The 56,364-nt window shown below is 40.2% G+C and carries 52 protein-coding genes and 3 pseudogenes (1 of these 55 only partly in view); 23 read left to right on the top strand and 32 right to left on the bottom strand.

The annotated features are described in order from the left end of the window. The 6 genes and pseudogenes from selA to BDD30_RS12260 form a co-directional block, all read left to right on the top strand. A pseudogene (gene selA, locus BDD30_RS24690) lies at positions 1 to 1,245 on the top strand (L-seryl-tRNA(Sec) selenium transferase); the annotation flags it as partial. Positions 1,246 to 1,280: 35 nt separating this feature from the next. Next, positions 1,281 to 3,140, top strand: a pseudogene (selB, locus tag BDD30_RS12275) (selenocysteine-specific translation elongation factor). Between the two features lie 132 nt (positions 3,141 to 3,272). Beyond that, a complete protein-coding gene (locus tag BDD30_RS12270; protein ID WP_015836447.1) occupies positions 3,273 to 4,922 on the top strand; it encodes an LTA synthase family protein in 1,650 nt (549 codons plus the stop codon). A gap of 285 nt (positions 4,923 to 5,207) precedes the next feature. After that, on the top strand, positions 5,208 to 5,339 hold the full coding sequence (locus tag BDD30_RS24685) for a hypothetical protein (RefSeq protein WP_282958032.1): 132 nt from the start codon (positions 5,208 to 5,210) through the stop codon (positions 5,337 to 5,339). Between the two features lie 254 nt (positions 5,340 to 5,593). After that, positions 5,594 to 6,514: a carbohydrate kinase family protein gene (locus BDD30_RS12265; RefSeq protein WP_015836446.1), complete on the top strand. Its 921-nt coding sequence runs from the start codon at positions 5,594 to 5,596 to the stop codon at positions 6,512 to 6,514. A 47-nt stretch (positions 6,515 to 6,561) separates the two neighbouring features. Further along, positions 6,562 to 7,791 carry an MFS transporter gene (locus BDD30_RS12260; RefSeq protein WP_015836445.1) on the top strand — a complete coding sequence of 410 codons (1,230 nt, stop codon included), beginning with the start codon at positions 6,562 to 6,564 and terminating at the stop codon, positions 7,789 to 7,791. A 28-nt stretch (positions 7,792 to 7,819) separates the two neighbouring features. Here BDD30_RS12260 and BDD30_RS24220 read toward each other — a convergent pair. From BDD30_RS24220 to BDD30_RS12245, 3 genes and pseudogenes are all read right to left on the bottom strand, one after another. After that, a pseudogene (locus BDD30_RS24220) lies at positions 7,820 to 8,008 on the bottom strand (transcriptional regulator); the annotation flags it as partial. A 598-nt stretch (positions 8,009 to 8,606) separates the two neighbouring features. Then, entirely contained in the window at positions 8,607 to 8,741 is a 135-nt protein-coding gene (locus tag BDD30_RS24680) for a hypothetical protein (protein ID WP_269450439.1), read from the bottom strand. A gap of 304 nt (positions 8,742 to 9,045) precedes the next feature. Next, a complete protein-coding gene (locus BDD30_RS12245) occupies positions 9,046 to 9,909 on the bottom strand; it encodes a YicC/YloC family endoribonuclease (RefSeq protein WP_015836443.1) in 864 nt (287 codons plus the stop codon). Positions 9,910 to 10,034: 125 nt separating this feature from the next. On the opposite strand from BDD30_RS12245, the gene rph reads away from it, so the two are divergent. Beyond that, positions 10,035 to 10,748, top strand: a complete 714-nt coding sequence (gene rph, locus BDD30_RS12240; RefSeq protein WP_015836442.1) for a ribonuclease PH — start codon at positions 10,035 to 10,037, stop codon at positions 10,746 to 10,748. An 83-nt stretch (positions 10,749 to 10,831) separates the two neighbouring features. Continuing rightward, on the top strand, positions 10,832 to 11,473 hold the full coding sequence (gene pyrE, locus BDD30_RS12235; RefSeq protein ID WP_015836441.1) for an orotate phosphoribosyltransferase: 642 nt from the start codon (positions 10,832 to 10,834) through the stop codon (positions 11,471 to 11,473). Between the two features lie 59 nt (positions 11,474 to 11,532). Here the strand turns inward: pyrE and slmA are convergent, their stop codons facing one another. From slmA to coaBC, 3 genes are all read right to left on the bottom strand, one after another. Further along, positions 11,533 to 12,132 carry a nucleoid occlusion factor SlmA gene (gene slmA, locus BDD30_RS12230; protein ID WP_015836440.1) on the bottom strand — a complete coding sequence of 200 codons (600 nt, stop codon included), beginning with the start codon at positions 12,130 to 12,132 and terminating at the stop codon, positions 11,533 to 11,535. A 112-nt stretch (positions 12,133 to 12,244) separates the two neighbouring features. Further along, positions 12,245 to 12,703, bottom strand: coding sequence for a dUTP diphosphatase (gene dut / locus BDD30_RS12225; protein WP_041382617.1), 459 nt, complete (start codon positions 12,701 to 12,703; stop codon positions 12,245 to 12,247). Next, the gene (gene coaBC, locus BDD30_RS12220) at positions 12,681 to 13,898 is read right to left on the bottom strand and encodes a bifunctional phosphopantothenoylcysteine decarboxylase/phosphopantothenate--cysteine ligase CoaBC (RefSeq protein WP_015836438.1); all 1,218 of its coding nucleotides are present in this window, start codon (positions 13,896 to 13,898) and stop codon (positions 12,681 to 12,683) included. Before coaBC ends, dut begins: the two co-directional genes overlap by 23 nt. 319 nt (positions 13,899 to 14,217) lie before the next feature. Between coaBC and radC the strand changes: the two genes are divergently transcribed. The 7 genes from radC (at position 14,218) to BDD30_RS12180 (ending at position 19,959) form a co-directional block, all read left to right on the top strand. Continuing rightward, on the top strand, positions 14,218 to 14,910 hold the full coding sequence (gene radC / locus BDD30_RS12215; RefSeq protein WP_015836436.1) for a RadC family protein: 693 nt from the start codon (positions 14,218 to 14,220) through the stop codon (positions 14,908 to 14,910). A 240-nt stretch (positions 14,911 to 15,150) separates the two neighbouring features. Next, complete coding sequence (rpmB, locus tag BDD30_RS12205) at positions 15,151 to 15,387, top strand: 50S ribosomal protein L28 (RefSeq protein WP_004265123.1); 237 nt, start codon at positions 15,151 to 15,153, stop codon at positions 15,385 to 15,387. A gap of 11 nt (positions 15,388 to 15,398) precedes the next feature. Beyond that, positions 15,399 to 15,566, top strand: coding sequence for a 50S ribosomal protein L33 (gene rpmG, locus BDD30_RS12200; RefSeq protein WP_010847629.1), 168 nt, complete (start codon positions 15,399 to 15,401; stop codon positions 15,564 to 15,566). Positions 15,567 to 15,740: 174 nt separating this feature from the next. Beyond that, complete coding sequence (locus BDD30_RS12195; RefSeq protein ID WP_015836434.1) at positions 15,741 to 16,862, top strand: glycosyltransferase family 4 protein; 1,122 nt, start codon at positions 15,741 to 15,743, stop codon at positions 16,860 to 16,862. Positions 16,863 to 17,048: 186 nt separating this feature from the next. Next, positions 17,049 to 17,681: a glycosyltransferase family 9 protein gene (locus tag BDD30_RS12190; RefSeq protein WP_015836433.1), complete on the top strand. Its 633-nt coding sequence runs from the start codon at positions 17,049 to 17,051 to the stop codon at positions 17,679 to 17,681. Continuing rightward, positions 17,678 to 18,781, top strand: a complete 1,104-nt coding sequence (locus BDD30_RS12185; RefSeq protein WP_015836432.1) for a glycosyltransferase family 4 protein — start codon at positions 17,678 to 17,680, stop codon at positions 18,779 to 18,781. Before BDD30_RS12190 ends, BDD30_RS12185 begins: the two co-directional genes overlap by 4 nt. Then, positions 18,781 to 19,959, top strand: a complete 1,179-nt coding sequence (locus tag BDD30_RS12180) for a glycosyltransferase family 4 protein (protein ID WP_015836431.1) — start codon at positions 18,781 to 18,783, stop codon at positions 19,957 to 19,959. Before BDD30_RS12185 ends, BDD30_RS12180 begins: the two co-directional genes overlap by 1 nt. Positions 19,960 to 20,012: 53 nt before the next feature. Here the strand turns inward: BDD30_RS12180 and rfaL are convergent, their stop codons facing one another. Continuing rightward, the gene (rfaL, locus tag BDD30_RS12175) at positions 20,013 to 21,236 is read right to left on the bottom strand and encodes an O-antigen ligase RfaL (RefSeq protein ID WP_231849159.1); all 1,224 of its coding nucleotides are present in this window, start codon (positions 21,234 to 21,236) and stop codon (positions 20,013 to 20,015) included. A 114-nt stretch (positions 21,237 to 21,350) separates the two neighbouring features. On the opposite strand from rfaL, the gene mutM reads away from it, so the two are divergent. After that, on the top strand, positions 21,351 to 22,160 hold the full coding sequence (gene mutM, locus BDD30_RS12170; protein WP_015836429.1) for a bifunctional DNA-formamidopyrimidine glycosylase/DNA-(apurinic or apyrimidinic site) lyase: 810 nt from the start codon (positions 21,351 to 21,353) through the stop codon (positions 22,158 to 22,160). Positions 22,161 to 22,230: 70 nt separating this feature from the next. On the opposite strand, the gene coaD is transcribed toward mutM, so the two are convergent. The 6 genes from coaD to rfaQ all read right to left on the bottom strand — a co-directional run bounded on the left by coaD (position 22,231) and on the right by rfaQ (position 28,165). Beyond that, positions 22,231 to 22,713 carry a pantetheine-phosphate adenylyltransferase gene (gene coaD, locus BDD30_RS12165; protein WP_015836428.1) on the bottom strand — a complete coding sequence of 161 codons (483 nt, stop codon included), beginning with the start codon at positions 22,711 to 22,713 and terminating at the stop codon, positions 22,231 to 22,233. A gap of 11 nt (positions 22,714 to 22,724) precedes the next feature. Continuing rightward, the gene (locus tag BDD30_RS12160; protein WP_015836427.1) at positions 22,725 to 23,486 is read right to left on the bottom strand and encodes a glycosyltransferase family 2 protein; all 762 of its coding nucleotides are present in this window, start codon (positions 23,484 to 23,486) and stop codon (positions 22,725 to 22,727) included. Further along, entirely contained in the window at positions 23,487 to 24,764 is a 1,278-nt protein-coding gene (gene waaA / locus BDD30_RS12155; protein ID WP_015836426.1) for a lipid IV(A) 3-deoxy-D-manno-octulosonic acid transferase, read from the bottom strand. It lies immediately after the preceding gene. A 100-nt stretch (positions 24,765 to 24,864) separates the two neighbouring features. Continuing rightward, positions 24,865 to 25,977: a glycosyltransferase gene (locus BDD30_RS12150; protein WP_015836425.1), complete on the bottom strand. Its 1,113-nt coding sequence runs from the start codon at positions 25,975 to 25,977 to the stop codon at positions 24,865 to 24,867. After that, complete coding sequence (locus BDD30_RS12145; RefSeq protein WP_015836424.1) at positions 25,974 to 27,104, bottom strand: glycosyltransferase family 4 protein; 1,131 nt, start codon at positions 27,102 to 27,104, stop codon at positions 25,974 to 25,976. Before BDD30_RS12145 ends, BDD30_RS12150 begins: the two co-directional genes overlap by 4 nt. Continuing rightward, positions 27,101 to 28,165: a putative lipopolysaccharide heptosyltransferase III gene (gene rfaQ, locus BDD30_RS12140; RefSeq protein ID WP_015836423.1), complete on the bottom strand. Its 1,065-nt coding sequence runs from the start codon at positions 28,163 to 28,165 to the stop codon at positions 27,101 to 27,103. The genes BDD30_RS12145 and rfaQ overlap by 4 nt, the downstream gene beginning before the upstream one ends. Positions 28,166 to 28,382: 217 nt before the next feature. Between rfaQ and BDD30_RS12135 the strand changes: the two genes are divergently transcribed. After that, a complete protein-coding gene (locus tag BDD30_RS12135; RefSeq protein WP_015836422.1) occupies positions 28,383 to 29,351 on the top strand; it encodes a polysaccharide deacetylase family protein in 969 nt (322 codons plus the stop codon). Positions 29,352 to 29,845: 494 nt separating this feature from the next. Here the strand turns inward: BDD30_RS12135 and rfaC are convergent, their stop codons facing one another. The 3 genes from rfaC to rfaD are packed head-to-tail and all read right to left on the bottom strand — an operon-like array spanning position 29,846 to position 32,812. After that, entirely contained in the window at positions 29,846 to 30,811 is a 966-nt protein-coding gene (gene rfaC / locus BDD30_RS12130; protein ID WP_015836421.1) for a lipopolysaccharide heptosyltransferase RfaC, read from the bottom strand. After that, positions 30,811 to 31,863, bottom strand: a complete 1,053-nt coding sequence (rfaF, locus tag BDD30_RS12125) for an ADP-heptose--LPS heptosyltransferase RfaF (protein ID WP_015836420.1) — start codon at positions 31,861 to 31,863, stop codon at positions 30,811 to 30,813. Before rfaF ends, rfaC begins: the two co-directional genes overlap by 1 nt. Positions 31,864 to 31,873: 10 nt before the next feature. After that, a complete protein-coding gene (rfaD, locus tag BDD30_RS12120) occupies positions 31,874 to 32,812 on the bottom strand; it encodes an ADP-glyceromanno-heptose 6-epimerase (RefSeq protein WP_041382616.1) in 939 nt (312 codons plus the stop codon). 233 nt (positions 32,813 to 33,045) lie between these two features. On the opposite strand from rfaD, the gene kbl reads away from it, so the two are divergent. Continuing rightward, the gene (gene kbl / locus BDD30_RS12115; RefSeq protein ID WP_015836418.1) at positions 33,046 to 34,242 is read left to right on the top strand and encodes a glycine C-acetyltransferase; all 1,197 of its coding nucleotides are present in this window, start codon (positions 33,046 to 33,048) and stop codon (positions 34,240 to 34,242) included. A gap of 9 nt (positions 34,243 to 34,251) precedes the next feature. Then, positions 34,252 to 35,277: an L-threonine 3-dehydrogenase gene (gene tdh / locus BDD30_RS12110; protein WP_015836417.1), complete on the top strand. Its 1,026-nt coding sequence runs from the start codon at positions 34,252 to 34,254 to the stop codon at positions 35,275 to 35,277. Between the two features lie 188 nt (positions 35,278 to 35,465). Here tdh and BDD30_RS12105 read toward each other — a convergent pair whose 3' ends face one another. Together BDD30_RS12105 and envC are read right to left on the bottom strand one after the other, a co-directional pair. Beyond that, complete coding sequence (locus BDD30_RS12105; protein WP_015836416.1) at positions 35,466 to 36,371, bottom strand: divergent polysaccharide deacetylase family protein; 906 nt, start codon at positions 36,369 to 36,371, stop codon at positions 35,466 to 35,468. Between the two features lie 4 nt (positions 36,372 to 36,375). Further along, positions 36,376 to 37,683 carry a murein hydrolase activator EnvC gene (envC, locus tag BDD30_RS12100; RefSeq protein ID WP_041382615.1) on the bottom strand — a complete coding sequence of 436 codons (1,308 nt, stop codon included), beginning with the start codon at positions 37,681 to 37,683 and terminating at the stop codon, positions 36,376 to 36,378. A 362-nt stretch (positions 37,684 to 38,045) separates the two neighbouring features. Between envC and BDD30_RS12095 the strand changes: the two genes are divergently transcribed. The 4 genes from BDD30_RS12095 to cysE all read left to right on the top strand — a co-directional run bounded on the left by BDD30_RS12095 (position 38,046) and on the right by cysE (position 40,928). Continuing rightward, positions 38,046 to 38,483, top strand: coding sequence for a rhodanese-like domain-containing protein (locus BDD30_RS12095; protein WP_041382614.1), 438 nt, complete (start codon positions 38,046 to 38,048; stop codon positions 38,481 to 38,483). 72 nt (positions 38,484 to 38,555) lie between these two features. Further along, the gene (gene secB / locus BDD30_RS12090; protein ID WP_015836413.1) at positions 38,556 to 39,032 is read left to right on the top strand and encodes a protein-export chaperone SecB; all 477 of its coding nucleotides are present in this window, start codon (positions 38,556 to 38,558) and stop codon (positions 39,030 to 39,032) included. Further along, a complete protein-coding gene (gpsA, locus tag BDD30_RS12085; protein WP_015836412.1) occupies positions 39,032 to 40,054 on the top strand; it encodes an NAD(P)H-dependent glycerol-3-phosphate dehydrogenase in 1,023 nt (340 codons plus the stop codon). Before secB ends, gpsA begins: the two co-directional genes overlap by 1 nt. A 52-nt stretch (positions 40,055 to 40,106) precedes the next feature. Beyond that, positions 40,107 to 40,928, top strand: a complete 822-nt coding sequence (gene cysE, locus BDD30_RS12080) for a serine O-acetyltransferase (RefSeq protein WP_041382613.1) — start codon at positions 40,107 to 40,109, stop codon at positions 40,926 to 40,928. Positions 40,929 to 41,028: 100 nt separating this feature from the next. Here the strand turns inward: cysE and trmL are convergent, their stop codons facing one another. The 14 genes from trmL to BDD30_RS12010 all read right to left on the bottom strand — a co-directional run. Continuing rightward, positions 41,029 to 41,517 carry a tRNA (uridine(34)/cytosine(34)/5-carboxymethylaminomethyluridine(34)-2'-O)-methyltransferase TrmL gene (trmL, locus tag BDD30_RS12075; protein ID WP_041382612.1) on the bottom strand — a complete coding sequence of 163 codons (489 nt, stop codon included), beginning with the start codon at positions 41,515 to 41,517 and terminating at the stop codon, positions 41,029 to 41,031. An 85-nt stretch (positions 41,518 to 41,602) separates the two neighbouring features. After that, positions 41,603 to 42,619, bottom strand: coding sequence for a UDP-glucose 4-epimerase GalE (galE, locus tag BDD30_RS12070; RefSeq protein ID WP_015836409.1), 1,017 nt, complete (start codon positions 42,617 to 42,619; stop codon positions 41,603 to 41,605). A gap of 71 nt (positions 42,620 to 42,690) precedes the next feature. Continuing rightward, positions 42,691 to 44,652: a polysaccharide biosynthesis protein gene (locus BDD30_RS12065; RefSeq protein WP_015836408.1), complete on the bottom strand. Its 1,962-nt coding sequence runs from the start codon at positions 44,650 to 44,652 to the stop codon at positions 42,691 to 42,693. 88 nt (positions 44,653 to 44,740) lie between these two features. After that, positions 44,741 to 45,304: a sugar transferase gene (locus tag BDD30_RS12060; protein WP_015836407.1), complete on the bottom strand. Its 564-nt coding sequence runs from the start codon at positions 45,302 to 45,304 to the stop codon at positions 44,741 to 44,743. A 19-nt stretch (positions 45,305 to 45,323) separates the two neighbouring features. Continuing rightward, on the bottom strand, positions 45,324 to 46,256 hold the full coding sequence (locus tag BDD30_RS12055) for a UDP-glucose 4-epimerase family protein (RefSeq protein ID WP_015836406.1): 933 nt from the start codon (positions 46,254 to 46,256) through the stop codon (positions 45,324 to 45,326). After that, the gene (locus BDD30_RS12050) at positions 46,256 to 47,377 is read right to left on the bottom strand and encodes a glycosyltransferase family 4 protein (RefSeq protein ID WP_015836405.1); all 1,122 of its coding nucleotides are present in this window, start codon (positions 47,375 to 47,377) and stop codon (positions 46,256 to 46,258) included. Before BDD30_RS12050 ends, BDD30_RS12055 begins: the two co-directional genes overlap by 1 nt. Positions 47,378 to 47,447: 70 nt before the next feature. Continuing rightward, positions 47,448 to 48,485, bottom strand: a complete 1,038-nt coding sequence (locus tag BDD30_RS12045; protein ID WP_015836404.1) for an SDR family oxidoreductase — start codon at positions 48,483 to 48,485, stop codon at positions 47,448 to 47,450. Between the two features lie 3 nt (positions 48,486 to 48,488). Further along, positions 48,489 to 49,766 carry a nucleotide sugar dehydrogenase gene (locus tag BDD30_RS12040; RefSeq protein ID WP_015836403.1) on the bottom strand — a complete coding sequence of 426 codons (1,278 nt, stop codon included), beginning with the start codon at positions 49,764 to 49,766 and terminating at the stop codon, positions 48,489 to 48,491. A gap of 91 nt (positions 49,767 to 49,857) precedes the next feature. Next, on the bottom strand, positions 49,858 to 51,789 hold the full coding sequence (gene asnB, locus BDD30_RS12035; RefSeq protein WP_015836402.1) for an asparagine synthase (glutamine-hydrolyzing): 1,932 nt from the start codon (positions 51,787 to 51,789) through the stop codon (positions 49,858 to 49,860). A gap of 2 nt (positions 51,790 to 51,791) precedes the next feature. Beyond that, on the bottom strand, positions 51,792 to 52,940 hold the full coding sequence (locus BDD30_RS12030; RefSeq protein ID WP_015836401.1) for a glycosyltransferase: 1,149 nt from the start codon (positions 52,938 to 52,940) through the stop codon (positions 51,792 to 51,794). A 5-nt stretch (positions 52,941 to 52,945) separates the two neighbouring features. Beyond that, positions 52,946 to 54,190 (bottom strand): oligosaccharide repeat unit polymerase, encoded by a 1,245-nt coding sequence (gene wzy / locus BDD30_RS25045; protein WP_015836400.1) that lies wholly within the window; start codon positions 54,188 to 54,190, stop codon positions 52,946 to 52,948. A gap of 98 nt (positions 54,191 to 54,288) precedes the next feature. Then, positions 54,289 to 54,807 carry a serine O-acetyltransferase gene (locus tag BDD30_RS12020; RefSeq protein WP_015836399.1) on the bottom strand — a complete coding sequence of 173 codons (519 nt, stop codon included), beginning with the start codon at positions 54,805 to 54,807 and terminating at the stop codon, positions 54,289 to 54,291. Positions 54,808 to 54,819: 12 nt separating this feature from the next. Continuing rightward, a complete protein-coding gene (locus tag BDD30_RS12015; RefSeq protein ID WP_015836398.1) occupies positions 54,820 to 55,698 on the bottom strand; it encodes a glycosyltransferase family 2 protein in 879 nt (292 codons plus the stop codon). A 490-nt stretch (positions 55,699 to 56,188) separates the two neighbouring features. Continuing rightward, positions 56,189 to 56,364, bottom strand: partial view of an acyltransferase gene (locus tag BDD30_RS12010; protein ID WP_015836397.1) — the end only. It continues 376 nt past the right edge of the window; 176 of the gene's 552 nt are visible here — the last part of the coding sequence; the start codon falls outside the window, past its right edge — the gene reads right to left on this strand; it ends in the stop codon at positions 56,189 to 56,191.

The raw sequence follows: 56,364 nt of genomic DNA, 5'->3' as shown, positions 1-56,364 counted from the left end.
CAGGAACTGCCTGATTGGTGCGATAACTGGGCAGTAAGCACTGGGTCAGCAATTGGAACAAAGACAGGTTTTGTCCTTAAAGCCGGTGTTTAACCTTAGTGGTACGGTAACTTCATACCAACTTTGGCCGGGCATTAATGGCCAGAATCGGTTATTGAAGCGGTAACACAAGTGATGCGTTCACGGTAACGTTGGAATATTCCTCGATGGTGCTGGGCGTGGGCACCGTGATTGTGCTTCTTGGTCGAATTTTGTTATGCGAATTAACCGGGGCAGAAGATGCTTGTGTCGTTAATAACAATGGCAGCAGCTGTGTTGTTATGTTAGCAACTGTTAGCAATCCGGTAAGCAAGTTGTTGGTTTCCGGGTGATTGGTGGAAATTGGTGGAGCAATTCCCGTATTCCTGATGTGATGGCTCAGGCAGGATGCCGATTGGTTGAAGTTGGCACCACTAATCGTACTCACCTGAAAGATTATCAACAAGCTATCAATGAAGAGACCGCTCTTCTGATGAAAGTTCATACGAGTAATTACCGTATTGAAGGTTTACTGCGGAAGTCTCCGGTTGTGAATTAGCGAAACTGGGGGTTAAATCCCAACTTCCTACTGCTATTGATTTGGGTAGTGGTTCTATTGATCAATATGGCTCAATCATGGCTTGGCCAGCCCGAACCTATGCCTCAGGACTATACTGAATCAGGGCATCGATCTGGTCACTTTTTCTGGTGATAAATATTGGGGGGGGCCCGCAGGCTGGAATTATCCTTGGTAAGAAACAGTGGATAGAAAGCTATCCAGCGTCATCCACTAAAGCGCGCTTTGCGGGCGGATAAAATGACTCTGGCTGCTTTGGAAGCGACATTGCGATTGTATCAATGCCCTGAACAACTTTTGCTATCAGTTTGCCAACGTTACGTTTGTTAACGCGTTCACAGCAAGAAATGTATGATTTGGCACAACAGTTATTACCTCAGATTCAGGCATATTACGGTGGCCAGTTTATTGTTCGTAATGAGCCGTGCTACTCACAGATTGGCAGTGGTTCATTGCCAGTCGAGCTTTTGTCTAGCTGGGCTTTGACTTTCACTGCCATTGATGGTCAGGGCCGGACATTGGAACAGTTGGCTCAGCACTGGCGTAGATTAGCGAAACCGGTTATTGGACGTATTTCTGAAGGACGTTTGTGGTTGGATTTACGTTGCCTTGAAGACGGAAAAGCATTGTTGCAGGCACTCTTACTTTAATTTTCTGGAACTACCCTAATTTTCTGAAACTATATATGATTTTTGCCACCGCAGGTCATGTTGACCATGGTAAGACTACGCTGATTCAAGCTATTACCGGTGTGAATACGGCACGTTTGCCGGAAGAGAAAAAACGAGTTATGACCATTGATCTGGGTTATGCCTATTGGCCGCAATCAGATGGGTCTTCGGTTGGTTTTGTTGATGTGCCCGGACATGAAAAATTTCTTGCCAATATGCTAGCAGGGATAGGGGGTATCGATCATGTTTTGCTAGTGGTTGCCTGTGACGATGGGGTAATGGCTCAAACCAAAGAGCATTTGGCTATTCTACGTTTGATAGGCTGCCCGGCAATTACAGTTGTGCTCACTAAGGCAGATCGGGTGGCATCGTTGCGGGTAGTTGATGTGCGCCAACAGATTGAGTATGAACTGGCAACTCAGGGTTGGATTGGTGCTCCTTTGTTTATTACAGCAGCCACTGATGAAGAAAGTATTGCCCTTCTGCGGCAGCATCTGTTGCAGCTACACCAACAAAACAGACAGCATGAAAAGCTGAATCAGCGTTTTCGTCTGGCGATAGATCGTGTTTTCAGTGTAAAAGGCGCGGGTCTGGTGGTGACGGGAACGGCATTAGCTGGCAGGGTCAGTATGGGGATATCCTCTGGCTGACTGGCTGTGATAATCAAGTCAGGGTGCGTGGCCTGCATGCTCAGAATCGACAGACAGATACGGCCCAGGCCGGGCAGCGCATTGCACTGAATATTGCCGGTGATATTAGTAAGGAACAGATTTCCCGTGGTGATTGGCTGCTTTCCCAACAGCCCTCTGAGAATGTGGAAAAGGTGCTGGTAGAACTAGAAACTGATGAACCTTTGCGAAACTGGCAATCTCTTCATATTCATCATGCTGCCAGCCATATCACCGGTCGGATTTCATTACTCAATCAGCCTTCTGATAAGCCTCTGTTAGCTGAATTGGTCCTGGATAGCCCGTTGTGGCTGGTTGAGAATGACCGATTGATATTGCGTGATATTAGCGCCAGAAGAACGCTGGCCGGCGCACGAGTGATAAATTTAAATTCTCCTCGCCGTGGTAAGCGTCAGCCTGAGTTTTTGCATTGGCTCACTCAGCTTGCCAGAGCATCGGATCATGCCGCTAATTTAATGCTCTATTTATCACGAGGGGCTCTTTCTCTTAACCATTTTTTCTTGGGCGCGTCAGTTAACGGAAGAGACTCTCCATCAGCTAATAGCTAATATGGATGTGATGATCTCTGATGGTATGGTGCTGTCACAGAGTCATGCTGAGCTGGCAAAACAGAAACTATTACAGGTTTTAGCTGAATATCATCAGCAACATGTTGATCAACTGGGTTTGGGGAAGGCACGTTTAAAACGGATGGCTTTACCAACATTAAATGAAGCGTTGGTTTATAGTCTAATTGATGTATTGCTCGATAATGGGCAATTGGAACAAGCGCGTGGTTGGTTATTTCTTCCTGAACATGGTTTGGCTTTTAGTGACGAACAGGGAAAATTGTGGCAGCGAATAGCACCTTATTTTGCAGATGATCCCTGGTGGGTACGTGATTTGGCGGCTGATTTAGAGGAAGAAGAGGTGACAATTCGCAGTGTATTGAAAAAAGCGGCACAATTGGGACATATTACCGCCGTTGTTCATGATCGCTATTATGGTAGCCAACGAATTCAGCAATTCGCAGAGCTTATCCGTAAGTTTAATCAAAATCATGGTGGGATCACTGCCGCCGATTTTCGTGATGAATTGGGTATTGGTCGTAAACTGGCTATTCAGATATTGGAATTCTTTGATCGCAGCGGTTTTACTCGTCGTCAGGCTGAGCGACATATTCTCAGGGATAATGGGCTGTTTTGATAATTTTTTCTTGTTCAATAAGGAGACGGGAACAACAAAATTAATGTTTTATTTCGATTGATTTAACTTGCCTGTGTTATTTTTGCCAACTGTTACTAGTGTGAGCTTCCTATTGACTGGGTTTAGTACGATATGAAAAAGAAGATAATATCGAGTGTTTATCTAGGGTTATTGTTTATTGCAACTTTAATACTGGTTTTTGAAAAAAGTGATGCTATTTATCCAGCATTGATAGCTCTCGGTGTATTTGGTGTGATATTTGGACTGGTGTTTTTTATGTCGGCCCGGTTACTGTTTTCTGTTGCCTTTACCGGAACACTGTTTATTATCTTTAAGTTTCTCAATCAAATAAAAGTTCATTACTACAAAGAACAGCTCATGTTCTCTGACCTAAACCTGATGTTTGATCCTGCTAATCAGGAAACACTGCGGCATTATTGGCTAGCTGGCCTGGCAGTCATTGCTATGCTTATCTGGTTGATTTTTAATATGGTGCTCAGTTGGAAAAAGTCATCACCTTCCCGTGGTTTCAAATGGCGTACTGTCGGATTGGTGTTGGTTGTGGTTTGTGTATGGGAAGTGAGTGTTACCGCCAATGCGTTTAGAGAGCAATGGGAATCTTCGCTACCAAAAGGACGTGGTACTGTCACTAATATGGTGATGTCAGCTAAAGATGCCAAATATCATGCTCCTCAGTTTGGACAATCATCCGATTATTTTCTGCAACAGGCTAAGCGTGTCACGCTGCCTGTGCCACAGTCTGAAATTAAGCCAGATGTGGTGATGTTATTGCAGGAATCAACGGTTACTCCACATATCTATCAATTACCGGATGATTCACGGCTACCTAATCTTTATATGTTCCAGCGAAATACTGGGGTTAGTGCTCAAAGCCCAATGAGGGTACAAACTTTTGGCGGTGGTACCTGGTTATCCGAATTCTCTGCTCTGACAGGTTTGAATACTGATGATTTTGGTTCACGTAAAAATGCGGTTTTTTATTTTATCGTTGATCACTTGAAATACAGTCTATTCCGTGAGATGAAACAGAATGGTTATTACACCGTTGTTCTGACACCATTTAATAAATCCTCTTATCACTCCGGTCATGCTTACCAGACGCTGGGTGTTGACCGTATTATTCAACCGCAGGAATTAGGCTATCCCGCCAGTCTTGACGAAAATCTGTGGACTATCCCTACACAGAGTATGTTGAATTACGTGAAAGAAATCTTGGGACAGGAAACCGATAAGCCGTTGTTTATTTTCTCCCTGACTATGTATGAACATGGCCCATATGATGAAGATCATTCCGATGATTACGGACTTTCCGGACATGTGAAAAATTTACAGGCAGTTGGTAAGTTCAGTCATTATATGGAAAAAATCAAGGCTTCTGATCCCGCAATCAAAGATTTCAGCGAGTTTGTTGCTAAACGGGAAAAACCAACAATCTTCCTCTATTTCGGTGATCATCAACCCAATATTAACTTAGATCAGTACGATAGTGTATTTTCAAATCCCGGTTATATCACTCAGTTCACCATGCGAGATAATTTGAAACAGGGAGAACCGGTTCAGACTGATGAGTTGACGGATATTTCATTCCTTGGTGGAATGATTATGGAGAGAGCTAAACTGAATGTTTCACCTTTTTATCGGGCGAATATGACGATGCGCCATCTCTGCCGAGGAGCGTTAGATGATTGTCAGGATAAAGAGTTGGTGAATAGCTATAAACACTATATTTATCAGCAACTAGAAGTTGCTGATAAAAAGTAAATCATAAAATATAAGTGAGCGGGTGCCATATTTACATGGCACTTGCTGTACTGCAAATGCGGGTAAATGTTCTTCAACTTTTTGTAACCGCTCTTCAATTACGCGCTTAATCGTTTATTGTAATAAGATAGTAGCAAGGATAATCACTTCCCTTATTTAAGTTGTTCGCATATTCAGACAATAAAATCACCTTATGTTATTGATAATATCGTAAGTTATACCCAATAGATTTCGAGTTGCTTCGTGACGGCAAGGGAGTGAATCCCCGGTCACATAGTTAACTATGTGACCGGGGTGAGCGAGTGCAGCCAACAAAGAGGCAACTTGAAAGATAACGGGTATAAATATATTCGGTGTACATCAGCATATAAATGCAATATCAATCTGGTCAATGGATTTAGGTTAGTAATCACATAATTATACCGGCCAATTCTTATTGGATTCGATTGATGTTAAAGTATAAGCGTTTCTTATGCATTGTGTTTGGGAATTAAAGATGACCAAACCCGTAATCAGATGTCATTCCAGGTTATTTCTATGGCGATGGTCAAACACTCGGTCTGTCTTCTGAATTGATAGTTTGTTGGTGAGAATTTCAGCCTTGGGACTGTTCGTCTCTTTCTTTATTAAGCAGGGTCATAGCTTATATTTGGCCAGAAAAGGAGAGTCTGATGGAGGGGGTACTGCCGATTACTGTGATCGGGGCTGCTGCGGGAGATATTGTTCTCTGTTTACCAAGGCTTCCCCGCAGCGGTGAAGACCGGGAAGCAAAAGAAATTGATCGGCAGATCGGCGGTTCAGGTTTTAATGTTGCCCGGGCTTTGGTCCGTCTGCAAATCCCGGTGATTAATGGTATTCCGGTTGGTAATGGATACTGGGGCGAGCAGATAGCTAAGGAAATGCAAGCTCTGGGACTTAAGGTCACGTTAACCAACTCATATCTTGATAATGGCTGGTGTTTGGCAATGGTCGAACCGGATGGTGAAAGAAGTTTTGTTTCTGTGAGTGGTTGCGAAGTTGACTGGAGTGAGGCAATGCTCTCTTCTATTGCTCTACCAGAAAAGGGATATATCTATTCCAGTGGTTATGTCATGGCGAGTAAAACTACGGCGATTTTGTGTGACTGGTTGCTGACGTTACCTCTTGGACAGACGTTATTACTGGATTTTGGTCCTCGTTTACCAGAAATAGATCCTGCTTTCATTGATGCATTACCTGCTGACCGGACCATTTTGACTCTGAACCGTGATGAGGTTGCTATGTTGTGTGGAGAAGGTGATTCTGTCACTCAGGCTAGCTGTTACTCCAGTAAAAGAAAAATCACGATTATCTGTCGGTTAGGTTCACAAGGTGCATGGATATGCCTGCCGGACCGCTCTCCTGAACATGTTCCTGCCTATAAGGTGAAAGTGGTAGATACCATCGGAGCTGGTGATGCTCATAGTAGTGGCATGCTGGCAGGTTTATCACAAGGGATGTCTTTGAGAGATGCTGTTAAGCTTGGCAATCGTGTTGCTGCCATTGTTGTCAACCGTTCTGGTGCTGCTGGGGCACCAACTATAAAAGAGCTAGAGGAGTTTGTGTTTGAATAATAACCTTCAAACACTGCACCTCTTAAATATTAAGGGGCTTTGCTAAAATGAGTGCAATACTTCCAGATTGGAAACGAAAAACAGCTTTATTTTTATCAGCTCAAACAATTTCTCTGCTGGGTTCTTCCATTGTCCAGTTCTCGATTGTCTGGTATATCACCCTAAGTACCTCATCAGGAGAGATGTTGGCTATTTCGGTACTCTGTGCATTTCTTCCCCAGGTATTAATCTCTTTATTTGCTGGTGTTTGGGCTGATACTTACAACCGTAAGTTACTCAGTATCGCCTCTGATGCGTTAATTGCATTAGTGACTCTTGGCTTGGCGATCTCTTTTATGCTCGGATTCAAGAGCATTGAGTTACTATTTGTAGCCCTATTTCTCCGTTCATTTTGTACTGGAATTCAGACTCCGGCTGTGAGTGCCATCATTCCACAATTGGTCCCGAAAGAGAAACTATTGCGGGTCAATGGTATTAATACTTCTCTGACTTCACTAATGATGTTGGCATCTCCTGCTATCAGTGGTTTTTTGTATTCTCAAACTTCGCTTGAAAATATTTTTCTAGTGGATGTGGCGACTGCCATTATTGGCATTAGTATTGTTGCATTTATTCCTATTCCTACAGTAGCTTCTGATTCCATGCCGGATAATAAATTTCAGGCGATTTTAGATGGTTTTCGCTATCTGCGAGAGAATAAGCTCATTAGGAATCTTTTGATTTTCCTGATTTGTGATTGTTTCTTGGTTAGTCCTGCTGCGTTTTTGACGCCGCTATTGGTTAACCGAACATTTGGTGAAGAATCATGGCGTTTAGCTATTAATGAAGTGACATTTAGTGCAGGAGCAGTTTTAGGTGGATTGCTGATTTCTTTCTTGAATGAATATAAAAATAAATTGCGTATAACGGCAGTAGCTTGCGCATTTTCTGGGATATTTATGATTGCTCTTGGCTATGCGTATTGGTTCCCGCTTTATCTGGCATTAAACGTCTTTTTGGGCATGATAATGCCTTGTTTTAACGCACCGATAGTAGCAACTTTCCAGGAAAAGGTTAAACCTGAGATGATGGGAAGGATATTTAGTTTAGTCCAAATAGCTATGTCCTGTTCTTTGCCATTAGGTATGGTGTTGTTTGGTCCAGTTGCTGATTATATTAGTGTTCAATCTCTTTTAATAATATGTGGTGGGTTGATATTACTGACTGGTACGCTGTTTTTTATGTTTAACGGAGAAGGAAACAAAGAAGGCAACAGAGAAAGTAGCGGAGTAGTTTAATTAGGCTAGTGTTGCCAAAGATATCACGTTATTCCGGTTGAATATGGTTAGTTATGCGATAAGTACAGCGCCGTGAACCGGTGAGAATATACTCTACTCGTTTAACTTGAGCTTGAAGTATCTCCTGAAAAACGTTCAACTCAGCGCGACACAAACCCTGGCAGACAGTAGCGGCAGCACAAATGGGGCAGTGGTTTTCTACCAATAAAATGGTGCCATATGTCGATATCATCGACATATCGTGAACACGTGTCGAAATTTAATGATTTCATCGACATAAGACCTTTGCGTGTTGATGCCGTCAACATATACTCACAATGTGTCGAAAAAATAGGAAATATAAACATGACATGGCAGCCTGATGTTCCCTTTAATGCTATTCCCTTTTCAAGCTTAGTGAGTTTTATCAGCTAGCAGTGCCAGTGCTTGGTGTCTTGAATATTGAGTAATGACTCATCCACTTTGATTTTATTGAGTCTGGTGTGTGTGTTTTACCCTCCATTTTCTTCAGTGGCATAAGAAAGTACCTCATAACGGGCAATTTCAACATTCACGGATTTGGACTGGCTGCGCAGTTCGTCAAATTGTTTCGCTTCGTCGTCGCTCAGTGAGCGCTTTTCGCCTTCTGCTTTAGTGAGAAGGGTGCGTATCTGGGTAGTTAAATCGTCGTAATTTGAGTAATTTTCTCATGATGTTTTGTGATAGGTTTTATGTGCTTAAAATATTATTTAACATCATGATAAATAATAAAAAAGTTTCTAAGTTTTAGAGGCTAAACATAGGAAAGCATGAGGATGGCATATTTACAAAAGTTTTCATTCACAAAGTGATAAATTTTTCACATAGGTTGTTGGTGACATCTGTGAAAAATTCAAATCAATAGTAACGATGATTCCAACAGCAAGAACAATGTCTGCAGCAACAATAATACTCTTTCCAGCTATAGCCATAGCCCCTAAAGTTGTTCCAGTAGCTCATGTTATAGCAGCAGTTAGATAAAAACCGTTTCCATTCGATTTTCTTTCGAATCATTCACTGGATTTTATTCACGTTCTTATTTGCTTATCTGTGAACTTTGGTATTGTGCAATTTCCAATAATTAAGGTGGGTACACCTAAATTAGTTTTAGATATCTAAGATATACCCCTTAATCATGCGTTATTGTAAGACTCTATGAAATCTTCAGAAATAAGAAAAACCAGTAATATCTGTGTATTACTGGCTTTTTGCAATTTTGTGAGAGGCTATGAAATACTATTCAATGTTTTGGATTTGCTCTCTCATCTGTTCAATCAGTACCTTCAATTCAATAGCGGAATTAGTGATATCGGCATTAATGGATTTGGATGCAAGCGTGTTAGATTCGCGGTTGAATTCCTGCATCATAAAATCCAGGCGGCGGCCAACGGCTTCTTTTTTCTTCAGGATATTGCGGGTTTCTTTGACGTGAGCGTCCAGGCGATCCAATTCTTCTGCTACATCAAGGCGTTGAGCTAGCAGAACTAACTCCTGTTCAATACGATTATTTTCAAGCTGTACTTGGGCTTCTTCCAGTTTGGTATGCAGGCGTTCCCGTTGCCATTGCATAATTTCAGGCATCTGTTGGCGAACTTTGCTGACTTCTTCAGTGACAGCATCCAGACGTTGTTCAATCATCGTTTTGAGTGCGGTGCCTTCGGTTTCACGGCTTTGAATAAAGGCATCCAGTGTTGTGTCCAATTCTTTCAACAGCTGGGTACTGATAGCATCCAGATCTTGCTCTTCCGCTGCCATAACGCCCGGCCAGCGCAAAATATCAACAGGATTGATTTCACCTTCATTACTTTGTTGCTTGACCCAATTTGCTGCATTCACCAATTGTTTTGCCAAGGTTTCATTTAAGATGAGTTCACCCTGAGCGCGTGAGTCCAGTTCAAAACGTAGGTTACACTCAACTTTTCCGCGAGTCAGGCGGGAACGAATGCGCTCACGGATCACGGGTTCTAAACTTCTGAATTGTTCTGGCAGGCGGATATAAGTCTCTAAATAACGTTGATTAACGGAACGCAGTTCCCAAGCTGCATTTCCCCATTCACTTTTGATATCTCGCCGCGCGAAAGCAGTCATACTACGAATCATGATTCGTTCCCATTTAAACAAAAGATTAAGGGATTATAACGCTCGTCGTAGATGTAGGATAGGCATTAGACCCGTTAGGCCGTATAATGCGCCTCCAATAATGATTTAACAACGGAGATAACACTATGCGCCCAGCAGGAAGAGCGGCAGAGCAAGTGCGTCCTATCACTATAACTCGTCATTACACTAAACACGCGGAAGGCTCGGTTCTGGTGGAGTTTGGGGATACCAAGGTGTTATGTAATGCATCCGTTGAAGAGGGCGTTCCCCGTTTCTTGAAAGGTCAAGGACAAGGTTGGATTACGGCTGAGTATGGCATGTTACCGCGTTCTACTCATAGCCGGAATGCTCGTGAAGCAGCGAGAGGCAAACAAGGCGGGCGTACTATGGAAATCCAGCGTCTGATTGCCCGTTCACTGCGTGCCGCTGTTGATCTGAAAAAATTGGGTGAATATACCGTTACTCTGGATTGTGATGTTATTCAGGCTGATGGTGGTACCCGTACTGCTTCTATTACTGGTGCTTGTGTAGCGCTGGTTGATGCACTGAATAAAATGGTTGAAGCGGGCAAATTGAAAGAGAATCCGCTGAAATCAATGGTTGCTGCGGTTTCTGTTGGTATTGTGGATAACGAAGGTCGTTGTGATTTGGAATATGTGGAAGATTCAGCGGCTGAAACTGATATGAACGTTGTGATGATGGAAGATGGTCGGATGATTGAAGTGCAAGGCACTGCGGAAGGAGAGCCATTCAGTCATGATGAATTGTTGTCCTTATTGTCCCTTGCTAAAGGGGGACTAGAGACCATTTTTGCAGCGCAGAGAACTGCGTTAAAATAATTCAGTTGATCGGGGCGACGTAATAGTCGCCTTTTTTGTGCCTGTTGTATGGCGGATAATCAGAACTAAGAGGAGAGACACCAATGAAAGCCTATCAGCGCGAATTTATCGAGCTTGCGCTAAAAAAACAGGTATTAAAGTTTGGGGAATTTACTCTGAAATCAGGACGAAAAAGCCCGTATTTCTTTAATGCCGGGCTGTTTAATACCGGGCGTGATTTGGCGTTAATCGGGCGTTTTTATGCCGCAGCATTGTTGGATAGTGGTATTCAGTGTGATTTGTTGTTCGGACCTGCTTACAAAGGTATCCCAATCGCAACAACAACGGCGGTTGCACTGGCAGAGCACCATGATATTGATATGCCGTATTGTTTTAACCGCAAGGAAGTTAAAGATCATGGTGAAGGTGGGGCTTTAGTCGGTAGTCCACTTAAAGGCAATGTCGTACTGGTTGATGATGTTATTACTGCCGGCACTGCTATCCGTGAATCTATGGAGATTATTAAGCAGCATAGTGCGACTCTTGCTGGTGTGATGATTTGTCTTGATCGTCAGGAGCGTGGGAATGGTGAAATCTCAGCAATTCAAGAAGTTGAACGAGATTACCACTGTAAAGTGTTTTCCATTATTACCTTGAATGATTTGATTAATTATTTAGGTGGTCAGCCAGAAATGAAAGAGCATTTGGATGCAGTGGAAGTATATCGTGAGCAGTATGGTGTTTGACCATCAGCGTTAAAAAAAAGCCCTCGCCCAATAACGGGCGGGGTGAGTAGTAGAATAAATCATTGTAACTGAGCCCGTAATAATGGCCAGCGCGCTTCAAACTCCTGTGTTGGGCGATAGTGGAATTCTGAGCGGACAAAGCGTGATAGCATCCCTTCACAAAATGCCAGTAATTGGGCGGCTAACAGCGACTCATCATAACTGAAACCTTGCCCATCACGTAATTTTTTCTCTTTCAAAACTTGACGGAGCTGTACTTCAATTCGTTCAAACAACTGATTTATGCGCTCTTGCAGCCGGTTTTGTTCAAACATCAGAGCATGGCCTGTCATGATGCGAGTCAGCCCTGGGTTTTTTTCTGAGAAGCCTAGAATCAAGGCTAATATCAGGCGAATACGAGCAATGGTATCTTTTTCGTCTTGCAGAATCAGGTTAATCCGTGAAATTAATGAGTCTTCAATAAACTCAATCAGACTGTCAAACATCCGGGTTTTACTGGGAAAATGCCGATATAGTGCGGCTTCAGAAACACCCACATTAGCGGCCAGTTTAGCGGTGGTTATTCGATGGCTACCATCACTGGACTGTAACATATGCGCTAAAGCTTGCAAGATTTCCTCGCGCCTGTTTCTCTTCTTCGTATTTTCGTTTTCTACCATGTTGGATAGGACCCCCTGCTAAGAGCAGCAAAACAAATCAACTATCCTTTGCTCAATGATAGTTGAGCAAAGGATATGATAATGGATGAATGGTATTAGGTTTTACAGAGAGTTATTGGCGACCGGAATGGCCAAAACCACCGCAGCCTCTTTCACTGGCTTCAAAATCTTCTACCAAATTGAATTCAGCTTGAACGACAGGGACAAAAACCATCTGAGCGATACGTTCGCCCGGTTCGACAGTAAAAACTTTATCACCACGGTTCCAGACCGAAACCATCAGTTGGCCCTGATAATCGGAATCAATCAAGCCAACCAAATTACCCAAAACGACGCCGTGCTTATGTCCAAGGCCCGAACGAGGCAGAATAACGGCTGCCAGTTGCTCATCGCCAATATGAATGGCAAGCCCGGTCGGAAGAAGTTCAGTCTGTCCTGGGGCCAGTTCTATTGCTTTATCAAGGCAAGCCCGCAAATCTAAACCGGCAGAGCCTGGAGTGGCGTAAGTTGGCAGAGGAAATTCCTTCCCGATACGTGGGTCAAGGATTTTAACGTCGATTTTTTTCATCATAGTGCCTGACTATCTCGTCTAATAAATGGTGGCTGAGTAATAACTTATTACTATGGGGTAAACGGACTTCCCCCTCATGCCAGAACAAATGTAATGCATTAGTATCGCTGTTAAAGCCGTGGCCAGTAAGGGATACATCATTCGCACAAATTAGATCCAAATGTTTTTGGTTCAGTTTCCTTCGTGCGTATTCTTCCACATTCTGGGTTTCAGCTGCAAATCCAACAACAAAAGGACGGTTTTCTTGCATTGCCGCTACATTAGCAACAATATCCGGGTTTTTGATCAGGGTGAAAGTGATCTCATCACCCTGTTTTTTAATTTTTTCTGCGGCAATTTGTTTAGCGCGGTAATCTGCAACTGCGGCACAACCAATAAAAATGTTCTGTGAACTAGCGACTATCTGTACTTGTTCATTCATTTCTAAGGCACTGGTTACGTCGATTCGCTTAACCCCCGGTGGTGTTGGTAAATTAACCGGGCCTGTGATAAGGGTAACTTCTGCACCACGTGTTGCAGCTGCTTGGGCGATAGCAAATCCCATTTTGCCGGAGCTGTGATTGCTGATAAAGCGGACGGGGTCCAGCGCTTCACGAGTTGGTCCAGCGGTAATAGCAAGTTTTAGATGAGCTAAATCTTGGCTCGTTTGAAAATGTTGTTCGGCCAGTTCGACAATCGCCATTGGGTCCAGCATTCTACCAGGGCCAACGTCACCACAAGCCTGGCTGCCACTGTCTGGACCCCACAGAAGAACTCCCCGTTCTTCAAGAATCTTGAGATTATGTTGTGTCGCTTGAGCACGAAACATTTGCTGATTCATCGCAGGAGCCGCAGCAATGGGGGCCGCGGAAGCTAGACAAACAGTTGTCAACAGATCATTAGCCATACCCGCCACCAAGCGAGCGAATAAATCCGCAGTAGCAGGGGCAAGGATAATAAGATCAGCCCATTTGCCAAGTTCAATGTGCCCCATAGCGGCTTCTGCTGCTGGGTCTAATAGATCATCGGAAACGGGGTAACCGGAAACTGCCTGCAATGTCAGTGGGGTAATAAATGCTTCTGCTGCCGGTGTCATTACCACACGTACCTGCGCACCGCGATCACGCAAACGGCGTATTAACTCGGGAGTTTTGTAAGCGGCGATCCCTCCGCTGATACCGAGCACAATCTGTTTGCCGGAAAGTCCTGCCATCATGATTGTCCGAATATAAGTTGAAAGGGTTTTGGATTTTATCACAAGAGATTACAGAGTTGAGGATAGTCTGCGTTTTGATAGTAAAAAAGGGTAAGTTTGCGAGCGGCTACGCAGCTCTTGAATATGACATTCGCTCCTATTTTTGCGGCATGGAATACTGTTTATACCCTATGGATTTCAAGATGCATCGCGACGGCAAGGGAGCGAATCCCTGGGAGCATAGATAACTATGTGACCGGGTGAGTGAGTGCAGCCAACAAAGAGGCAACTTGAAAGATGACGGGTATATATCAGATGAACAAAGCTGGGAGATGAATATATGGTAGTTGATGTTGCTGAAAATACAGAAGAAATATATTCGAATTTAGCTCCCAGAGAAAAATTGCTGGCCTATGGCTCGGTTTCTCTGACAGATGCTGAGTTACTGGCTATTTTTCTGCGTACTGGAACTAGAGGTGTTCCTGTTTTACGAATGGCTGAATTTCTGCTGAAAGAATTTGGGTCTTTATACCATTTACTTTCTGCTGATTATGACACTTTTTGTTCTCATAAAGGGATGGGATTAGCTAAATACGCGCAATTGCAAGCCATTGCAGAACTGGCAAAGCGTTTTTTCTCCAGCCAGTTCATACATGAAGATATTATGAGTAGCCCAAGTGTAACCAGAGAATATTTGCAAAACTTATTATCAGGGCGTGACAGGGAAATATTTGTTGTGTTGTTTCTCAATAATCAAAACAAAGTTATCTGCCATGAGGAGATGTTTAAAGGCACAATCAATAAAGTTGAAGTTCATCCTCGTGAAATTGTCAGATCGGCGATAAAGGTGAATGCTTCATCTATTATCTTGGCACATAATCATCCGTCAGGCCATGCGGAGCCTAGCTTGGCGGATAAGATTGTCACTGATAAAGTCATTGATGCCTGTAATCTGGTTGGTATACAGGTGCTGGATCATCTTGTTATTGGCCGACAATGTTGTGTCTCATTTGCGGAACGAGGATGGATTTAGTCTAACTTTTTCAAGATCCTTGCGGATCTTTAGTTGTGCGGGACTTGAGCGTCAGCGATTGAGGGCGTATACTACGCCACCTTTGAGGATCTTTGGTTTGGCGAGAAGAGCCTATCTCAGCACATTTTCTGAGTAAATGTGAGTCTTTTCAGTAGAATTTGCTGAGATGGGCTCCTAAGCCTGACGAGGCGGCCATACCCAATACAAAGCTCGAGCTGATTTGATTTTTGGAGAATAGACATGTCCCGAGTCTGCCAAGTTACTGGCAAACGCCCGATGAGTGGTAATAACCGCTCTCACGCATTAAATGCGACTAAGCGTCGTTTTCTGCCTAACCTGCATTCCCACCGTTTCTGGGTTGAGTCCGAGAAGCGCTTTGTAACTCTGCGTGTATCTGCTAAAGGTATGCGTGTGATTGATAAGAAGGGTATCGATGCAGTTCTGGCTGAACTTCGTACCCGTGGTGAGAAGTACTAAGGAGCTGAAAAATGGCTAAAGGTATTCGCGATAAAATCAAGCTGGTTTCTTCAGCTGGTACTGGTCACTTCTATACCACTACGAAGAACAAGCGCACCATGCCTGAGAAGCTGGAAATGAAAAAGTTTGATCCAGTTGTTCGTCAGCATGTGATGTACAAAGAAGCTAAGATTAAATAATTTTGGCTGATTTGATAAAAACCCGGCTTAGGTCGGGTTTTTTGTTGTTTGAAGAATTTTAAAACAGATACTCACTCTTTCTTCTCAGAGTTTCATATATATCCTGTTATTCGTAGACGTAAAATGCTGTTTCGCTATACTAACGCCTTCCGGTAGGCTGGATATAGAGCTGAAATGACTAAAGAAAAACTAAATATTTTACATACGGAATCTTCTTGCGGTTGGGGAGGTCAGGAAATACGTATTCTGACGGAATCTCAAGGGATGATAAAACGTGGACATAAGGTGGTTATTGTCTGTTGTCCTAATTCTAATATCTACCGCGAAGCAAAATCTTATGGCGTTCCAGTTGTTGCTTTGCCTATTGAGAAAAAACGTTTATCCTGCTTGCTTACTATGCGTAATTGGTTAAAGAAAGAAGGCCGTCAGTTTGACGTTATTAATACGCATAGTTCAACAGATTCATGGTTGGTTGCTGTGGCTTGTGCAACGTTAAGGCATATGCCGCCAATGGTTAGAACCAGGCACGTTTCTACCAATGTATCCAATTCAATAACAACCCGTTGGTTGTATCTAAAAGCATGCCGGCATATTGCGACTACAGGTGAAAAACTACGTCAAAATTTGCATATCAATAATCGTTATCCATTACAGCATATGACATCAGTGCCCACTGGAATCAATCTAGATCGTTTCCGACCGGAAGATAAGAAAGTTTGCCGTCAGCGGATTGGTATACAGGATAAACCGACATTGGGTGTGGTTGCGACCATGAGAACCTGGAAAGGGCATCGCTATCTGTTAGAAAGCTGGAAAGTTCTGCACCAGAAATACCCTGACTGGCAGCTTTTGTTTGTTGGTGATGGTCCACAACGTAAGTCACTGGAACCTTTAGTGAAGCGAGAAGGTTTGTCGGATAGTGTTATTTTTTTAGGTAATCGTCAGGATGTTCCTGATTGTTTGAATGCAATGGATTTATTTGCATTACCTTCTTTTGGTAATGAAGGCGTGCCACAAGGAATTATGCAAGCAATGGCGTGTGGGATACCTGTTGTTTCAACCTCTGTTGGTGCAATTACTGAAGCGGTAGTTGATGGTGAAACCGGTTATATTGTGGAACCTAGAAATGCAGAGTTATTGACAGAAAGTTTAGAGTTGTTGATTCATAATAATGAATTGCGTTTGCAATTCAGCCATTCTTCATTGGAGCGGGCAGTCGCTTTATTTGGAATGGATAATATGTTAGATAAAATGGAAAAGGTCTTTTTTCACAGTATTAAAGACAAGAAATATTAACATAATTTAAGTTTTTTCTAGGCGTTATTCTTTGATTTATGGTTTTGAATGACATTTAACTAATTGATATTAATTTGTTTTTAAATCTATTGTTAATTTAATTACCCTATCTTTATCAAGAGCATATAAAATAGATTCTTGGATGTTTTGTTGAATTTTATAGCAGATTAATCAGATAATTATCTTATGCAAATCGAAAATATTCTGGTCATTGTTATAGCACGTTTCGGTGACACCTTACTGGTGATGACGGTTATTCGTGCTTTAAAACAGAAATGGCTTGGTGCGAATATTGATGTTATGGCGTATAAAAGAACCAAACATACCTTGGAAAATATAAGTGATATCAATAGATTGACTGCTTTTTCAAAAAGTAAGGCAAAATGGTGTCGCTGGTTTACCCGTAGACATTATGATATAGCTTTAGTATATGGCGACGACGAACCTTTATTGCAGTATGCGAAACGTAGATCACGCTTAACAGTTTCATTTTCAGATAAGTCTTCGTGGCAACCTAATTGGTTGACGGTAAAAAAGCCAGAGCAGTTGCTGCCGGCTCAGCAGGAACGTGCCATGCTTGCTAGTGAGATTGGGGTTGAAGTAAGTGACTGGCAGTTGAATTACTGTGTTAGTGAAGAGGAATTGCGTTTTGCCAACATTATGCGGCGGCAGCATCCACATCTGGCGGTTATTGAACATCTGGTTCACTATATGCAAGCTACATGTGAAGACTCGATGTCTGTTATATCTGTTGAACAAATCTGGCAGGAAACTCAAAAGTTACTAGAAACTCAGTCATTAGGGATAACAACAAGATGAAAATAGGTTTAGTTGATGTCACTGTGACGATGTCTTACGGTGGTATTCAGACGGCAGTTTGGGAGCTTGCGAAAGCGCTGACTGATGCCGGCCATGAAATTCATATTTTTGGTGGGAAGGGGGATGTTCAGCCAGCTCTCGGTGACAGGGCTATACAGATCCATACTTTTCCATTCACCCCCAGAGAGCAAGTGATTAATATTGGCCGACGTTTTCAGCGTATTGTTGAACGTTACTCATTTGCTCGCCATGCCCGCCATGCTGTCATTGCTGAAGATTTTGACTGGATTATTCTAACTAAGCCGTTTGATTTTTTTTGGCCACGAATGATGCCAAAAGAGAGTCGTACTAAGTTTTGCTATATGAGTGGTGGAACCAGTTTCTTCAAGGGGGACAGGGGGCTGAGTAAGAAAATTTCAGCTTGGGTGGCATGTAGTCATTTTAATGCCTGGCAGATTCAGCACCATTTTAAACAATTTCCTCAGGTTATTTACAACGGTGTTGATATTAATAAGTTCAGGCCAGCAGATTCTTCTGTCAGAACGCGTCTTGGGATCAGTGATAAAACATTTTTGCTAACTTTTGCTGGGCGTCTGGTTGGCTGGAAAGGTATGCATGTGGCGATTGATGCAATGTCTCGGTTACAGGATAAAGATGTTAAGTTGTTGATTATCGGCGCGGGTGAAGATCTGCAACGTTTGAAGAAACGAGTTGCAGCCCTGCGACTGGAAGAACAAGTTATCTTCCATCCACCGGTAGGACATGATCAATTACCTGAATATTATGCTGCTGGTGACGCGGGGATTTTCCCAAGTGTTGGTGATGAAGCGTTTGGGATCACTATTGCGGAAGCGATGGCGTGTGGTAGACCTGTTATTGCCAGTTATATCGGAGGCATACCTGAAGTGGTCGGTAATGAAAATAATTCAGGTATTTTGGTCACACCAGGGGATGCTTCAGCCATTGTCGATGCGGTTAATATTTTATTGTCCCAGCCAGACAGAGGGCAAAACATGGGAAGGAAAGCGCGTCAGCGGATTGAAACAATGTATACCTGGGAACATTCAGCAAATCGTTTACTGAAAGCAATAGATAAATAATGAAGATTGCCTATATCGACCCCTATCCGGTTCCTGATTATCGGGTGGCATCATTACAAATCTTACAAAATGTTGACGCATTTGCCCGTCAGGGGGCTGATGTGTACTTGGTTACGCCAGAGGGTACAAATACTGCTGAGGAGATACTTGGGCGCATATTGCCATCATCGGCTAAACTGATGCCTTTACGCAATATCCGGCGTAAGTGGTACTTTCCGCTCAATACTCAAAAGATGTTCTATTTCCAGGTTTCCTGTTGGTTGAAAAAGAACAGCATAGATGCGGTTTTTACCCGTAATTTGAAAATGGCAAAATATCTATTATGTGAACATCCAGAAATTCCTCTGTTTTTTGAAAGTCATGAAATTTTTGCTCAGTCGTTTAAAGAATCACATGATTTGAGTAAAAATAAAAATCAGTATAAATATCAGAAACTGAAAGAAACCGAGAGCTTTGTTTATAATCAGTCCAGGGTTATTTTTGTTCTGACGTCATTACTGAATGATGACATTATCAGTGAATATAATGTCAGCACACCAATTGTTGTTGCACCAGATGGTGTTGATATGTTGGCCGTGGAGTCGATATCATCAGATAAATTTATGTCGACTGACCGTGAATTACCCACCCAGATCCTTTATCTGGGAAGTTTGCATCGTTGGAAGGGAGTTCCAACGGCAATTGAAGCGATGATTTATCTTGAAAATGCAGTGCTGAATATTGTGGGTGGTGAGCCAGAACAAATTCAACAATTACAGCAGATTGCTCAGCAGATTGGTGTTTGTGACAGAGTTAATTTTTTGGGGTTTATTCAACCCAGATTGCGTTTTCAGGTGATTGCAGATAATGATATTTGTTTGTTGCCATTAACTAAGACCAGCATTGGCAGCCGTTATACCTCTCCACTGAAATTATTCGAGTATATGGCGATGGGTAAACCTGTGGTGATTTCTGACTTTCCTTCTATTCGTGATGTGGTTGATGAAAACGCGGTTAGTTTTGCTGATAGTGAGAATGCGGCAAGTTTTGCTCAGCAAATTCGGTTATTAAGAGCTAATCCGGAAAAGGTTAAAGCACAAATCAGTTATGCCAAAATGTTGGTAACAGAACGTTTTAATTGGGATCAGCGAGCCAGGCTTATTATGCAGACAATATCAAAGGATATTTCTGCACAGTAATCGGTGTGGTGGCGGTCATATGCAGTCACTGATGATATGACCGGGATATCTGATTACTCACTTTTCTTTTTATATAGTGCAATCATCAAACCGAGTAAAATGCCTATCTCATTAATATAAGTATTTTCAAAAGCTCCGCGGACAATAAATAATCCGATAAATCCAGTTAATAGAATAATGCCTGCCTGCTTTATTATGCCACTATTACGGCCAATAATATGGCTACCAGTGTACAGTGCGGAGATGGTCATTAGTAAGGTTGTAATTAGGCCGATTATTCCACCTGCAAACCAGAATGCCAGAAAGATATTGTGGGGGCCGATGGATGCACGAAATACCCAGTTTGGATAATCGGCAACTCGTTCATTGTAAACCTTATGGTAGACCTTATTGCCATAACCATAGCCTTTAATTGGATTTTCTAGAATCAAATTAAGAGCAGCCCCTTGTGTGCCATTTTCATAACGCTGGCTGCTATCAGTTTGAGTAAGCTTCCAAAATAGTAATTTAGTATTTTCATTAGCTATTATCGTAGTGTGAGAAAGGACAACTGAAAAGCTAAGGATTAAACTCGCTATTATGGTCAGTTTCCATTCACGATTAATCATGATGATAAAGGCAGTTATAACAGCAACAGCTACCCAAGCGCCACGGGCTAAGGTACCTAATAACAAAAACAAACTGATAGCTGAAGCAACAGCTAGTATCAGCCAACTAACTAAGGTGTGTTTCTTCCACAGTGCCCAAGTGCAAAGTAGAATGGGGAAATAGAAAATAAAACCATAAGAAAATTCCCGGTGATCGAAGTTGGTAAAAGGCATTTTACCCTGACTATAGTCAATAAAATATTTACCAATATCAGTCAGGCATATTGCCAGCATCCCAATGGTAAATGAATATAGAATCATTTTGGCAATGCTTTCTTTACTCTCTTTGTACAATACAACCGGAAAAGTAAAACTGAACAGTAACAACCCATTCAGGATGGGTTTCTTCATCTCTTGAAAGCTCAAGGCAGGTTCGACGGAAATCGCCACTGAATAGAACATTGCTAGGGTAAATAACAGAATGGATAGCAACAATGAATTGCGCATAGAACGCATCACTTGACGAAAGTCTGTTGCCAAATAGGTCAGCGCTGTAATGCCAATCAGAATAAGAACCAGGTTTTTATACCGTGTTATATCAGGCAGATAAACGAGGGATATATAAATCCCAATGATGGATAAGTTCCATAATGACTTTTTGTTGAGATTTTTAACATCAAACATATTCATCAATCTATTTTCATTCCTGTTGAGTCTGGTTGGAAATGATACACGAAAATATTATCTTAATCTGCTGAGATGCAATAGAGTTGAAACAATATACATAATACAGGAGTTATCATCATGCCAGAACTACCAGAGGTAGAAACCAGCCGGAGAGGAATAGAACCACATCTGGTAGGAAATGTAATTCAGTATGCGGTAGTCAGAAATGGGCGGCTACGCTGGCCTGTTGCGGAAGAAATTATGACGCTGAGTGACCGGCTTGTACTCAGTGTTCAACGACGAGCTAAATATTTGCTGATTGAGTTAGCAGAGGGTTGGATTATTATCCATTTGGGTATGTCGGGTAGCTTACGGATACTGCCGGAGGAACGTCCTGCGGAAAAACATGATCATGTGGATTTAGTCATGGCCGATGGTAAGGTCTTGCGTTATACCGATCCCAGACGATTTGGGGCGTGGCTATGGAGTAATGATCTCAATCAGTGCTCAGTATTGACTCATTTGGGGCCGGAGCCACTTTCTGATGACTTTAATGGCGCTTATCTCTACGCCCGATCAAGGAATAAAAAAACATTGATTAAGCCTTGGCTAATGGATAATAAGCTAGTTGTAGGCGTTGGTAATATCTATGCGAACGAAGCGTTGTTTACTGCTCATATTCAGCCTGAGCGCCCGGCACATACGTTGGCAGAGCGTGAAGTGTATTTATTGGTAGAAACGATTAAAAAGGTTCTGCAACGATCTATTGAGCAAGGGGGAACGACACTCAGGGATTTCTTGCAATCTGATGGTAAGCCCGGCTATTTTGCTCAGGAATTGTTTGTTTATGGCAGAACCGGAGAGCCATGCCGGATTTGTGGTGGAAACATAGCAAGTATTAAGCTTGGGCAACGTAGCACTTTCTTTTGCTGTCATTGCCAGCATTAATTTATGTTGGATATCGGGGAGAAGCTTAGGGATAGGGAGTATCCCGGCTAATCCCGATAATTTCAGAAGCTTATTTACCTAATTTTTTTAGCATTGCCTGTGCAGCAGGTTCTGGCAGGAATGATGAGATATCGCCATCGTGACGGGCGACATCTTTAATCAAGGACGAAGATACAAACGAGAGATTTTGTGATGGTAGTAAAAAGACACTCTCCAATTCAGGCATAAAGTGGCGGTTCATATTTGCAAGCTGCCATTCATACTCAAAATCAGACACTGAACGAAGGCCGCGGATAAGAATATTGGCCTGTTGCTTCTTTGCGAAATTAGCCATCAATTCACAAAAACCCACTACTTCCACATTATCTAGATGTGAGGTTACTTCTTTTGCCATGGCAACGCGTTCATCCAGAGTAAACACCGGATTTTTCCTGGCACTATTAGCAATAGCAAACAGAACGTGGTCAAACATACCCGCAGCACGGGTAACAATATCGATATGTCCGTAGGTAACAGGATCAAATGTTCCGGGATAAATAGCTTTGGTTTTCATTAATTTTACCCTTATTGCTGTCTCTTTTCCCACAACGCGGCATACTTATTAAACGTATATTGAGCGTTAACGATAGCCAGTATTAATCCCTGTTTACCATCAAGAAAGCCGGCCCGCAACAGCCAGGTTTTAACGAAAGCACCAAAAGTATGGCTAAAAATCGAAAAATAACTGCACTGTTTACCTTGTTCGTGACGTTGTTTGGCCCATGCTTTAGCATAATTTAGCTGTTTTCTCTGAAATTCCATCAGGTCACGACAAGTAAGATGAAGTAAATCCCCTTTCAAAATAACAACCGGTGCTCCATGGGTTTCAAGCGATTCATGAACCTGATTATCGTTGTATTGATAACGATCACGGGCATAGAGGCGAAGGACTCTATCGGGATACCAGCCACTGTGTTTCATAAAGCGGCCAAGAAATAAATTCCGGCGGGCGCAGCTGTAGACTTTGTTGTTATCAGCATGGTTCAGAACTTGCTGTATAGATGCTTTCAGTTCTGGCGTTACACGCTCATCAGTATCGATCATAAAAATATAATCACCAGAAGCGTATTGCTGAGCTAGCTGGCGCTGGCGACCAAATCCCGGCCATTCTGTATTGGAAAATATTTTTGCACCCATGGCTTGTGCTATCTGGCAGGTATCATCTGAACTGCCAGAATCAAGCACGATGATTTCATCAGCCCAACTGACTGAGGCCAGACAATCTCTGATCAGATCCGCTGAATTCTGGGTAATCATGACAACGGAAAGACGTTTTCTCTTACTCATTCAGTGGCTCCGTGGGGGGAGATAGGGTTCCAGCAATTTAAGCAGACGTTGAAGGGTACCCTGATTCTCATGCAATACTTCTGCGGCGTGGCGGCCATAGTACAAGCGATAATCTTCATCAGTCAGCAAGCTGTTGATTTCGGTGAACAGAGATTGGCTGTCAGTAACGGTAATCAGGCCATTAGCTTGATCCAATTTGGCGCAGATATCTTTAAAGTTAAAGGTATGGGGGCCCATTAACACTGGAATGGCATGGGCTGCGGCTTCTAGTGGGTTATGTCCACCGCGCTCAACCAGGCTGCCACCAACAAAAGCCAGATCTGCAATACCATAGAGTAGCATCAGCTCACCCATTGTATCGCCAATAACAACCTGGATATTGGCTTCGGGGATTTTCCCGGAACTGCGAAGAATATAACTTAACCCGACTTTCTTTGTTAGTTCTTCAGCTTTAGCAAAACGTTCAGGATGGCGTGGCACGAGAATCAGTAGCAAATTTGGGAATTGTTTCAATAAATTGCAATGAGCATCCAGAATATAACTCTCTTCTCCATCGTGGGTACTCGTGGCTATCCAGACAGGACGACGAGCAGCCCATTGTCGTCGTAATGTCACCGCCTTAGCTGCCAATTCAGGTGTGACTGAAATATCAAATTTCAAACTGCCAGTGATAGCCAATTGAGAGCGTCTCAAACCTAATTCAATGAAACGTTCGCCATCTTCCTGATTCTGCGCTGTAATCAAGGTAATTTTGTGCAAAATTGTTTTTACGAAATGGCCTATTTTTTGGTATCCCGCAGCCGAACGAGCAGATAAACGGGCATTAGCAATGACTAGAGGAATATTACGTCGATGAAGCTGGAAAATGAGGTTAGGCCAAAGCTCTGTTTCCATAATGATAACTAACTTTGGATTAACTTGATTGAGAAAGCGCTCCATAGAGCCAGGCAGATCGTAAGGTAAATAGACGTGATTAACATCATTTCCCAAAGCAGAAAGCACTCTCTCTGAGCCGGTCGGCGTCATCGTAGTCACTGTAATCGGTAAGAAAGGGTAGTGGTGACGTAAAGCTCTGACCAACGGGATTGCGGCTAACGTCTCTCCGACGGAAACTGAATGAAGCAGGATGCCCCCAGCGGCAACTTTACCAGCACAGAAACCGTAACGTTCACCCCAGCGCTTACGGTAAGCAGGGGCCTTGCGGCTGCGAAGAAATAAACGCAACCAAATCAGAGGTTGGATGAGGTAGAGAAGTACCTGATATAAACGCAATAACATTCTATCAAATTCATTTATATAAATTAGCGCCAATAGTATCACACTGCTTCAAGGAAAGTGTGAAAATGCATATCTGTATAAGATAGAGACGGTTGATGTCTTAAAAGCTGCGTTTATCTATCAGTGACACATATTGTCGCAGTATATGGTCACTATCAAACTTCTTATACATATCTTCAGTAATTACAGGGGGGTGATTATAGATCAATTGCATTTTTTCAGCTAACGAGTCAGGCGTAAGCTGAGATAAATATTGCGTTAATTCACCCGTCATAATCTCATTGACACCACCGGGACATTGAGTGCTGACAATCGGTGTGTGACAGATTAATGCTTCAATCAGAACCGTTGGTAAACCTTCGCTATCTGAACTGATAACGACGGCTTTTGCTTCACGAATAATAGGTAGGGGGTTAGCATGAAAGCCAGCTAAAATAACTTTATCGGTAAGATTAAGTTCACTGATTTTCTGTTTAATCTCTGATTCAGCTTGTTCTTCCCCTTTACCAACGATAAGTAACTTACAAGGAAGTTCCGCTTTAGCAAAGGCTTCCAGAAGGCGGTCATGGCGTTTAACTACATGAAAACGACCAACGTGTAGCAGATATTCTATTCCGTGGTAAGGATTGTCTTGATTTGCTTTTTCTTTGATTTCTTTAAAATCAAATGGATTGTAAATAGTCAGTACTTCTGCTGGTTGCAGAGAAATATTTGTTTTTAAATCATCACTTACTGCATCAGAGACACAAACAAGCTTCCTGTTTTTATAGGTTTTTTTAATTTTTTCTTTTTTTATCCAGTAAGCAAGTCCGCTTTTATTACCAAGGTAAGATTGAGAAAAGATACCGTGGATGCAATGCCAGACATTACAATCAGCTAAAACTTTTGATTTAACAACGATTCTGTCAGTTTTGTGCAGATTAGAGATTACAAGAGCCGGTTTATTTTTTTCTTGGAAAAGTTTCTGTAAAACTTTATCCATAGATTTAGCTCTGCGATTAAGCTCATTGAGTCTTCTTAAGGGGCCTTGATAATGATCCGCATCGACAAGGTAATTAATCCCGTCAGGGATGGTATAAGCCAGCCTGGTATCAAGTGAAAGAATGGAGATTTGATAACCAGATTGATGTAATCCATTGGCGAGCCTAAGTGTGACGTTTTCTGCGCCACCACCAGGTAATCCATCGATAATAAAAAGGATATGTTCTGTCACTGTGCCAATACTCGTTGATAAAGATGAATAAGTTGCTGTGATAAATGTTCGGGTGTCGAATGCAGAATTCGGTTTCTTGCTTCGGATGACATTTTTGTGCCCAAGATGTTATCAGGTATACATTGAATCGCTTCTGTTAGTTGACTAATGCCAAGAGCGTCACAAACAAAACCATTTTTTTCTTGAATGACAAATTCGGAACCACCACATGTCGTACTGGTAATAACGGGTAAACCGCAGGCCATCGCTTCAAGAATGACATTTGGAAATGGATCGTACAATGTGGGCAGTAATAAAGCATCTGCCATCTGGTAAAAAGGAAGAGTGTGTTTCTGTAATCCCATAAAGCGGATACGTTCGTTGCAACCTAAGGAATTTGCCAGAGCGAAATATTTTTTTTGCTCTTTATCTTTACCGATAACTAACAAGTAATCACCCGTTCTTGCAATAGCTTTAATTGCGGAGGCTAATCCTTTCCGTTCAAACCCAGAACCAACGTAAATTAAACACTTGGTATTTACTGGAATGTAATTCTTTTTCCGCAGTTGTAACCGAGTTTGCTCGTTTGCGGGGTAAAATTTTTTGTGGTCGATGGCGTTATAGATGACAGAAATCTTATCTTCGGCAAGGTTAAAATCCTCCACCAATTCTTTTTTGATCATTTCAGCATTACAAATGACTTTTTTGAGTTCAGGTGCTGAATACATCTCTTTTTCTGCATCCATAACATAACGATGATAGCGATCGTTCAACAACCACGTTGCGCGCCATTTAGGCAAAATTTTTGCCCGTTGCAATAACCAGCGGCGATGAACCCCATCACCTGCGCGATAAATATCACAGCCGGCAATCCTTTCATGGCTTTGGACTAAATCAAATTTTTCTTGTTGCCAAATAGAACGAGCTGCTTTGGCGAAGCCTTTTTCTCGGCTAATGCGGCCTAATTTAATCGGATTGCATAAGTGAAGATGCCAATTTGGGTTATTTTCTCCTTGCCAGGATCGGGTGATAACATTCAGCTCTAATTGCTGATGACTCAAAGCTTCCAGCGCCCTTGAAACGAAACGTTCGGCTCCTCCATCGGGACGATATTTCTGACGAATGATAGCCAAACGCAAATGTTTCATAAGAGGTGCCTCCTTGCCGAGGAAATAACAGCTTCTGTTGGGATCAAGTCTAAGTACCGTTCGTTGGTATCGGTATCAATATCATCTGGGTCGGGCAGTCTACCATAATTTCCAGCCCAAATAACCTCACCAATCGCTTGCCATGGTCGCCAAAGTGTTAGTTTGGATGGGCCAAAGAGGGCAATGCAGGGAGTGCTTAAAGCGGCAGCCATATGTATAGGAACAGAATCAACGCTGATTAGTAACTGAGCATGGTCAATGAGTGCAGCTAATTTTGGCAAAGTTAATTGTCCGGCCAAAGATATTATGTTTTTATCGGGACAATACGATAAGATATTATTTATCATTGTTATCTCTCGTTCATCGGGGCCTGATGTTAAGATAACTTGCTTTCCATCATTTTTTAATGAAGTTATTATTTCTGCCATTTTCTTTTCATCCCAGCATTTAAAAAACCAGCGGGATGTTGGCTGAATAACAATGTATTTTTGTCCAATAGCATGTTGAGCCAAAATTTCTTTTACCCAGATTAAATCTTTCTCACTGTAATTCATCTTCACATTAATCATAAATGAGGATAAATTCAGAGGATTTAGAATGGAAAGATTTTGCTCTACAGTATGCATTGAATGGTGCTGAGCTGTATTAATAACTTTAGTATAGCAGAGATGCCATTTCCAGTTCTGCCGTTTGGGGTAATTGAAACCTAAACGGATTGGCGCGCCAGTGAATAAAGTGATAAATGCGCTTCGCCATTGGTCTGCCAGATTCAAAACCAAATCATAATGGCGTTTTCGTAATTTTTTAAGTAACTGATATTCATGACGGAGACGTGATTTAGTTCCCAACTTTTTCCATTTTCGGTCAATGGAAAAAATACGGGAGATATCGGGAGAATTTTCTAACATTGGCTGAGTTTCTTGATAAAGCAAAATATCAATTTCGGCTTCTGGATAATGATATTTTAATGTGCTAATTACTGGAGTGATTAACAGCATATCTCCATGATGTTGGAGTTTTATCACTAAGATTCGTTGAAAATTGCCAATTTTATTTGCCATTATTATTTATTCTGCAAATTAACAATATAATGATTTTAATAGAGGGACATGGCTGCTGCTACTTTATTTATTCTGTTTAAGTAAATAATGCGATCCAGTTCCAGAATTAAATGAAGCATACATAAAACTACCATTTAATAGTTAAGTTAATTGCGCTATGTCACTGACCTGAGTACCATAAAGACCCAAATTTGGTTGTGTTTTAGGCATGCATCTGATGATTTTACCAGCATTTATTATCACTATTGATACTGAAGGTGATGACTTGTGGAGAAACCACAGTCAGATTTCGACAGAGAATACGCGTTATTTACCAAGATTTCAGGGCTTATGTGAACGTTTTGGTTTTAAACCTGTTTGGCTAACGAACTATGAGATGGCAATGGATGATTTATACATCGACTTTGCTAAAGATGTGATTGCCAGGGGGCAGGGTGAAATTGGTATGCATTTACATGCCTGGAATAGTCCACCGCTTGTTCCTCTTACAGACGATGATATGCGTTATAAACCTTATCTGATTGAATTTCCGAAAGAGCAAATCAGGGCGAAGGTTGATCTGATGACTAACCTGTTGGAAGATAAACTACAAACTAAAATGCTAAGTCATCGAGCGGGGCGTTGGGCATTTAATGAATATTATGCTGAGTTGTTAGTGGAATATGGTTATCAAGTTGACTGTTCTGTAACACCAAGAGTTAATTGGAGTTTCACAAAAGGCGATCCTAGTGGTGATGGTGGAACTGATTACAGTCACTTTCCATCTTATGCCTATTTTATGGATTTACAGGATATTTCTAAGCGGGGAGATTCTTCTTTGTTAGAGGTACCCATGAGTATTCAATATAAGCATCCACCATTGATGAACTTCCTTAAACAGAAATATGATAGTTTGCGTGGGAAACAGCGTTCTCCATCTGTTAACTGGTTGAGGCCAAAAGGTGGTAATCTGGAACAAATGAAAAAAGTTGTTCAGCAAACATTGGCTGAAGGTAGTGATTATATTGAATTTATGCTGCATTCCTCTGAGTTTATGCCGGGTGGTAGTCCAATATTTAAAGATGAGGAACAAATTGAGCGTCTTTATCAGGACTTAGAAGGATTGTTTAACTATCTTAAACCCAAAGTTCAGGGTATGACATTGGCTGAATATTATCAGTCAAAGAGACAGGAAAGAAATAGGTGAAAATTTATTTACTATTTCTTATATTCTTATAATTCATGCTTTGACATATTTAAACAGAGATGTGCATTTTATCAGGCTATATGTTTAAATGTGTTATTATTTTTTACGACTATAATATTAGTAAATTTTACATTTAATACTCCTACAATCATCTGATTGTAGGAGTATTATTCGATTTGATATTAAATTAATATCAAATGCCAAAAAACATGAGCCGCAGTTTATCCATCTGTTATTAAGATCTTTTATTGGGAAATTTAAGATAAAAAATATATTGCTTATTTCCTGAAGTGTTTTCAGTTTCTTATCTATTTTTACTCAGTGGATGGGTATTAGAGAAAACAGAATTGATAATGGTTGTAATTACATATTGTAGTTTATTAATAGAGTTGCACTAATAGTCAGGTGGATTATTAGTGCAATATAAATATGCTTAAATAATTCTAACCGCTTGTTGAGAAAGCAATTATGCAAAATTGTTTTCTGGGTTACCTTTAGACTCGTTCTTTCTGAAGATGTGCTAACACCTGCGATGGCGTAATACTTTTGATATCCCCATCCTCTGCTTTTAAAGGCATTTGTTCTTTGCCATAGCCCCCGATCAGGCCCGGGTCTGTCGGGCCAAATAGCGTAATATTAGGGCGATCCAGTGCCGCGGTGAGGTGGCTCAGGCCAGTATCAACAGAAACAACCGCTTTTGCTCCCGCCAGTTGTTGGGCTACTTGGGCTAAAGTCAGTTTTGGCAGTACCTCCACATGAGGGAAACCTTCTGCCAGCCTCAGTGCACGTTGATGCTCATGTTCAGCTCCCCAAGGGAGTTTAATTCGTATACCTGTTGGTTGAATTTCAGCAATCAGTTTACACCAGTGGCTTTCCGGCCAATGTTTTTCGTCGCGGGTAGTGGCATGGAGAAAAACCAGATAATCGTCTTGATTTTTTGGTTGTTGCTTTAAAAAATGGCAGGCAATGCCATAATCACCTTGTGTTGTCGGTTTGCTATAACCAAGACTGACAGCAAATAATTCCCGGATACGTTCTACAGCGTGTTGTTGCTTACTGACTGGATGACGGAAATCATAAAAGAAACTTGCCAACGGCTCTCGGATGCTTTTACGGTCGTAACCGTGTTTGGGGCCATGAGCTAAGCGAGTGACCAGTAATGCGCTTTTCAATAACCCTTGAGCATCAATAATGGCATCATATTGATGTAATTTTAGTGTTTCTTTGAATAAACGGCGTTCTGAGCAGGTCTCTTTACTAAACCAGCTTTTACGCCAGCGGCGAATAGCAACAGGAATAATGTTATCAACAGCACTGTGCCAACCTGGGATTTGTGCAAAGCCTTCTTCCACCACCCAATCAAAACGGACATTAGGCAGATTTTTTTCTGCATCAGTAAGTGCCGGGAGAGAGTGGAGTACGTCTCCCATGGAAGAAGTTTTAACCAGTAAAACCCGCATTAATTCTGATTCTCCACTTTTAATAATTTTTCCAGAGAAGCCATAACCTGCTCTGGTTGGATATCGATAAGACTCTGATGATAGCCATGTGCACTGTCACCTTTTCTGATCTTGTGATAACCAGTAATAAGGCGGATAACTTCTGTTTTGTCAGATAATGGTGGGGTAAAATCTGGGCTGCTTGGGCCATAGAGTGCAACGAGAGGGCGATTAAGTGCTGCGGCAACATGCATCAAACCAGAATCGTTAGTCACAACTGCATCACAAGCAGCGATAATATTGACCGCTTGTTCAAGAGATGTTTGTCCGGCAAGATTGATACAATATTCACGCGCTTCTTCCGTCAGTGATTTGCGAATATCTTCTCCACCTTCGTGATCCTTAGTAGAGCCAAACAGCAGAATTTGATATCCCTTTAGCGTAATAAGTTGTTGAGCTAACGCAGCATAATGATAGTGCGGCCAACGTTTCGCCGGACCAAATTCTGCACCGGGGCAGAAACCGATAATCGGTCGGTGATCAGAAATGTTGAATGTCGCGGTAGATTCGGCAATATCTTCATCAGTGACATTCAACTGAGGCCATAGTAATGGCTGAGTGAGATTTGTTGCACTGCTTATCTGCTTTGCATCGTAGGCTAATGCGACATAGCGATGAACCATTAATGGAAAAGCTTCTTTATTCAGTATACGAATATCATTAAGCAATCCATATCTCATTTCACCGCGCCAGCCGGTGCGTAGAGGAATATTGGCGAAAAAAGGAACTAACGCAGATTTAAAAGAGTTTGGTAGCACATAAGCGCGATCATATTTATGTTCACGTAGTGCGACACCAAGTCGACGACGTTCACCTAATGCCAATGCACCATGGCCTAATGGCATTGCTAATGCTTGATTGACCTCTGGCATTTTTGCCAGCAGTGGGCGGCACCAGGCTGGTGCCATAACATCAATTCCTGCATTAGGGTACAAAGCCTTTAATGTTCGGTAAAGGCTTTGTGACATCATCATGTCACCCACCCACGAAGGGCCGATCACCAATATTTTCATAGCGAATAGATTACTTATCCTGATTGAGCCAATGCATATATTCCGTTACGCCTTCGGCAACTGTTTTGAATGGTTTATCATAACCAGCTGCGCGGAGGTTAGTCAGATCTGCTTGAGTGAAGCTCTGATAACGACCTTTCAAATGTTCAGGAAAATCAATATATTCAACGGTTGGCGATTTATCTTTATGGAATTCAACCACTGCATCTGCAACCGCTTGGAAAGATTCAGCGCGACCCGTCCCACAGTTATAAATACCAGAAACGCCATTTTTCCAGAACCACAGGTTAACCGCAGCGGCATCGCCAACGTAAATAAAATCACGTTGAAAGTTTTCACTGCCCGCGAATAATTTCGGGTTTTGTCCCTGATTGATTTGATTGTTTAGATGGAATGCAACACTGGCCATACTGCCTTTGTGTCCTTCTCGTGGTCCATACACATTGAAATAACGGAAACCACAAATCTGTGAATCAGCGTGAGGTAAAAGTTCCCGGACATACTGATCGAACAGAAACTTAGAGTAACCATAAACATTAAGTGGTTTCTCATATTGACGCTCTTCAATAAAGTTATCACTGCGGCCGCCATAAGTTGCTGCTGAAGAGGCATAAAGGAAAGGAATTTTACGATCGAGGCAATAGTGCAATAATTCCTTTGAATATTGATAGTTATTATCCATCATATACTTGCCATCCCACTCGGTTGTGGATGAACAAGCACCTTCATGAAAAATAGCATCAATATCACCTAAATCATCACCGGCCAGGATACCAATAAGAAACTCTTCCTTATCCATGTAATCAGCAATATCCAGGTCAGCCAAATTGGCGAACTTAGTACCATCTTTTAGATTATCTACGACCAGAATATCTTTATATCCTTCGTCATTCAGTGCCTTAACAATATTGCTGCCAATAAATCCAGCACCGCCAGTAACAACTATCATCGGACTCACCTCAATCAACAGGGTTATACGAAGCAAACGGCTCCTATAATAACATCTAACACTTTTGAGGGCAGCAGCTTAAACAGGGGCATATACTGAAATAATATGCTAATTCAGTTTGCATGACGTGACGGGCACAGCAAAGTTAATATTATCTGCCTGGTAATGTCGTCAGTAGCCTGATCAATCAGTAAAATATGTCACTACCCCTTTATTTAATCAGGAGAAAATCAATGTCAGCATCATTTTACCAGCAAATTAATGAACAATTGGAACAAGCCCATTCTGAAGGGCTATTCAAAAATGAACGTATCATCACATCTGCACAGAATGCTGACATTGCTGTCGCTGATGGTAGCCATGTTATTAACTTCTGTGCAAATAACTACTTAGGTTTGGCTAATCATCCCGATCTGATTGCAGCGGCTAAAACGGGAATGGATAGCCACGGTTTTGGCATGGCATCTGTTCGCTTTATTTGCGGAACTCAGGATACTCATAAAGAGCTGGAGCAAAAGCTGGCAGAATTCTTGGGCATGGAAGATGCTATTCTTTACTCTTCTTGTTTTGATGCTAACGGAGGTTTATTTGAAACCTTATTTGGGCCGGAAGATGCCATTATCTCTGATGCTCTGAACCACGCTTCTATTATTGATGGTGTCCGTTTATGTAAAGCGAAGCGTTATCGCTATGCTAATAATGACATGCAGGAACTGAGAGCACAGTTGGAGAAAGCAAAAGCGGATAATGCTAGCCATATTGTGATTGCAACAGATGGCGTATTTTCGATGGATGGTGTCATTGCTGACTTGAAATCTATCTGTGATCTGGCTGATGAATTTGATGCAATGGTCATGGTGGATGATTCTCATGCTGTTGGTTTTGTTGGTGCTCATGGTCGCGGTACTCATGAATATTGTGACGTAATGGATCGTATTGACATCATTACCGGCACATTAGGCAAAGCGTTGGGTGGTGCTTCAGGTGGCTATACTGCGGCGCGTAAAGAAGTTGTTGAGTGGTTGCGTCAGCGTTCCCGTCCATATCTGTTCTCTAACTCACTGGCACCGGCAATTGTCGCGGCATCTATTAAAGTACTGGATATGCTAAAAGAGGGGGATGCGCTACGTGATCGTCTGTGGAAGAACGCGAATCTGTTCCGTGAAAAAATGACTGCGGCAGGTTTCACTTTGGCAGGTGCTGACCACGCGATTATCCCTGTCATGTTAGGCGATGCAAAATTGGCACAGGAATTTGCCGCAGAATTACTGAAAGAAGGCATTTATGTTACAGGTTTCTTCTATCCGGTAGTCCCTAAAAATCAGGCCCGTATCCGCACTCAAATGTCAGCGGCACATACGGAAGAGCAAATTGAGCGTGCAGTTGCAGCGTTCACGCGAATTGGTAAGCAATTAAGAGTAATTGCATAAGGTATCTCTATGAAAGCATTGTCAAAGTTAAAGGCAGAAGAAGGCATCTGGATGACCGATGTGCCCGAGCCAGAGCTGGGGCATAATGATGTGATGATAAAAATCCGTAAAACTGCGATTTGTGGTACGGATGTACACATCTATAACTGGGATGATTGGTCACAAAAAACGATTCCTGTACCGATGGTTGTCGGTCATGAATATGTTGGTGAAGTTGTTGCCATTGGTCAGGAAGTAAAAGGTTTTAAAATTGGTGACCGAGTGTCTGGTGAGGGGCATATTACTTGTGGCCATTGCCGTAACTGTCGTGGTGGTCGAACTCACCTATGCCGTAATACAGTTGGTGTGGGGGTAAACCGTCCAGGCTGTTTTGCCCAATATCTGGTTATTCCTGCATTTAATGCATTCAAAATCCCGGATAACATCTCCGATGAATTAGCTTCTATTTTTGACCCATTTGGCAATGCTGTTCATACCGCGCTTTCGTTTGATCTGGTTGGTGAGGATGTGCTGGTTTCCGGGGCAGGGCCAATTGGTATTATGGCTGCGGCAGTGTGTAAGCATGTTGGTGCGCGTCATGTTGTTATTACAGACGTTAACGAATATCGCCTCGCATTGGCACGTAAAATGGGCGTTAGCCGTGCGGTAAATGTCAGTCAAGAAAGCCTGACAGATGTCATGGCAGAGTTAGGCATGACCGAAGGTTTTGATGTAGGTTTGGAAATGTCCGGCGCTCCTGCCGCATTCCGTACCTTATTGGATACCATGAATCACGGTGGTCGTGTCGCACTGTTGGGTATTCCACCGTCAGATATGGCAATTGACTGGAACCAGGTTATTTTCAAGGGATTGTTTATTAAAGGTATTTATGGCCGTGAAATGTTTGAAACTTGGTACAAAATGGCGGCATTGATTCAATCTGGCTTGGATTTGACACCCATTATCACTCACCGATTCTCTATTGATGACTTCCAAAAAGGCTTTGACATTATGCGTTCAGGTCAATCTGGCAAAGTTATTCTGAACTGGGATTAATCAGTAAATTACCACTAAGATTGACAGGCGCTTTCAGTTCTTGAGCGTCTGTTTTTTATTCGTAAATTCGACATTATATGTGGGCAGAACTGATAGTGAGATGTGATCAGGTTGTAGTTGAGAGGCATTGGCGATATTGCATACCGCCATTGAATGAACTCTATCATTCTGCCTTGTAGGATAATTTTTTATTCTTCTTGCTGAGATTTATCTTCAGCCAATTTTTGGATATGTTGGTTCACCATATTCACAATAGGGTTACCAACCAGGGTATCGCCAATGATTGCCAGATAGTCTTTGCTGGTAACGGTATCTGGTGCCTCTTTTATTTCACACTGCTTACCCCATTTATGCTGATTGCCACCAGCAGGTGTGCCACTTAGCAGCATGCTTGGGCTGACTAATTCAATATCAGCGGGAAGTGTTGGCAGCATCTTTTGTAATGCGCGAATAGTTGTTGGGTGAGGATGGCCGATAGCAATAGCTGAGCCATTCTTACGGGCAATAGAGATTGCCCGGTTTAACTGATAGCGAGTTTCCGCCTCTGATTGTACATCGTCTAGAAAAACATTACGGCGGATAACGCGGACAGGTGTACCTTTAGCTGCCTTTGTCGCCTGAGAATTACCGATTGTTACGCTATCGAGAAAATAGAGACGATAACGGGACAGTGAGTGCATCACTTTTTGCATTCCTGGCAAGCTTGAAGTCATAGCGCTGCCCATATGGTTATTCATTCCTACCGCATAAGGGACTTTTTGTATTGCTTGCTGGATGATACGGTCAATTTCTTCACTGCTCATTGTTGGCTGGAGTGTATCTGGTTCTAACCGTTGTTTACTCAAAGGAGCCATTGGCAGGTGGATTAAAATTTCTCGTCTTTGTTTATATGCTTTTTCTGCCATTTCCCTGCCATATGGGGAATCTGGCAGAATGGCGATAGAAATCGCAACTGGCATCTGCAATATTTTGCTTTCATTATGAGGACGGTAGCCAAAGTCATCAATAACAATGGCCAGACGAGAGGCACTGGTTTGCAGACTGAAAAATAGCAGAGCGATAGCAATGAATTTTGTGAACCAGAGTTGTCTCATCTGATTATCTCCCAAGCCATGGTTGTGGGTTTACGGCTCTCCCCTGACGGCGGATTTCGAAATAAAGCGCGGGTTGGTTTTGGCCGCCACTGTTACCGACCAGTGCGATGGGTTGCCCAGCACGAACTTGTTGGCCAACGCTGACCAAGGCACTCTGATTATAGCCATAGAGACTCATATCGCCTTTGCCGTGCTCTACAACGACGACTAATCCGTAGCCTTGTAGCCAGTCAGCGAGTAGTACCCGGCCATCGGATATCGCTTTGACTTCAGTACCTTCTTTGGCAGAAATCACCATACCTTTCCAGCGTAACTCACCTTGCAGAGCTTCACCAAACCCATGGATCACTCGTCCGTGAACAGGCCAGATTGCCTGACCAGCCGGACGTCCAAGGCCACCGGTACGAGCCATTAATGCACGTTCATCTTCAGTGGGTTTATAGCTAGAACCTTTCTGCTGTGCTTGTTTTTGTTTTGCTGCAATTTGAGCGCGGACGCGAGCTGCTTCTCTGGCTTCCCGTTCAGCACGTGCTTTCGCTTCTCGCTCTGCTTTGGCAATTTTATCTCTCAGACGGGTTTCATTTTGTTTTAATTCAGCAAGGTATTGCTGGTCTTTCTTCAGGGAAGACTCCAGTTCTGTCAGGGTTTTCTGCCGGGCGTTGCGGGCAACTTCCATCTGCTGCTTTTGTTGCTGTTGTTCGGACAGAATTTGTTTCTGTTCTTCTTGTTTTTGCTGCTCAAGTTTTTTCTGTTCAGTCAAATCAACGGTGGTTTGCTCAAGCGTAACAATCGTGTCCTGGCGAGCTTGATTAAGATAACTATAGTAAGCGAGGATACGCTCCCCACGTTTGCCTTCCTCGCCTTTGAACATAAGTTCAAGCCCTTGATGTTGTCCCTGACGAAATGCAGCATCTAACTGGCGTGCCAGCATATCTTGTTGCACTTTTTGCTGTTTTCTTAGTTTCTTGATATTGGCATTGAGAGCAGTAATTTCTTTATCCAGCTTATTGAGTTGAGTTTGGGTACTGTATAGGGAGCGGCCAACATTAGAAATTGTATTTTCCTGATCTTTCAGTTGACCTAACAACGTGCTGCGTTGTTGTTGTTGTTGTTGCACACTCTTCTCTTTTTCTGCGATGTTTTGCTGAAGATCTTTAAGCTGGTTTTTATTGTCGGTAATCTGGTTGGCAAAGGCATTAAAGCTGAAAACAGCAGACAAGAAAGCACAGAACAATAAGACATGGATTTTATTCCGCCATAGGTTCTGATTGCGCCGATAATTACGGCTATATATTTCTTTGTTGTCAGCCATTTCTATAGACATACCTTGCTACAATATACCCCATATTATTCCATGATGAACAATTACTTACCAGATATTGTGTTGATTTTTTACACTTTCAGATAATGCTGTCTTAACATTGAAATCGGATAACAATAAACATATTAGCCACTTTAGCCTATTTATTGCCGAAATTCCTGTATGTATTCAGTGTGGCAGAGAATATTCTGGGTATGTACTTAAAACCCGACATCTTCAGGATATTTTTATTTTTCTCGAAACTCTCCGCAAAATTTCATTGAGCTTGCGCTATTTGGCTGTAATTGACGCAACACAAAGGTATACTCTGGAACCTTAGATATTTGTTATTAACCAACGGAGTTTTTGCCCTCATGCTGCAAGAAATCATGCAATTTATTAATCAGCACATGATCATCAGCCTCATCTGGATTGCGCTGCTGGTTGCCGTTATTGTGACTACAGCGAGAGGTTTCTTCTCTAAAGCCAAAGAGATAACTCGTGCACAAGCTATTAACCTGATCAATAAAGAAGAAGCTATCGTTGTGGATTTGCGTTCCCGTGAAGATTTCCGCAAAGGGCATATCATTGGTTCAATAAATCTGACGCCATCTGAAATTAAAGACAACAATCTGGCAGAGTTGGAAAAACATAAAGGACAGCCTGTGATTGTTGTTTCAGCTAATGGTACTGAATCTCGTACTCCGGCTGAAAGTCTTATCCGTGCTGGTTTTGAGCATGTATGTTCTCTGAAAGAAGGATTGGCTGGCTGGACAGGAGAAAATTTGCCATTGGCGCGTGGTAAAAAGTAATCATTTGGGGGTGAGTGGTTACACTCACATAGAAAATTTAATAAGGACATCTAAAGAAAGGTAGCAATTATTATGTCAGACCAAAACAACACAGAAATGACTTTCCAGATCCAACGTATTTATACCAAAGATATCTCTTTTGAAGCACCAAACGCGCCACAGGTGTTTCAACAGGAATGGCAGCCGGAAGTAAAACTGGACTTGGATACGGCTTCCAGTGAGTTGGCTCAGGGGGTTTATGAAGTTGTTCTGCGTGTCACTGTGACGGCAACTCTGGGTGAAGAGACTGCATTCTTATGTGAAATACAACAAGGCGGTATTTTCTCTATCGAAGGTATCGAAGGGACCCAGCTGGCTCATTGTCTGGGTGCATATTGTCCAAATATCCTGTTCCCATATGCCCGTGAATGCATCACTAGTCTGGTGAGTCGTGGTACTTTTCCACAACTTAATCTGGCTCCGGTAAACTTTGATGCTTTGTTCATGAATTACCTGCAACAGCAGGCAGAACAATCTCAGGATGGTGAGCAGGCTCAACAGGAAGCCTAATGAATAACACTGCTTCTATGACAGTTATCGGTGCCGGTTCATACGGCACCGCATTAGCCATTACGTTAGCACGTAATGGTCATGATGTTGTGCTCTGGGGGCATAATCCAGCGCATATTCAAGCTTTGCAGCAAGCACGTTGCAATCAGGGATTTCTGCCGGATGTGACTTTTCCTGAAAGTTTATTGCTTGAAGCAAACCTGACAAAAGCATTGGCGGCAAGCCGCAACATTCTTGTTGTTGTCCCCAGCCATGTGTTTGGTGAAGTGTTAAAGCAGGTACAACCCCATTTGCGGCCTGATTCTCGTATTGTCTGGGCAAGTAAAGGCTTAGAAGCTGATACTGGCCGATTATTGCAGGATGTGGCTCGTGAGATATTAGGTAACAAAATACCGTTGGCGGTGCTTTCGGGTCCTACATTTGCTAAAGAACTTGCGGCGGGTTTACCCACTGCGATCGCTATCTCAGCGACTGAACCGGCTTTTGGTGATGAACTTCAGCAATTACTCCATTGTGGCAAAAGCTTCCGTGTTTATAAAAACCCCGATTTTATTGGTGTTCAGCTTGGTGGTGCCGTAAAAAACGTCATTGCTATTGGTGCCGGAATATCTGACGGTATGGGATTTGGTGCTAATGCACGCACTGCATTGATTACCCGTGGATTAACAGAAATGAGTCGCCTTGGTATAGCGCTCGGCGCTGATCCTTCCACCTTTATGGGCATGGCAGGATTGGGTGATTTAGTTTTAACTTGTACTGATAACCAATCACGTAACCGCCGTTTTGGCATGATGTTGGGGCAAGGAGTGAGTGTTGAAGAAGCCCAGAGCCAGATTGGTCAGGTTGTTGAAGGTTATCGCAATACTAAAGAAGTGCGTGAGTTAGCTAATCGCGCGGGGGTAGAAATGCCGATTGCAGAGCAAATCTATCAGATACTGTATTGCAATAAAAATGTGATAGAAGCTGCTCAGGCATTGTTAGGTAGAGCCAGAAAGGATGAGAGCGATGATGTACGCTCTTAAATAAAAACATAAAAAATATAATGAAATAGGTTCTATTGTGAGAGTAAATATTATGTCACTAGAAGAATTGGACGAAGTTTGGAAGAACATAAAAACAGAGGCGAGAGCACTGGCTGAATGTGAACCGATGTTGGCCAGTTTTTTTCATGCGACGTTACTCAAGCATGAAAATCTTGGTAGTGCTTTAAGCTATATGTTGGCTAATAAACTGGCCACACCGATTATGCCGGCTATTGCTGTCAGAGAAATTGTAGAAGAAGCCTATGGCTCAGACCAGCAGATGATTGTCTCTGCTGCTCGAGACATCATAGCGGTACGTTTACGTGATCCTGCGGTAGATAAATACTCGACTCCTCTGCTTTACCTTAAAGGATTTCATGCATTGCAAGCCTATCGTATTGCGCATTGGATATGGGGAGAGGGGCGTAAAGCATTAGCGATTTACCTGCAAAACCAGATTTCAATGTCTTTTGGCGTTGATATTCACCCAGCGGCAAAGATTGGCTGTGGCATTATGCTTGACCATGCTACTGGTATTGTGATTGGTGAAACAGCTGTGGTGGAGAATGATGTTTCCATCCTGCAATCTGTAACCCTTGGTGGTACAGGTAAATCAGGTGGTGATCGTCATCCTAAAGTCAGGGAAGGGGTAATGATTGGTGCAGGTTCAAAAATACTTGGCAATATCGAAATTGGTCGTGGGGCAAAAATTGGCGCTGGTTCGGTTGTACTTCGCTCTGTTCCGCCACACACAACAGCTGCCGGGGTGCCTGCCCGTATCGTTGGTAAACCTGAAAGCGAAAAGCCATCACTGGATATGAACCAGCACTTTAATGGAATCAACCATGGTTTTGAGTATGGTGATGGGATTTGATTCTTGAATCGCTGCAATATACTGCTTATAAAGCAGAGCACTTCAAAATGCCGTGTTTTTTAATAGGTCAGATGCACGGCATTAGCTTTGGTAATAGCTGCTATTCTTTTAATAAAGCGCCTGAATAACCCAATTGCCTCCAAGCTTCAAAAACCACAACTGCGACCGAATTAGAAAGATTCATACTGCGGCTGTCTGCCAGCATTGGAATACGGATCTTTTGTTGTGGTGGCATATTATCCAGAACATAAGACGGTAGCCCTCTGGTTTCTGGTCCAAACATCAAATAATCTCCAGCTTGATAACTAACTGCACTGTGTGCTGGTGTTCCTTTTGTCGTCAGAGCAAACAAACGGGCAAAAGATTCTCCTGTAACCCCTTCGTTTTCCAAAAAGGAGTGATAATCATGATGTTGCTTGATATTGGCAAACTCATGATAATCCAGCCCGGCGCGACGTAGCCTTTTATCATCCCAGGTAAAACCCAGAGGCTGAATCAGATGCAACTGAAAGCCGGTGTTAGCACAAAGACGAATAATATTACCGGTATTAGGTGGGATTTCAGGTTCAAATAAAACAATGTTTAGCATATGCCCCCCAGAAATGAGGGGCACAGATTAGCAGAAATCAGATAGATATTCAGGAAGATTTTATTGAGGAGTAGGTGACAGTTTCTCAGCCACTAAAACCATTGGGGTTATTCTTCTGCCAGTTCCAGCTATCACGCATCATATCGTCAATATTGCGTGTTGCTTGCCAGCCAAGAATATTGAGAGCTCTGGATGGATCAGACCAACATTCAGCAATATCTCCAGGGCGCCTGTCTGTGATCTTATATGGAATTGTTTTACCTGCTGCTTTTTCAAAAGCATGAAGTAGTTCAAGTACGGAATAACCAGCACCTGTTCCTAAATTGAAAACTTCATAGGATGGCTGCTTATTCAGGTAGTCAATAGCGGCAATATGGCCTTCAGCCAAATCCATCACATGAATATAATCACGAATACCGGTTCCATCTTTGGTTGGATAATCATTGCCATAGACGGATAAACATTCCAGACGACCAATAGCAACCTGAGTGATATAAGGCAGCAGATTATTGGGAATACCGTTAGGGTCTTCGCCGATCATACCTGATGAATGAGCACCAACAGGATTGAAATATCTTAGACTGGTGATCTTGAAATTTGGTTCGGCAGCGGCAAAATCTTTTAGAACTTGCTCAACCATCAGCTTAGAAGTGCCATAAGGATTAGTTGTACCACCTACTTTGGCATTTTCAGTTAGCGGGACAGATTCAGGATCGCCATAAACTGTTGCCGATGAGCTGAAAATCAGTTGATGTACACCGTTGGTACGCATAGCCTGCAACAGAACTAGAGTGCCAGTAACATTGTTCTGATAATATTCAAGAGGCTTTCTGGTGGATTCGCCAACTGCTTTTAATCCAGCAAAGTGGATGACGGTGTCTATTTTATTTTCTTGGAAAATTTTATTTAATAAATTTAGGTCAAGAATATCACCTTGATAGAATTTCACTGATTTGCCAGTGAGATTCTCAACTCTACGAAGAGATTCTGGTGATGAATTGCAGAGATTATCGATAACGACAACATCTGCTCCTTTTTCTAGAAGCGCTAATACGGTATGAGAACCGATGTAGCCGGCTCCGCCGGTGATTAAAGTAATCATTTGAATCCTTTAATAAATTTTCTCACATAAATAATTGATGCAATTATTATGGGAGTTAATTATTTTAATGATCAGGGAAAGGGGGTATGTAATTCGGATATAAAAAATTCAATATCATGTTTTTCGGCTTGGATTACATCAAAATCAAGCTTTTTTTGGGCTTTCCAAACTAGATCACATATCCCATCTGTTGGTGCGAATGCTGCTGGCGCTTTTAATAGCAATCGGCGAATTTTTTCATGATCAGAACTGCGGCATGCATCTGCTAACTCGATTAAAAGTTCACGTAATATCGGCCATGGTAACATGCTTTCTTGAGCAGTCATGATACGCGGGTGGGCCGTGTTATTTACTGCATCGCCAATTAATAATTCTTCAAATAATTTTTCACCTGGACGAAGTCCTACTACTTTTACTTCTATATCTCCTTCTGGGTTCTGTTTGTTTTTCAATGTTAGGCCACTTAATCTAATCATACGGTGAGCTAAATCAAGGATCTTAACAGGATTGCCCATATCAAGTACAAAGACATCTCCTCCAGTACCCATGGCCCCAGCTTGAATTACTAATTGGGAAGCCTCTGGAATTGTCATAAAGTAACGAATAATATCGGGATGAGTTACAGTGATGGGACCACCATTCAGAATTTGCTTGCGAAACAGTGGAACGACAGAACCTGATGATCCTAATACATTGCCAAAACGAACCATACAAAAACGGGTTTGGTTTTGTGCTTCAGCTAAAGCTTGCAAAATCAATTCTGCCAAACGCTTAGTAGCTCCCATGGTGTTGGTAGAACGAACTGCTTTATCTGTTGAAATGAGAACAAAGGTTTCAACACCCGCTTTTATAGCTGCTTGAGCGCTATAAAGAGTACCAAATATATTGTTACGTATTCCTTCGACTACGTTATATTCAACTAAAGGAACATGCTTATAAGCAGCTGCATGGTAGACAGTTTGAATTTGAAAGCTAGCCATTGCAGTACTTAAACGACACTGATGCTGAACTGAACCTAGAAGAGGTATAATCTCAGTTTTAATATCTTCACGATGACATTGCTCATTAAGTTCTTTATCAATTGCGTAAAGGTTATATTCAGATAATTCAAATAATACTAACTTAGCTGGTTTACAGCGTAATATTTGACGGCATAGTTCAGAACCAATAGAACCACCAGCCCCTGTCACCATGACATGTTTATTTGTTATATTCGCATTCATTAGTTCAGGTATTGGTTCTACAGGATCACGTCCTAATAGATCTTCTATAGAAACCTCTTTTAATTCATCAATAAATGCATTCCCTTTTACTAAGTCAGTCATCCCTGGAATAGAGAGAACTTCACACGGAAAATGTTCTAAGCTGTGGATGACATTTTGGCGTGTTGACCTAGATGCACTAGGTATTGCTAATAATATTTTCTTAATGTTAAAACGAAGAATTAATTCATCGATATTTTCAGCGGGATAGACACTAATTCCTTGAATCATTGTCTTATGTAGGGTTATATCATCGTCAACAAATGCAACAGGGAAATACTCTTGCCCTTGGTTTAGAGCTAATTGTAATTGTCGGCCTGATGACCCTGCTCCATAGATCAATACAGGAATTCTATTGTTTTTATTTCTATTAACCAACATTTGGAAAAATAACCTAACGCCACCAACTAACAGTATAGCAAATGCGAAATAAATTATAGGTACAGTACGTGGCAGAGATATGCTGAAAAAGAAAGCAGATATTACTAATAATATAGTAGATACCAAAATTCCTAGGGCTACTGTCCATAAAACTTTGAAGCCCACATAGCGCAATACTGCTCGATATAATCCTAATTTTATAAAAACTAGTATAGTCACTGGAGTGAGTATTGCTAATAGTCCCCATTGAGGTAAATTAGAAATGGGAATTTGCGCATCAAGACGAACCCAATATCCTCCCCAAAAAGCAATACTCAATAGTCCTATGTCCACTAAAATAGAAATAGTTCGTTTGAGCTTTCGTGGAAGCGCAAGAAAATAAATTAACATTATATTTTATGCCTATTAATCTGCATGGTTGAGGTTAATATTGCTATTTTAAATAGTTGTAACATTACAAAGACATGAGAAAAAACTATTAATATTTGACCCTATCGCCAGAGCCTTTACCAGCAACCGTTTGTATAATGTATTTGAAATAATCAGTTAATGTGAGTGAATTAATCATATGAGCATCCATTTCAGCTAATAATTTTGGTGTAGACATATCTACGGTGTTGACTTGTGCTAACCCTGTAATTCCTGGCTTCACATTAAATACATTAAGCAGTTTTCTTTCAGTGATTAGTTCTTCTTGATTAAAGAGACAAGGACGAGGTCCGACAAGGCTCATTTCCCCTTTCAACACATTCCATAATTGTGGCAGCTCGTCTAACTTACTTTTACGTAAGAAACTACCAAATTTGGTAATAGAAGAAGAATTGGCTAAATGACTTGCAACAGAAGCTGTATCTATTTTCATAGTACGTAACTTGACCAAAGTAAACGGTTTTTGAAATCGCCCCACACGTGTTTGTCGGAATAAAGGTGAGCCTGTGTCAAATAATCCGATAATAGTTAAGATAAATAAGATCGGGGAAGTTATAATCAATCCTGTTAAGGAAAATATAATATCAAATATACGAATTATCAAAGTGGTCATGGGTAATAATTGTTCCAATTTATTTATTAAATTCCGCACTGGCAATTTTGGCTAATTCTTCATCCATTGTAACTGGTGGGGTCCAACCTAAAACTTGCTTAGTATGAGTAATATCCACGTGTAAAGAGCTACATAATCTGTCAGCAACGGGTTTCTTACCAAATAAACCGGCAATGAAACGAATCCAATTCATTGGTATTGGGATTAATCTTGATGGTTTATCCAGAGCATTGGCCATTTTTTTTAGAAGATCGGTAGTGGAGATATCTTGATCATCGCTGACTATAAAAGTTTGATTTGCCGCTTGTGGGTGATCGACACAGGTCACGATCAAATCAACTAGGTTATCTAGTGCTACTAAACTACGCTGATTATGAATGGCGCCTAGTGGCAGGGGTAATCCTTTGTTCACTACTGTCATTAATGACTTAAAATTAGCTTTAACGCCAGGGCCATAGACTAAAGGTGGACGAATGATTACTAGTTCCATTCCCGTAAGATGTGCTAATTTTTTTAGTTCTTCTTCTGCTTCAGCTTTAGACTGCCCGTAAGCGTCACTTGGTGCTGGTATATCATTATATCGGAATGGGGTGCTGGGGTTTGTTTCTTCACCGTTTACTTTGATAGAACTAATAAAAATAAAACGCTTAACTCCAGCTACTATTGCTTGGCGTGCTAAATTTAGAGTTCCTTCAACATTGACTTCTCTGAATGCAGCTAATGGATCCAGTACTGAATCATTTATGATATGGACTCGAGCGGCTGAATGGATAACAACTTTAACACCTTCTAGTGCTAGAGAATAGTCAGTATCGCAGTCGATAGTGCCACTGAAAAAATTAGAGGATTGGTTTGTTGGGCGAGTACGACCAAGAGTTTTAACTAATTTTCCTGATAATTTATCAAGAATGGCTCTGCCAACGAACCCTGAGCTACCAGTCAGAAGAATCATTATAAAAATCCTTTTCCATCATATATTTCGAGATGTTTACTAATAACTAAAGATATATCAAATACACGTTCAGCTAATTTACGTCCTTCATTTGCCATATTATTTCTTTTTTCACTATTAGATATCAGATCTTGAATAGCTTCAGATAAGGCAAATGAATCTTTAACAGGTACAAGTAAACCAGTTACATTGTTTATAATTGCATCTCGACAACCTGGTACATCGGTTGTTATTACAGCTCTACCACAAGCCGCAGCTTCAATAAGACTTTTCGGGAGACCTTCTCGGTAGGATGGTAATACAATTATGTTTGCTTTTGACATGATATTATCAATATCGTGTCTATATCCCCAATATTCAACAATTCCTTGTTTGACCCAATGATCTAGTTCTTCTTTTTTCACTGATTTTGGGTTTTCGTCAGTATTCCCAACGAGGACCATACGGATTTGAATACCTTCTGACTTCAAAATTTTTGCAGCATTGACAAATTCCATAACACCTTTATCATAAAGCAATCGAGCGACTAGCATTACAACAGGAATATCATTAGGTTCTGGAATTACACGGTAGTTATCAACTTTTACTCCTGAACCTCTAATTATTAAACTATTATCTTTTTTTAATATATTTAGACTACAGAATAAATCTCGATCATTCTTATTTTGGAATATAACGTTTGTTTTGTTATTATGTAAAGCTAACTTATAAAATTTAATGACTAAAAATCGTATTATCTTCGATTTAATTGTGTTATCAATAAATATATAACCTAAACCTGATATAGATGCTACCCTTTTATTAATTCCTAAAACTAAACTAGCAATGCCTGCATATATAACCGGTTTAGATGTTACCATATGAATAATATCAGGTTTAATATTCTTGATAACTTGAAAAATTGTTTTAAATGTTTTTAGTTCATTGAACCATGATGTACCACTTCGGGATAATGGGAGTGGATGAACATTAATACCAAGTCCTATTAAGTAATGATATTGATTTGTAATGCCACAGGCTAAATGAATATCATAGCCTTGATTCATTGCAGACAAAGCTATAGGAAGTCGATGTGAAATGAAAAACCAATCGACATTAACAACAAAAAGTAATTTTTTCATCCTAAATTACACCTTAGATATAAAAATGGAGAACTTAATCTTGTATTTTAAGTCCCCCTTATAGTATATACTAATTATTTTTATATTCTTTCAAATACCATTGAGTAGCTAATTTTATTCCTTGCCGTATTGTATGTGTTGGTTTATAGCCAAGAAGATTTGACGCTTTATTAATATCTGCTAATGAATGTCTTACATCTCCTTTTCGGAAGTCACGATGTATAGCAGGTAATATATTATCATCATTAAAATTATTGGCGACCAGTTCACTTTTAATCATCTCAAAAAGTTCATTGAGAGTTGTCTGTTGACTAATTGCAACATTGTAGACTTGATTTATTGCATTATGATTTATGGTTGTGGCAGCTAATATATTGGCTTGAACAGCATTTGCGACAAAACAAAAATCACGGCTAGTTTTTCCATCCCCGTTTATATAGATTTGTTCACCTGCAAGCATTGTGGCTGTCCATTTTGGAATTACTGCAGCATAAGATCCATTGGGATCCTGCCGTGGGCCAAATACATTGAAATAGCGTAAGCCTATGCTTTGTAAATTATAAGTCCTTGCAAAAACACTAGCATATAATTCATTGGCATATTTTGTAACTGCATAAGGAGATAGTGGGTTTCCAATGCGCTCTTCTATTTTTGGAAGTTCAGGATGATCTCCATAAGTAGAGCTGCTAGCGGCATAAACAAAACGTTTAGCTCTTGCATCACGAGCGGCTACTAGCATGTTTAAAAAGCCACTAATGTTGGTAGCATTGCTTGTAATTGGATCTTCTATTGAACGAGGCACAGATCCTAGGGCTGCCTGATGAAGAATATAATCAACACCGACACTTGCCTTTTGGCAATCATCTAGGTTTCGTATATCTCCCTCAATAAAATGAAATTTTTGCCATTGTTCTGGTGTAATAAGGTTTTTAATAATTTCAAGGTTATGTTTATGGCCAGTAGCAAAGTTATCTAACCCAATAACATTTTGATTTAATTTGAGTAAAGTTTCTAATAAATTACTTCCTATAAACCCAGCAACACCTGTAATCAGCCAAGTTGCTGGTTTTTGTTGTAATTGAATCTTTAATTGTTCATATGAAATCATTTGTTATAGTCTCCATAAATGTGCGCCTCTGGCTTTTATTTCTTCAACCGGCCAGGTACTTTTTACATCTGCAAATATACCTCCTTTAGTTAGTTTTGATAGCAAAGTATTCAAACCCATTTTGCGATAATTGTTATGATTGACGGTAGCTATTATTGCATGTACTTCTGGCAGGTCATCCCATTTTGTTAATGAAATATTATATTCACGCTGTGCTTCGGAGTTATCAGCTAATGGATCATGAACCAATACATTGATACCATAGGCTTCTAGCTCATGAATAACATCAATCACTTTACTGTTGCGTAAATCTGGACAGTTTTCTTTAAATGTTAATCCTAAAATTGCAACGTTGCTTCCTTTAATTGGAATACTGGCAGCTATTAGGTTTTTAACAACTTGTTCTGCAATATATTTACCTATGCCATCATTGATTCTTCTACCTGCTAAAATAACTTGGGGATGGTAACCTAGCATTTCTGCTTTATTTGTTAAATAATATGGATCAACACCAATACAATGACCGCCAACCAATCCAGGTCTAAAAGGTAAGAAGTTCCATTTAGTTCCGGCTGCTTCTAGTACTTCTAATGTATCAATTCCAACGAGTTCAAATATCATTGCAAGTTCATTCATCAAAGCGATATTGAGATCCCGTTGAGTGTTTTCAATCACTTTAGCAGCTTCAGCAACTTTGATTGAACTTGCAGGATATACTCCTGCAGTTATAACTGCTGCATAGGTATTTTTTACGACTTCTAAAGTTTCTGGAGTATCTCCAGAAACTACTTTGATTATTTTTGTAACTGTATGTTCTTTATCACCTGGATTAATGCGCTCTGGGCTATACCCGATATAGAAATCTTTCTTCCATTTTAGGTTTGAAAATTTTTCGAGCACTGGAATACAAATCTCTTCTGTAGCGCCAGGATAGACAGTTGATTCATAAACAACTATTGCTCCTTTTTTCATATATTTCCCTACTGTTTCTGAAGATTTTATCAGCGGGGTGAAATCTGGGCGGTGCGCTTCATCTACAGGAGTGGGAACAGCAACGATAATGAAATCAGCCTCTTTGAGAGAGGATGGATCTGTATGGTAAGTTATTCGAGTTGCTGCTTTTAATTCTTTTGTAGAAACTTCTCCGGTAGGATCATAATGATTCTTATATGCAGAAACTTTGTTTTTAGAAAGATCAAATCCAATAGTATCAAATTGTTTACCAAACGCGACAGCAAGAGGTAGGCCAACATAACCTAAGCCAACAACAGCGATTTTCATCCTTAATGTTCCTCAAAATATGTAAAATAGTTACCTGTAATTAAAAATAGGGTTTTTTGAATCTATTATATCTAATATGTTGAATAACACTTCAATTAGAAGTGTTGTAATCTTGATACCATTGTTGGAACATTAGTATTGCCCAAAGAACATTACTCCAATTCCTAATTCCGTCAGTATGTTCTTTCCAAAGATTCTGAATTTGAATAGGGTCAAAGAAACCTTCTTGTTTTATTCTATTTTCATCTAAAAGGTCATTTGCCCATTCATATAATGGTCCTCTAAGCCAGTCACGGACTGGAATGTTAAAGCCCTTTTTAGGGCGTTCAATGAGGGAGGGTGGAACATACTTATATAGAATTTGTCTCAATGGCCATTTACTGGAATTGTCTCTTTCTTTATAGGAAATTGGTAACGAGTAAGCAAATTCAACAACATGATGATCAAGCATTGGGACTCTAGTTTCCAAAGAGGTTCCCATCGCGGCACGATCAACTTTGACTAAAATATCATCTGGTAAATAAGAATATGAGTCTATTGCCATCATTTTCTCTTGATTATTTAACGAGTCAAAGCTGGATACCAAGGAGTTTTTGTCATCGGTAGACGCATTCAATACTAACTTATCAGTGCTGTTATAATGAGATAGTAAGTAATTCTTATAAAAATATTCGAAATTACTTATTTCTAATAACTCAGCTCCTTTATGTATTTTATCGCCAAGGTATACTTTTTTGCCAGATGTAAGCACTAAACCCAGTTTATTAATTAAATTTGGTGAAATATAATTAATGAAGTTTTTCCCTATCTTACGTAAAGACATAGGAAGAGAATTAATCTTGTTCCATGCGCTGAGTGTATTATTATATCGGCTATATCCATAGAAAAGTTCATCACCGGCATCACCAGATAATGCTACAGTGACATGCTGTTTTGCCATTTTCGCAACTAAGAACATAGGAATTTGGCTAGAATCGGCAAATGGTTCAGAGTATATTTTTGAGATATTTGGTACTATATTTAATATATCCTGTGCGGTGACATATAATTCGGTATGATTAGTGCCTAAGTGTTCTGCTACTGCCTTTGCATATTCAGCTTCATTATAGTTTTCCTCATTAAATCCAATTGTAAACGTTTGTATGGGGCGTTTTGAATGACTCTGCATCAGAGAAACGATAGTAGAAGAGTCAACACCACCGGAAAGAAATGCACCTAATGGAACATCAGCCAACATTTGTTGTGAGATAGCCTTGGATAATAAAGATTCTAATTGTTCAACTGCTTCAGAATGGGTGCCTATAAAAGGATTTTCAATACTACTCAAAATAACCTTTTCTTTCGACCAGTAAACATTTTCTACTCCTTCTTTTGGAGTATAATTGGAGAAAGTTTTAAATGTACCTGGAGTAAGCTTAAAGATGTTTTCGAAAATGCTATTAGGAGCTTCAATATAACCTTTCTTTAGATAACCAGTTAGAATTTGCCTGTTTATTTCAGGTATAAATTCAGGATGATGTTTAAATGATATCAGATCTGAACCAAATAAAAGTGAGTTGCCTTGCCAACCATAGTAAAGAGGTTTTTCTCCAATTCGGTCACGTGCCAAAGTTAGTGTATGTGTAGTATTATCCCAGAGAGCAAAGGAAAACATACCAGTAGATCTTTGTAATGTTTTTTCTAATCCCCAATGCTCAATGGCGCAAAGTAAAGTTTCAGTATCAGAATTTCCTTTCCAGGTTATATTTTTTAAATCTCTTCTAAGATTAAGGTGATTGTATATTTCACCATTAAAAGAAATAGTAAAACGTTTGGAAGGAGAATGCATGGGCTGGTGCCCTGTTTTGGTTAGATCAATTATAGCTAATCGACGATGAGAAAACGCAATACCAGTATTTATATTAAACCATATACCATTATCATCAGGACCACGGTGAGATATTGCATCTCCCATCTTTTGAAGAACAGCCGATGGATCTGAATGTAATCCCTTTGGGCAATAAAATCCTGCAAATCCACACATAGTTAATTACCATTATTAATTATTTGGTTTTGATAAAAGTTTTTATAGTCAGCCCAAGCTTTTTCGATAGAAAAATTATTTTTAATACGTAGATGGGCTAAATTAGCTAGTTTTTTTAACTCGTTTTCATTCATATTTATTAATTTTATGATGGCTTTTGCTATATACTCAGGTTGAAATGGTGGAACGATATAACCTGTATCACCAACAATAACTTTTGCTTCACCGACATCTGTCACTAAAGGTACAACTCCGCAGCTCATTGATTCAGCAACAACATTAGGAAAACCTTCACTTTCTGACGGCATGCATAAGATATCAAATGCGGGCATTATATCCCATATATTCCTGATTTCGGGTTTCATTACTAAGTATTTCCTAAGAGACAAGTTATTAAGATATGGTTGTAATAATGCTGCCTTTTCAACGTTGCGCCCAATCATAACTAGCCTAAGGTTTTTTATTTTATCTTCTGGAATATTTTCAATCAAGTATTGGAGAGCTTGAAGAAGGTAAATGTGTCCTTTAATAGGAGAATATCGAGCCACCATACCAATTATAAAGTTTTCATTGCTTAATTTTAGATTATTGCGTGTATTATTTCTTTTTTCTTTATCCGGTGAAAATAGATTTGTATCTATGCCATTATGGAATACATACATATATTTACCAGAATAACCAGCTTTTATATGAGATTCTTTAGCTGATTCTGCGCAACAAATAATAGGAATAGGGTATCTTTTGGATATTGCTGCACAAACCTTAGAGATGAAACCAGTGATTCCACTTGGTATTGCTGTTCTGCGTATGCTCCAGATAATTTGGGATGTAATTCCTAAGCTTTTTGCTATAAGAAAACCTAAGAGGTTAGCGTGATACATCCAGCATTGAATAATAGTATCTTTATTTACCAGAGTTTTTAGTAGTTTTCTTAGTTGAAAAATTCCTGTCAACCCCCCTTTTCTACTGAAATTTGTTGTATATACACTAACTCCATGAGACTTTAATTTTATCATCAATGGTGTTTGATTATCTATTAGTGAAATAACAATATGTTCTATATTTTTAGCATGGGAGTGTAATATCAATTTTTCTAATTGGGATTCTGCTCCACCTTGATGCAAGGAAATGATCAGATGAATAATAGTCATGTTACTCATAGTACTATAGTCGATAATTTTCTTATTATGGCGAGTAAGAATAAGAATAGAAATAAGGCATAACAGTATGTAGTAAATGTTCCCCACCAAGGTGGCATAACATATATTAACCATGATAACCAAAGAATATTTTTAGCATCATATGTTAAATTTATTTTCTTTACTAAAAACATAGATAACCATAATAGAGACAATGTAAAAATGATGTAATATATGCTTAATACTGGGGATATAAAAAACCAAGCGGGATAAGATATATTAGTATTCCATTGTCTGTCTGTTTTGAAGTGAGAGAATATATCAGTGGTAGTGATATACGTCCCTATGTTATCACGTTTAAATCCGTATACTAAGTGATCATATATAATTCCATGTAATCCATCGGCCCAAAAAGAACGGAATTGATTGTTTTCCATTGCGTGTTCTATATATCCTGAATATCTAATCGTTTCAGATAACATGCTAATGAGTTGGATACGGCCAATTAAATTATAAAATCCCTCATATACGATAGTAAAGTAATTATTTATTGTTAGCGAGGATATAAAATCATGAAAAAAATGGATAGAGAGTATACCTTCTGTAGTAAGTCTAAAATTCATTTTTAGTATAAAAATGAAAGGATATAGTAATATTATTAATAAAATTATGAATAATAATTTTATAATGCTAAAGTTTTTTTTCTTATAATAGTTAAGGCCTTCCATAAATATAATTATGAGTAAAGGGCCACTCCATCCTCTGATTATATTTGAAATCAACCATAAAAAGATATTTAGCCTAAAATATTTGCTTCCTCTGAAGTAGCCATAATATATAAAAACTAACATGTCAATGGGAATAAATATCCAGAAAATTCTCCATATATTTTTATTGTTTTCAATATTAACTTCAGATGAGTTATGTCCATTATAAATAGAATAAATCAAAAAGAACACTTGTAAAATGAAAATTAGAAAGCCGATTTTATTTGATATATATTTAGAGTTATTAGGATGAGTCAGAAAAGGATAAAGTGGCTTAATCTTTACCTTAAGATATAATTCAAAAATAAAATAAAGTATTATAATATAAGATGTTATAATAGATAAGCTGGATATAATTATTAAGCCGCTATCATGTGATTTTTTACCATTAACATCCCCCATTAGTTTATCAGAGGATAATATTATGATAGTCGAAACTATATTTATTAGTATATAGATAAATAGCCATAAAGTTCTGTAATTTTTATCTCTCATATTTGATTTTTATTATCCATTTAGATAAAGTGATCTATTTATAGGTTTTTTAATTATATTGAGTTAGTGTCGGTTTAGTAGATAAAAATATTACTAATTTAATTGCACTTTGCGGGTATTCCAACAGCTGTTTTACCATCACCAATATCTGTTATAACTACAGCATTAGCACCAATAGTAGATGAATTACCTACACATATTGGACCTAGTATTTTTGCTCCTGTAGCTATAACGACATTATTTCCAATTTTAGGTTGATTATCTTTGCTGGGTAGAGTAATGTCCTTATTCCCTAATGTAACTCCGTTGAATATCTTGCAGTTATTTCCTATTGTTACATCTGCACCTATAACAATATCATGTCCATGAGATATTATAAGCCCGTATCCAATTTTTGCTTTTAGGGATATATCACTCGCATAAATAATTCTGATTAAATACTCGATAAGAACTTTAAAGAATATCCCAAAGATAGGTACTTTTGCTAGGCTTTGCCCAAGTCTAATAAAAAAGACTAAATGTAGAGTATGACTACAGATAAGCCATTTTAATTTTATTAAAATGCTCTTGTTATTCACAACAGCATCTAGGTCTTTATAAAAATATTTTAAGCTCATTAAATATATCCATTAAGGTAGTTTGAAATTTTTTATTATAGAATATTTTTTTATTAAAATAAATAATGCAATGAGAATTTTTCTTGAGAACAAATGTTTATAAAATATCTTCATGTTTTCTTTTCTCTTATTTTTTAATGCGGCTAAGAAAAGAGTTAATGCAGCTGCAACAATATGACTCTTTAGGTCAGGATATTTTTCTTTAAAATAGGAAAATGTTTTAGAAAGCATTATTTTTGTCTTATTGCCATCTGAAGCAATACCAATTCCTGCTCTGTAAACACCTAAGATTTCATTTCCGACAAATGCAGCATAATTATCACCTACCTGTTCTACATTCAAAAAATAATCTGTAATGGGTATATCTACTTGTGGGTAAAAGAAGGTATTTCTCCTATACATTTTTGAGCTATTCACTCCAATAGCGATATATTGAAGTATATCTTTTCTATAATATTTTCCATTTATAATTTTTTTAGTAAATAAGTCATCAACTATTCTTTTATCTGGATAAGATACTTTCACTCTATGCCATGATATATTGCATTTTGGATTTTTTTCCATAAAGGCAACTTGTATTTTTAATTTATTGGGTAGCCAGTAATCATCTCCATCAATATGACAAACATATTTTCCTGTGGCAAATGAATGGGTGCTTAAGAAATTTTCTAATGCACCTAAATTTTTATCTCTTTGTATTATTTTTATGGAAGAAAAATTATTTGCATAATTTTTTATAATATCTGGAGTTCTATCTGTAGAGCAGTCATCACTGATAATGATTTCAAAATCAAAGTCTGTTTCTTGTGAAACAATACTTTCTAGACATTTTGTAATGTATTCCTCTTGATTATAAGTGACAACACATACAGAAACTAATGGAACATTCATTCTTAAAAACCTTAAACTTTAAAATTAACTATTGGCTACAAGGGCGACAAGACAAATATTACTCAATAATACAGGACGGGAGCGCGAATATATTTTTGGCGAGAGTTATGAGTAAATGCTCACATTTTGGACAACCAGAAATAAATCAAGATTAAGCTATTGTGTGACCAATCATATTTTTACCTGGCCCAGTAGAATGTAAGTAAAATAAATCAAGTAATACGGCTATCAGGGGTGGTTGCCTCTGTATTTTTCTGGAAGAGAATGAATAACATAAAAATGGTATAGTGTAAAATAGAGGAGTAATAATATGTGATTAGACGGAATTTTCTATGGATAATACCAAACTGGGTTTTGAAAAAAATAAAATTTTAATAATACACTAGCCACTCCATAATTCATGCCGGCGAAGTGGATGACTGAAATTACTCGAAAATAGTTTTCATTTTTATGATATTCTTTAATTTTATAACATAGTTTGTCTTATTGTTTAATCTAATATTTTAATTATCTTTTTCTTTCTTAATTGAGATGATTCATTTTCACTAAATATGATTAATTTTGAATCGTTCTTAGCATGATAAGATTCTATGTCAGAGATTATACGTGCAGGTATACCACCTATAATACAGTTTGGTGGGAAAGTTCCTTTTACAATAGATCCTG

It is taken from the genome of Photorhabdus asymbiotica (assembly GCF_003634575.1).
GTDB classification, from domain to species: domain Bacteria; phylum Pseudomonadota; class Gammaproteobacteria; order Enterobacterales; family Enterobacteriaceae; genus Photorhabdus; species Photorhabdus asymbiotica.
This window is presented reverse-complemented; position numbering and strand designations above follow the sequence as displayed.

Coding starts and splice junctions, on each gene's coding strand:
- BDD30_RS12270 (WP_015836447.1), top strand. CDS start 3,273: ATGAAAAAGAAGATAATATCGAGTGTTTATCTAGGGTTATTGTTTATT.
- BDD30_RS12265 (WP_015836446.1), top strand. CDS start 5,594: ATGGAGGGGGTACTGCCGATTACTGTGATCGGGGCTGCTGCGGGAGAT.
- BDD30_RS12260 (WP_015836445.1), top strand. CDS start 6,562: ATGAGTGCAATACTTCCAGATTGGAAACGAAAAACAGCTTTATTTTTA.
- BDD30_RS24680 (WP_269450439.1), bottom strand. CDS start 8,741: ATGGCTATAGCTGGAAAGAGTATTATTGTTGCTGCAGACATTGTTCTT.
- BDD30_RS12245 (WP_015836443.1), bottom strand. CDS start 9,909: ATGATTCGTAGTATGACTGCTTTCGCGCGGCGAGATATCAAAAGTGAA.
- rph (WP_015836442.1), top strand. CDS start 10,035: ATGCGCCCAGCAGGAAGAGCGGCAGAGCAAGTGCGTCCTATCACTATA.
- pyrE (WP_015836441.1), top strand. CDS start 10,832: ATGAAAGCCTATCAGCGCGAATTTATCGAGCTTGCGCTAAAAAAACAG.
- slmA (WP_015836440.1), bottom strand. CDS start 12,132: ATGGTAGAAAACGAAAATACGAAGAAGAGAAACAGGCGCGAGGAAATC.
- dut (WP_041382617.1), bottom strand. CDS start 12,703: ATGATGAAAAAAATCGACGTTAAAATCCTTGACCCACGTATCGGGAAG.
- coaBC (WP_015836438.1), bottom strand. CDS start 13,898: ATGATGGCAGGACTTTCCGGCAAACAGATTGTGCTCGGTATCAGCGGA.
- radC (WP_015836436.1), top strand. CDS start 14,218: ATGGTAGTTGATGTTGCTGAAAATACAGAAGAAATATATTCGAATTTA.
- rpmB (WP_004265123.1), top strand. CDS start 15,151: ATGTCCCGAGTCTGCCAAGTTACTGGCAAACGCCCGATGAGTGGTAAT.
- rpmG (WP_010847629.1), top strand. CDS start 15,399: ATGGCTAAAGGTATTCGCGATAAAATCAAGCTGGTTTCTTCAGCTGGT.
- BDD30_RS12195 (WP_015836434.1), top strand. CDS start 15,741: ATGACTAAAGAAAAACTAAATATTTTACATACGGAATCTTCTTGCGGT.
- BDD30_RS12190 (WP_015836433.1), top strand. CDS start 17,049: ATGCAAATCGAAAATATTCTGGTCATTGTTATAGCACGTTTCGGTGAC.
- BDD30_RS12185 (WP_015836432.1), top strand. CDS start 17,678: ATGAAAATAGGTTTAGTTGATGTCACTGTGACGATGTCTTACGGTGGT.
- BDD30_RS12180 (WP_015836431.1), top strand. CDS start 18,781: ATGAAGATTGCCTATATCGACCCCTATCCGGTTCCTGATTATCGGGTG.
- rfaL (WP_231849159.1), bottom strand. CDS start 21,236: ATGAATATGTTTGATGTTAAAAATCTCAACAAAAAGTCATTATGGAAC.
- mutM (WP_015836429.1), top strand. CDS start 21,351: ATGCCAGAACTACCAGAGGTAGAAACCAGCCGGAGAGGAATAGAACCA.
- coaD (WP_015836428.1), bottom strand. CDS start 22,713: ATGAAAACCAAAGCTATTTATCCCGGAACATTTGATCCTGTTACCTAC.
- BDD30_RS12160 (WP_015836427.1), bottom strand. CDS start 23,486: ATGAGTAAGAGAAAACGTCTTTCCGTTGTCATGATTACCCAGAATTCA.
- waaA (WP_015836426.1), bottom strand. CDS start 24,764: ATGTTATTGCGTTTATATCAGGTACTTCTCTACCTCATCCAACCTCTG.
- BDD30_RS12145 (WP_015836424.1), bottom strand. CDS start 27,104: ATGAAACATTTGCGTTTGGCTATCATTCGTCAGAAATATCGTCCCGAT.
- rfaQ (WP_015836423.1), bottom strand. CDS start 28,165: ATGGCAAATAAAATTGGCAATTTTCAACGAATCTTAGTGATAAAACTC.
- BDD30_RS12135 (WP_015836422.1), top strand. CDS start 28,383: ATGATTTTACCAGCATTTATTATCACTATTGATACTGAAGGTGATGAC.
- rfaC (WP_015836421.1), bottom strand. CDS start 30,811: ATGCGGGTTTTACTGGTTAAAACTTCTTCCATGGGAGACGTACTCCAC.
- rfaF (WP_015836420.1), bottom strand. CDS start 31,863: ATGAAAATATTGGTGATCGGCCCTTCGTGGGTGGGTGACATGATGATG.
- rfaD (WP_041382616.1), bottom strand. CDS start 32,812: ATGATAGTTGTTACTGGCGGTGCTGGATTTATTGGCAGCAATATTGTT.
- kbl (WP_015836418.1), top strand. CDS start 33,046: ATGTCAGCATCATTTTACCAGCAAATTAATGAACAATTGGAACAAGCC.
- tdh (WP_015836417.1), top strand. CDS start 34,252: ATGAAAGCATTGTCAAAGTTAAAGGCAGAAGAAGGCATCTGGATGACC.
- BDD30_RS12105 (WP_015836416.1), bottom strand. CDS start 36,371: ATGAGACAACTCTGGTTCACAAAATTCATTGCTATCGCTCTGCTATTT.
- envC (WP_041382615.1), bottom strand. CDS start 37,683: ATGGCTGACAACAAAGAAATATATAGCCGTAATTATCGGCGCAATCAG.
- BDD30_RS12095 (WP_041382614.1), top strand. CDS start 38,046: ATGCTGCAAGAAATCATGCAATTTATTAATCAGCACATGATCATCAGC.
- secB (WP_015836413.1), top strand. CDS start 38,556: ATGTCAGACCAAAACAACACAGAAATGACTTTCCAGATCCAACGTATT.
- gpsA (WP_015836412.1), top strand. CDS start 39,032: ATGAATAACACTGCTTCTATGACAGTTATCGGTGCCGGTTCATACGGC.
- cysE (WP_041382613.1), top strand. CDS start 40,107: ATGTCACTAGAAGAATTGGACGAAGTTTGGAAGAACATAAAAACAGAG.
- trmL (WP_041382612.1), bottom strand. CDS start 41,517: ATGCTAAACATTGTTTTATTTGAACCTGAAATCCCACCTAATACCGGT.
- galE (WP_015836409.1), bottom strand. CDS start 42,619: ATGATTACTTTAATCACCGGCGGAGCCGGCTACATCGGTTCTCATACC.
- BDD30_RS12065 (WP_015836408.1), bottom strand. CDS start 44,652: ATGTTAATTTATTTTCTTGCGCTTCCACGAAAGCTCAAACGAACTATT.
- BDD30_RS12060 (WP_015836407.1), bottom strand. CDS start 45,304: ATGACCACTTTGATAATTCGTATATTTGATATTATATTTTCCTTAACA.
- BDD30_RS12055 (WP_015836406.1), bottom strand. CDS start 46,256: ATGATTCTTCTGACTGGTAGCTCAGGGTTCGTTGGCAGAGCCATTCTT.
- BDD30_RS12050 (WP_015836405.1), bottom strand. CDS start 47,377: ATGAAAAAATTACTTTTTGTTGTTAATGTCGATTGGTTTTTCATTTCA.
- BDD30_RS12045 (WP_015836404.1), bottom strand. CDS start 48,485: ATGATTTCATATGAACAATTAAAGATTCAATTACAACAAAAACCAGCA.
- BDD30_RS12040 (WP_015836403.1), bottom strand. CDS start 49,766: ATGAAAATCGCTGTTGTTGGCTTAGGTTATGTTGGCCTACCTCTTGCT.
- asnB (WP_015836402.1), bottom strand. CDS start 51,789: ATGTGTGGATTTGCAGGATTTTATTGCCCAAAGGGATTACATTCAGAT.
- BDD30_RS12030 (WP_015836401.1), bottom strand. CDS start 52,940: ATGACTATTATTCATCTGATCATTTCCTTGCATCAAGGTGGAGCAGAA.
- wzy (WP_015836400.1), bottom strand. CDS start 54,190: ATGAGAGATAAAAATTACAGAACTTTATGGCTATTTATCTATATACTA.
- BDD30_RS12020 (WP_015836399.1), bottom strand. CDS start 54,807: ATGAGCTTAAAATATTTTTATAAAGACCTAGATGCTGTTGTGAATAAC.
- BDD30_RS12015 (WP_015836398.1), bottom strand. CDS start 55,698: ATGAATGTTCCATTAGTTTCTGTATGTGTTGTCACTTATAATCAAGAG.